Here is a 56,629-nt window from a genome sequence, read left to right as displayed (position 1 = left end):
GCGTGCAGGCGCGGGTCGCGCGAGGCGCGGCGGCCCATGGCGAGGCAGGCGCCGAGCACAAACGCCTCGTTGACGACGAACAAAGCCGCGCCGCGCAAGCCGGCCAGCGCGACGGACGCCGGAAGCGGCAGCGCCGCCGCCGCCCTGTCGAACAGCGGCGAACCCAGCGCCAGCAGCAGGTTGAACACGAAGGGCAGCGCCAGCAGCGCGAGGCTGACGGCAAAGGCGGGACGCCGGCCCTCCAGCGAAAGGCCGCGCAGGGCGACGGCGAAATAGAGCACGATGGCGAGGCCGGCGCCGATCGGCGTCATCTGGAACAGGTCGGCCAGCGTTTGCGGCGCCGCCCAGATTTTGAGCTGCGGCGCGCTGGCGAGGCCGAAGGCGAACAGGGCGAGGCCGTCGAGCCCGAGATGGCCGAGGCGCTCCCGTTTGCCCGTGACGGCGATGGCGAAGCCCTGCAGCGCCAGGGCGCCGAGCGCGGCCGCGACGCCGGCGTTCTCGGCGCCGCCCTCCAGCAGGCGGCTGAGCGCGAACACCAGCGCGAAGGCGCTGAAGGCCCGCAAGGCGCCGAGCGCGGGAGGAGAAACTCTTGCTACGCTCGCCTGTTGTGCTTTCGCCATATCGCCGGGGCCTGTCTCGAATCGCCGGAAATTTCACCCGGCCGGTGAACCCGATGATTAAACAGGCCGGGTGAAACATTCAACCGTCGCGCGGCGGCGCCATGCGCGCCGGCCCTTGCGCATCCGGCCGCGCACAGCCTAAAAGCTGCGGGAAACCGCCCCGCCCCGCCCGAAAAGGGCGCCTTCCCGCCGGAGCTTCGCCGCCCGAATGTCGTTGCTGCTGATCTTTCTCGCCGGGCTCGCCGCCGGTTTCATCAACGCGCTGGCGGGCGGCGGATCATTTTTGACCTTCCCCTCGCTGATCGCCGCGGGCCTTTCGCCCATCGCCGCCAACGCCACCAGCACGCTCGCGTTGTTCCCGGCCCAGGTCGCCACGACGTTCGCCTATCGCAAAACGCTGCGGCAGTCGCTCGACGATCCCCGCATCGACGGCCACAAGCTCGCCTGGATTTCGCTGGTCGGCGGCCTGTTCGGCGCCATCCTGCTGCTTTCGACCTCCGAACAGGTGTTCGCGAAACTCGTCCCCTTCCTGCTGCTCGGGGCGACGCTGGTGTTCGCCTTTGGCATGTTCATGCCGAAGCAGACCGACAAGCCGCTGCTCGGCGCCGCCGGCGTGCTGACGGCGCAGGTGTTCGTTGCGATCTATGGCGGCTATTTCGGCGGCGGCATCGGCATTTTGATGCTGGCGGCGCTGACGCTCTACGGCCTGCGCGACATCTTGCTGATGAACAGCCTGAAAATGGCGCTGGCCACGCTGATGAACCTCACCGCCACCGGCGTATTCCTGTTTTCCGGCAAGATTTATTGGCTGGAGGCCGTGGTGATGGCCGCCGGCTCGATCGCGGGCGGCTTCCTCGGCGCCCATGCGGGGTCGCGCATCAAGCCGCTTTATGTCCGGCTTTTCGTTATCTGCATCGGGCTGGTCCTCAGCCTGCATTTTTATCTGAAAACCCTGTGAGGTCGCCATGTCGCTGATGCGTGAAGTGTTTTTCGAGGGCGCCGGCGGCCCGGAAGTGATCCGGCTGCGGCAGGCCGAAATCCCCGCCCCGGCGGCGGGACAGGTGCTGGTGGAGGTGGTCGCGGCGGGCGTCAACCGGCCCGACTGCATCCAGCGCGCCGGCCTTTACCCGCCGCCCCCCGGCGAGAGCCAGATTCCCGGCCTTGAAATCGCCGGGCGCATCGTCGCGCTGGGCGAAGGCGTCGAGACGCTGCGTCCCGGCGACGAGGTCTGCGCTTTGGTCGGCTCGGGCGGCTACGCCGATTATTGCGTGGCCGAGGCCGCGCTCTGCCTGACGAAACCCGCGCCGCTGTCGCTGATCGAGGCGGCCGGCGTTCCCGAGACGTTTTTCACCGTTTACGACAATGTGTTTACGCGGGGCGCGCTGCGTCCCGGCGAGATTTTTCTGGTTCACGGCGGCTCCAGCGGCATCGGTTCGACCGCCATCCAGCTGGCGAAACATTTTGGCGCGCGGGTGTTCGCCACGGCGGGTTCGCCGGAGAAATGCGATTTCTGCCTCGGCCTCGGCGCCGACGTCGCCATCAACTATCGCGACGAGGATTTCGTCGCCGTGGTGAAGGAAAAGACCGGCAAGAAGGGCGCGAATGTCATTCTGGATATGGTGGGCGGCCCCTATCTGCAGCGCAATGTCCAGGCGCTGGCGCCTGATGGACGGCTGGTGCAGATCGCCTTCCTGCAGGGATCGAAGGTCAAGGATTTCGATTTCATGAGCGTGATGCTGAAGCGGCTGACGCTGACCGGCTCCACGCTGCGGTCGCGCCCGCTGGCCGCCAAGGCCGCCATCGCCTCGGCGTTGCGCGAAAAAGTGTGGCCGCTGCTGGATTCAGGCGCCGCCGCGCCCCGGCTGCACGCGACTTTCCCTCTCGATCAGGCGCGTCAGGCGCACGAGCTGATGGAAAGCTCGGCGCACCTGGGCAAGATCGTGCTCACCACGGGGCGCTGAACCCGTCAGTTCAGCCCGCTCTTCTGGCGGCGGGCGTCCTCGACCAGGCGTTCGAGGACGCACTGGAAATCTTCGGCGGCGGTGGCGCGAGCGATGCTCTCTCGCGCGCGCAACGCCTTGCGCCGCACGCTTTCATAGCGGAAGACGCCGTCAAACGGGCCGGTATAGGCGACGTCGCACCCGGCTTCCGCCTTGGTCAAGGCGACATCGAGATTGCTGGTCTGAAACACCGGTTGCGCCATGATCCACCCCACCTTTTGGCATTGGCGACAGCGTGACTCTTAGCGACGAAGGCGGCTTTCAGAAACTCAATAAAATTTGATCGGATCGCGGAAATTTCCGCGGCCGGGCGTCTTGATATCGCGGCCGCTCCCAAGCGCGGAGCGGCCGCTGCAAGACGCGGAGCGGCCGGGCATGGCGTTCCCTTGCCGCTTTCCCGCTTGGCATTTTCTCAACTCGCATTTTCGCGCCTGGCGTTGTCTCACCTGGCGTTCTCTTGAGCGAAGGCCCCAGCCAGCATCATCAGCATGCGGCGCTTTTTGGGATCGGCGATGCGGCGGAAGTCGGCCAGCAGCAACCGGCCCTCGTCCTCAATCGAGAGATCGCCGCCGGGCGGCGCCGATCTGCCCCCGTCATTGAGGCCGACGAAGAAGTCCGCCGGGCTGGCGCCGAGCACGTCGCACAGGCGGCGCATGTCGTCGACGTTGAGACGCTCGCGGCCGGTCTCGAGCCGCTCGAGCCGGTCGATGCTGAGGCGGCCGGCGCGCACCAGTTCTTCCGGCGACAGTCCCCGCGCCTCGCGCAGAGTCCTCAGGCGACCGCCAACATGTTTATCGATGGGATTGATGTCAGGCATCATGGTTACTCTCAACTCGCTGTCGAAAGCAGATCTCGGGCCGGGACTCAACAGAGTTTCCGTTTCAGCGCGCCGATATGCGTCGCCGATTAACCAAAGAACTTGGCTTTTCGTTTTTATCGTGAAGCAAAGCTTCCATGAGCCGACCATATTCGAAACATTATTCACCGCAACTTAATCGTATTTTAATCGTGAATTTCAACATATTCTGACGTACGGAATCAGCATTACTTTGGTTAGTCAGATGACCAACGGAATCTATTACGCACGTAAACTTAAGGATTGCTGACGCGTTGCATGGGAGACGCGGATGCGCGCCGCCAAACCGACGGTCGAAACCACACCCGCGCCCAACGAAGCGCCTGGACCTCCGGCCCAGGCGTCGCCAGCTTATGCGCCGGTCCAGTTGGGCGGGCGCTTGGCGAGAAACGCCTCCATGCCCTCCTGAAAATCCTGGCTGCGGTAGCACATCACCACCAGATCGGCGCCGGTCTCCATCGGCGGGCGCAGGCGCAGCAGCGCCTGTTTGGTGGCCGACAGCGTCAGCGGCGCATGGCCCGCCACCGTCTTCGCCAGTTCCTCGGCGCGGGCCATCAGCGCCTCGGGCGCGACGATCTCGCCGACCAGCCCGAACATCCGCGCTTCCTCGGCGCCGATCAGCCGCGCGGTGAAGATCAGGTCTTTCACCCGCGCCGCGCCGATCAGATGGACGAGACGGCCGTAATTGGCCACCGACAGGCAATTGCCCAGGGTGCGCGCGATGGGGAAGCCGAATTTGGCGTCGCTGGCGGCGAGACGCAGGTCGCAGCAGGCGGCGATGGCCGCCCCGCCGCCGGTGCAGGCGCCGGCGATGGCGGCGAGGGTCGGAACGCGGCACTGCTCCAGCGCCGACAGGATGCGCTCGATCTTGGTTTCGTAGTCGATGCAGTCCTGGTCCGAATTCAGCGCGCGGAATTCGGCGATGTCGGTGCCCGCCGCGAAAGCTTTTCCGCCGGCGCCGGAAATCAGCAGCGCCTTGACGGTCCTGTCCTCATTGACCCTGAGCACCGCCTGATAAAGATGCTCGTACATTTCAAACGTCAGGGCGTTGCGCGCCTGCGGCCGGTTGAAGACGAAATGGGCGATCTCGCCGCGCTGTTCGTACAAGGTGATGTCGGTCAAGGAGGGCTCCCATGGTTAATGGAATGCTTCTAGACCATGATTCTGCGCCGCGAAACCGGGGGTCCTACCCTCCGGGATAGTCCTGCGTCGGCGTGTGGCGGGGACGCGCGATCCGCACGCCGCGCGCCTTGAGATCGCGCAGCGCGACATAGATCATCGCCGTCATCAGCGCGTCGGAATGGGCGTCGTGCTGGTTGAACAGCGGCAGGCCCAAATCCCTCAAAATGCTGGAAAACTTCAGATCGACCTGGGTGCCGGGCGGCGCGTCGCCATATTTCAGGCCGTAGTAGATGTTCGACACTTCCACGGTCTTGTTGGGCAGTTCGACGCCGATCAGTTCGGCCACATGCTTGTTGAGCATGTCCAGGTCGAAGGCGATGTAATAGCCGACCAGCGGGCGCCCGCCGATGAAACGCAGCAGGTCCGGCAGCACCTCGTTCATGATCGGGGCCTGCGCCACATCCTGCTCGCGCAGACCATGGACCTTGATCGCCTCCGGCGAAATGGCGCAGCGCGGACGGGTGATGGCGCGAAAACTTTCGCTGGCGAGAATCTGATCGTCCTTGATGCGGATCGCCGCCACCGAAATGATCTCGTCGCGCCCGCGGTCGAGGCCGGTGGTCTCGCAGTCGATCGAGACATATTCGCCCTCGGGGCCGGGCTCGAACAGGAACATGTAGGAGCGGTCCTGCAACGCCACCCTGTCCATCTGCCGCATCAGCCAGCGCAGCATGTTTTTCGCCTCAGAACATGTTGAGGTTGAAGCGGCGGCGCACCAGATCGCGCAATTGCTTCACTTGCTGGAACGAGTCGCGCAGCAGGTCGCGGTCCATGCTGGTCAGCGCGCCGGGCCGGTACAGGTTCGAGGCGTCGGAGGCCGCGAGCTGCGCGTCGAGCCGCAGCGTCAGCAAATAGTCGAGCGCCTGGGCGAGCCCTCGCGCGAAATCCTCCTTGAGCAGGCCCTTTTCCGCCAGTTTGGCGAGGCGCTCGAACGTATTGGTCTCCTCCAGCCCCTGTTCGATCGCCAGCGCGCGCACGCCGTGGACGATGGGGAAAATGCCGCCTTTCTTGACGTCGAGACCCTCGCCGCCAGCCAGTTTCAGATTGTTGAACAGACCGATCGGCGGCTCGAACGCCAGCACCGCCGCGGCGAAGCGGGCGAGGAAAACGCGCTCGCCGCGCGCCTTTTGCAGCAGCGCCCATTTAGCGTCCAGCAGCAGCGTGGCGTCGCCGGCGACCGCCGTCGCGTCATAGAAAATCGCGACATTCATCGCGGAGTCATTGTCCGGCGTCGCCGTCCAGCGGCTGAAATCCGCGACATATTCATCGACGGTGCGCACCCACAGCGGATTGCTGACCATCACATGGCCCGGACAGGGCGGAAAGCCGAATTTTTGGAGCGCGGCTGAGAATCTTTCGCGGAAATTGTCGAGCAGGCTGCGGTCGAGCGGCTCCGCCAGGATCAGGCCGTTGTCCTGGTCGGTGCGCACTGTCTGCTCGCCGCGCCCCTCGCTGCCCATCACGATCAGGCAGATTTTGCCGGCGATTTCCGGCGGGCAGGTCAGCTCGAACAGTTTGGCGAACAGACGGCGGTTGAGGTCGGAGACAATTTCCGCCACCACCTGCACCTTCACCCCCTGACGGCGCAGCGGCTTGATCTGATCGGCGATCTGGCGGGCGGCGGCGGCGAGTTCGTCGAGCGTGGCGGCGCGGTCGATGCGGTTGGAGACCAGTTGCGAATTGCCGGCGAAATGGCCGAGCAGGTCGATGTCCTCGACAATGCCGACAAAAGCGTCGTCCTGCCGCACCACGACGCGGCGCTTGTTGTGCTTGGTCATCAGCAACAGCACATGCGAAACGAAATCGTCGGGCGTCACCGCGACCAGATCGAAATGGGCGATGCGTCCCACCGGCGCGTCGGTGGCCATGTCCTTGAGGATCACCGCCTTGGCGAGATTCATGCCGGTGACGATGCCCATCCGCTCGCCGTCGCGCACCAGCAGGGCGTTGCAGTCGATCGCCTGCATTTTTTCGCCAGCCGCCTTCAGGCTTTCGGTCGCGGAGATCACCACAGCCGGCGCCATCTGCAAATCGCGCACCCGCGCGTGCATCAGCGAGCTGAACTGGCTGGATTCGCTCTCGCCGGCCAGCGCGTCGAGTTTTCGGGTGATGTCGAGATAGAAGAAGGCGCCGAAGCGCGGATTGGCGTTGATCAGACGCACCAGTTCGGCGCGCGGCGCGATGGCGCAGAGGGTTTCTTCCGTGGCGACGAAGGCGCTGACGCTGGCGCCCTGCACCACCGCGCGCGCGTCGAAGAAATCCTTGGGGCCGAGCATGGCCACCGGCTCGCCCTGCTGGCGCTCCTCGACGCAGCCCTTGACGACGAGATAAAGCCCTTCGGGCTTGGCGCCCTCGGCGAGAATGGTCGCGCCGGGCCGGTAGTAATGGATGTCGAGCGCCGATTGCAGTTCCTCGGCCTCGTCCGGCGTCAACCGGTCGAACGGGGCCGCCGACGTGTCGAGAAGCACGCTCATGGCAAATCTCTGGGGAAAATGTTCCCCCCTCCCCGTTTACAGGGAGAGGGGAAGTTTTCGTCAGTGCGAGGCCGCCCCGGCGGCGCCGATGCCGGTCTGCGAGCGCACATATTGCGGATCGAAACCCGCCTTGTCCTGCCCCGCGCGACGGCTGCGGTCGAGCTTGGAGAACAGCCAGATGCTGAAGAAGGCGATGGCCATCGAGAACAGCGCCGGATTCGAGATCTGGAACGCGGCCGAACCCTTCGCATAGCCCAGCGTGACTTCCCACACCGCCGGCGAGAAGATCACGCCGACCAGCGCCGAGATCAGGCCGAAGAAGCCGCCATAGACCGCGCCGCGCGTGGTCATGCCGCGCCACATCATCGACATCAGCAGCACCGGGAAGTTGCACGAGGCCGCGATCGAGAAGGCGAGGCCCACCATGAAGGCGACGTTCTGCTTCTCGAACACGATGCCAAGGATCACGGCGACGACGCCGAGCACGATGGTCGCAATTTTCGAGACGCGGATTTCGTCCTGCTCGTTGGCGTTGCCGTTCTTGAACACGGTGGCGTAGAGGTCGTGCGAAATCGCCGAGGCGCCCGCCAGCGTCAGCCCGGACACGACCGCGAGGATCGTGGCGAAGGCCACCGCCGAGATGAAGCCCAGGAAGATGTCGCCGCCAACAGCGCCGGCGAGGTCGATCGCCGCCATGTTGTTGCCGCCCTTGATGGCCTCGATGCCCGACTTGCCCTTGGCGATCAGATCCGCGTTGAGGAATTCGGGATTGGTCGAGACCAGCACGATCGCGCCGAAGCCGATGATGAAGGTCAGGATGTAGAAATAGCCGATGAAGCCGGTGGCGTAGAACACCGACTTGCGCGCCGCCTTGGCGTCGGACACGGTGAAGAAGCGCATCAGGATGTGCGGCAGGCCCGCCGTGCCGAACATCAGCGCGAGGCCGAGCGAAATCGCCGACAGCGGGCTGTTGATGAGCGAACCGGGCTGCATGATCGCCAGATGCTTGGGATGGACTTCGGTGGCCTTGGCGAACAAAGCTTCCGGCGAGAAGCCGAACTTGGCCAGCACCATCACCGCCATGAAGGTCGCGCCGGCCAGCAGCAGGCAGGCCTTGATAATCTGCACCCAGGTGGTCGCCACCATGCCGCCGAAGGTCACGTAAACGATCATGAGAACGCCGACGATGACCACCGCATAAGCGTAGTCAAGGCCGAACAGCAGCTTGATCAGCGAGCCCGCGCCGACCATTTGCGCGATCAGGTAGAACGCGACCGTCACCAGCGTGCCGCAGGCCGCCATGATGCGAATCGGCGCCTGCTGGAAGCGGAACGAGGCGACGTCGGCGAAGGTGAACTTGCCAAGGTTGCGCAGCGGCTCCGCGATCAGGAAGGTGACGATCGGCCAGCCGACCAGCCAGCCCACCGAATAGATCAGGCCGTCGAAGCCCGAGCTATAGACCAGGCCGGAAATGCCCAGGAACGAGGCGGCGGACATATAGTCGCCGGCGATGGCGAGGCCGTTCTGAAAGCCGGTGATGCCGCCGCCCGCCGTGTAGAACTGCGCGGCGGAGCGGGTGCGCTTGGCCGCCCAATAGGTGATGCCCAGCGTGAACAGCACGAACAGGGCGAACATGCCGATAGCCGCCCAGTTGGTGGCCTGTTTCTGGGCGCCGCCGGCGATGGCGTCGGCGAAGGCGGGCGAGACCAGAGCGGCCAGCGCGGCGCCGATGGGGAGAGAGGCGAGGCGCATCACTTGCTCTCCTCGACGATCTGACGGGTCAATTCGTCATATTTGGCGTTGGCCCGCAGGACGTAAATGCCGGTGAGGATGAAGGCGGAGACGATCACGCCCAGGCCGATGACGATGCCGACGGTGGTGACGGAACCGGCGCCGAGCGGCGCGCCGAGCAGGTTGCCCAGTTCCTTGTTGAAGGCGACGAGCAGGATGAAGCCGAAGTAGATCGCCAGCATGACGATCGAAAGCGTCCAGCCGAGCGACTTGCGCGCAGCGACCAACGCACGGAATTTCGGATTCTTTTCAATTTCTAACGCACTTGCAGCCATGAAGGCTCCTCCCTGTATTCCAAGACGCGCGCGGGTGAACCTTTTTGGGCATTGCGCGCAGGCGCTTCGCCCGCGGTTTCTCCCCACGCAAGTCTGCAACCTGTCTAGCGTAACGGCCGGCGTCGCGTGAGCTAGCACTTCGTTGAACACGCGGCCGGCAGCCGCAAAGCCCCCTTCGCCGGAGGCGCGAAGGAGATTTCGCTTTGATGACAAACAGCGCCGGACAGGTTGACGCGGCGGGTCAGTACACCTTTGGCGTGCGCATCAATTGCGCCGCGAGATCGGAGACCGTGTCAGGCGCCAAATCCACCTGTTCCGCAACCGTGGGAGGAACCGGCGCCGGGACTTGCGCCGGTTTGACGACGACGGGGATCGCGCCCGCCGGCTTGTCGGCGATCGCGGCCAATTCGACCGGCCGGGCCGCCTGCGCCGAGGCGCGGTCGGCCGCCCTGATGGCCATGCGCAGCAGACGCTCGTTGATCTTCCAATCGAGATTCATCCGGCCGGCGACGCCGGATTCGGTGATCTGGTGAGCGAAGCGACGGTCGTCGTAACAATAGACCTTCGAGCCGCTCGCATATGTCATGTTGTTTTCCTCACAGCGGCTGCGCAGTTCCGCGGCGACGTGCTCCGCGTTGAACTGATAGCCGGAGTACCCGACCACGCCGACCATGAGGGCGAGCGCCCCATAGGCCAATCCGTGGTGGAATCGCTTGGACTTGAGCAACGCCAGCAGATCGGTCCAGGCCTGCGCCCAGACGGACGGCTCCTCGACGATTTCGGCCTTGGGCTTGGCGCGCATGGCGCGCTCGAGCAGGTGGCGCTCCAGCTCCTCCTCGGCCTCCCGCTTCTTGCGCTCCTGCTCGCGGGCCAGCTTGCGCGCGGCGAACCGGCGCTGAATGTGGTTGTCGTCGATGGCGGCTTCGGTCGACGCCGGCGGCTCGACGATTTCCAGCGCGATGGCTTCCGCCGACGCCGGCGCGGCGGCGTCGCGGGCGACCGGCTCAGGGGCCGGTTGGATGTCGCGCGCGCCGGCCTGAGGCTGCGGCGCCGACGGCATGGCGTCTCCCTGCGCCTCGACGGCGCGCGGGAGAACGTCAACCTCGCGGGGCTCAGATTCGGAAATTTGCGTGGTGCTCATAGCCAAACCCATAGAGAAAACCTGGGTCGAAGTAAAACATCACCGATTAATGGATTATTATTTTAGATCGACATGCCGCATCGCAAAGGAGAAACTTCGCAGTGAATGGTTAAACCAGAATTTTTTCTACATCTACGTTATTTATTTTGTTTTACTTACACAGACAGCTGTATTCGCACGCCCACATCGACCCACTCCGCGCATCGCCCGCCAAAAACGACGCGCTTTCAACACCCTGAGCCTTACAAAAGAAAAAGCGGGGACGCTGGGGCGTCCCCGCCGAATTGACGCAACAGCAGGCGCGATCGCTTATTCCGGCACGACGCGCACGGCGCCCTTGGCGGCGCTGGTGGTCATGGCGGCATAGGCGCGCAGCGCCGCCGAGACTTTTCGCTCGCGCGAAACCGGCTTCCAGGCCGCCTTGCCCTTGGCCTCCATGGCGGCGCGCCGGCGCTGCAATTCGTCCTCGGCGACGTCGAGCTTCAGCACGCGATTGGGAATGTCGATCACGATGGAATCGCCGGTGGCCACCAGGCCGATCAGGCCGCCCTCCTGCGCTTCGGGCGAGACATGGCCGATGCACAGACCGGAGGTGCCGCCGGAAAACCGGCCGTCGGTGATCAGCCCGCAGGCTTTGCCCAGCCCCATGCTCTTGAGATAGCTGGTGGGATAGAGCATTTCCTGCATGCCCGGGCCGCCGCGCGGGCCTTCGTAGCGGATGATCACCACATCGCCCGCCTTGACCGCGCCGGACAGAATGCCTTTGACCGCCTCGTCCTGGCTTTCGTAAACCACGGCCGGGCCGGTGAATTTCAGAATGCTCGCATCCACGCCCGCCGTCTTCACGATGGCGCCGTCTTCGGCCAGATTGCCGAACAGGACCGCGAGGCCGCCGTCCTTGGAAAAGGCGTGGTCGGCGCTGCGGATCACGCCAGTCTCGCGGTCGGCGTCCACGGATTCATAGCGCGCCTGCTGGCTGAACGCCTCCTGCGTCGGCACGCCGCCGGGCGCCGCGCGGTAGAACGTGTCGAGTTCGGCGCGGTCGGTGCGCTTGATGTCCCATTGGGCCAGACCGGCGGCGAGGCTCTCCGCATGGACGGAATGGACGTCGCGGTTGAGCAGACCGGCGCGGTCGAGTTCGCCGAGGATGCCGTGGATGCCGCCGGCGCGATGCACGTCCTCGACATGGACGTTGGCCACCGAGGGGGCGACCTTGCACAGCACGGGAACGCGGCGCGACAGCCGGTCGATGTCGGCCATCTTGAAATCGACCCCGGCTTCGTAAGCCGCCGCGAGCAGGTGCAGCACGGTGTTGGTCGAGCCGCCCATGGCGATGTCGAGCGTCATGGCGTTCTCGAACGCCTTGAAGGTGGCGATGCTGCGCGGCAGCACGCTCTCGTCGTCCTGCTCGTAATAACGCTTGCACAGGTCCACGATTTTCCGGCCGGCTTCCAGGAACAGGCCCTTGCGGTCGGCGTGGGTGGCGACCACCGTGCCATTGCCCGGCAGCGACAGGCCCAGCGCTTCCGTCAGGCAGTTCATGCTGTTGGCGGTGAACATGCCGGAGCAGGAACCGCAGGTCGGGCAGGCCGAACGCTCCATCGCCGTGACGTCGTCGTCGCTGGTCTTGGGATCGGCGGCGACGATCATGGCGTCGATCAGATCCACCTTCTTCGGTCCGGTGGAGAGCACGACCTTGCCGGCCTCCATCGGGCCGCCGGAGACGAAAATCGCGGGAATGTTGAGGCGCAGCGCCGCCATCAGCATGCCGGGCGTGATCTTGTCGCAATTGGAGATGCACACTAGAGCGTCGGCGCAATGGGCGTTGGCCATATATTCGACGCTGTCGGCGATGATCTCGCGCGAGGGCAGGCTGTAGAGCATGCCGGAATGGCCCATGGCGATGCCGTCGTCGATGGCGATGGTGTTGAATTCCTTGGCGACGCCGCCGGCGGCCTCGATCTCGCGCGCCACCAGCTGGCCCAAATCCTTCAAATGGACGTGGCCGGGCACGAACTGGGTGAAGCTGTTGACCACGGCGATGATCGGCTTGCCGAAATCGCCCTCCTTCATGCCGGTGGCGCGCCAGAGGCCGCGCGCGCCGGCCATGTTGCGGCCGTGGGTGGAAGTGCGGGAGCGATAGGCGGGCATGTTTCTCTTGGATCCTGGACTATTATTCGGTTGGGCGTGTCCTACATCTTTGCGCGCCGCCCGTCCACGCGGCGAATTAGGTTAAGCACGCCGCGACGATTGATTTGACGGCGCGCCCGGCTTGGCGAACTGTGGCGAAAAGGATTTGGATCGGCGCGATAGCGCCGGTTTCGCCCATTTCGACAGGAGCGGATTTCATGATCAAGACAGCCCTCCTCGCCGCGGTCATCGGCCTGGCGGCATTAGCCGGCGCCGGTCCGGCCCAGGCCCAATGCGTCACGTGCTGCGAGACGACGTGTCGCCCGGCGCCGCATCATGTTCGGCTGGTTCCGCATCATGCGCTGCGCCCGGTAGTGACGACGCGGCTCGTGCCGGTGGTGACCTATCGGGCGGTGCGGCGCGTTCATTACGTACAGCAGACCTATTACACTCGGCGGACGTGTCACAGGCGGGTCCACGCCCATCATTCGGGCTACGCCACCCTGGGCGACTACAGCTACGGCGATCACCGTCACCTGCGGCTCGACGCCTCCTACGGGCTGGTGCTGGGCCGATAGCCGAGGTTGGCTTTCGGCGGCGCGGGGTTTATGGGAAACGGGCGCCACGCCGCGCTCCGCTGAAGCTCCATGGGGGAAGCCTTGACTGTCGCCGATACGCCCGTCTCGCAGGATAATTTCGCCGCCGCCTTGCGTTCCGGCGTGCGCGCGGCGGTGGATTGGCTGGTCGAACGCCAGAAGCCGGACGGCCATTGGGTCGGCCGCGCCGAATCCAACAGCTGCATGGAGGCGCAATGGCGCCTCGCGCTGTGGTTCCTCGGCCTCGACGATCATCCGCTCTGCGCCCGGCTGGCCCAGTCGCTGCTCGACACGCAGCGGCCCGACGGCGCCTGGGAGATCTATTACGGCGCGCCCAATGGCGACATCAACACCACCGTCGAAGCCTATGCGGCGCTGCGCTGCTCGGGCTATGCGGCGGGCCACCCCGCCCTGCTCAATGCGCAGGCCTGGATCGAGTCCAAGGGCGGCCTGAAGAACATCCGCGTCTTCACCCGCTACTGGCTAGCGCTGATCGGCGAATGGCCGTGGGAGAAAACCCCCAACGTGCCGCCGGAAGTGATCTGGTTCCCGTTGTGGTTTCCCTTCAACATCTACCATTTCGCCCAATGGGCGCGCGCGACGCTGGTGCCGATCACCGTGCTGTCGGCGCGGCGCCCGTCGCGGCCGCTGCCGCCGCAAAACCGGCTCGACGCCCTGTTCCCCGAGGGGCGCGACGCCTTCGACTATGCGCTGCCGGCCAAGCCGCAGCCGGATCTCTGGGACCGGTTCTTCCGCCGCGCCGACAAGATTCTGCATGGGCTGCAGGATTTCGGCCATCTCACCGGCCTCGGCGGCCTGCGCTCCGCCGCCGTCCGGCATGTGCTGGAATGGATCGTCAAGCACCAGGACGCCGACGGGGCCTGGGGCGGCATCCAGCCGCCGTGGATCTACAGCCTGATGGCGCTGAAGACGGAGGGCTATCCCGTCACCCATCCCGTGCTGGCCAAGGGGCTGGACGCGCTCAACGATCCCGGCTGGCGCGTCGATGTCGGCGACGCTACGTTCATCCAGGCCACCAACAGCCCGGTCTGGGACACGATGCTGACGCTGCTGGCCTTCGACGACGCCGAGGCGCTCGACAGCGAGGCGGCGGACAAAGCCGTGGACTGGCTGCTGCGGCGGCAGGTGCGCGTTCCCGGCGACTGGTCGGTAAAACTGCCCAAGGTTCAGCCGGGCGGCTGGGCGTTCGAATACGCCAACAATTGCTATCCCGACACCGACGACACCGCCGTGGCGCTGATCGCGCTGGTCCCGTTCCGCACGCAGGAAAAGTGGAAGGCGCGCGGCATTGAGGAGGCGATTCAGCTCGGCGTGGACTGGCTGATCGCCATGCAGAGCCAAAGTGGCGGCTGGGGCGCGTTCGACAAGGACAACACCCGGAAAATCCTCACCAAAATCCCGTTCTGCGATTTTGGCGAGGCGCTGGACCCGCCCTCGGTGGACGTGACCGCCCATGTCGTCGAGGCGTTCGGCAAGCTGGGGATTTCGCGCGAGCATCCGTCGATGATCCGGGCGCTGCGCTACATCCGCGAGCAGCAGGAGGCGGACGGCCCGTGGTTCGGGCGCTGGGGCGTCAATTATCTCTATGGAACCGGCGCGGTGCTGCCGGCGCTCGCCGCCATCGGCGAGGACATGACGCAACCGTATATCGGCCGCGCCTGCGACTGGCTGGTTTCGCGCCAGCAGGCCAATGGCGGCTGGGGCGAGAGCTGCGCCTCCTACATGCAGGCGGATCAGGCCGGGCGCGGCGAGGCCACCGCGTCGCAAACCGGCTGGGCGCTGATGGCGCTGCTAGCCGTCGGACGCGCGCAGGACCGCGAGTCCATCGAGCGCGGCTGCCAGTATTTGCTGGAAAACCAGCGCGAAGGGACGTGGCCGGAGCCGCACTTCACCGGCACGGGCTTCCCCGGCTATGGCGTGGGGCAGACGATCCGGCTCGACGATCCCCTGCTGGCGCAGCGGCTGAAACAGGGGCCGGAGCTGTCGCGCGCCTTCATGCTGCGTTACGGCATGTACTGCCATTATTTCCCGCTGATGGCCCTTTCCCGCGCCATCCGGCGCATTTGAGCGGAACGGACGCGCGTTCCGGGCGTTGTCGCGCCGCGCGGGCTTAAGCCCGCGCCAAGGGAGCGCCGCATGATCATCGGACATTTCGCCACCCGCCGCGACGCCGAACGCGCGGTGGAGCATCTGGTGCAGGAACACGGTCTGGAGCGGACCGATATTTTCGTCGTGGCCGAGGGCGCCGCCAACAGCGCGGGCACCCGCGTCGCTGGCGCCGATCTGGAGAGCGGCCATTATGGCGCCGAGGATCTGACGAACGACAAGGAGCCGGAATTGGCTGGCGCCATCGAGGTTTCCGTCGAATGTGACGACGAACAGACGGAAATCGTGACCGACGCCCTGCGCGCGGCGGGCGCCGAACAGGTGCGGTTGCAATAGAGCGACGGCCGAGGTTTACCACCGCATGATAGACGCTGCCTATCATGCGTTTGAAACAATTGATTTGCGCCGAACCGGCCTTTGCGTTCTGATCCTGTCAATCTGCAAAATCATAAAAAATGCAGGACTTCAGGGATGGAAACACAATTGTCGTGGGACGAATCCCGCGCTCAAGACATCATTGCGTCGAAAACCGGCCTGGAAGGGCCGCTGCTGCCGATCCTGCATGAATTGCAGGAGACGTTCGGCTATGTCGACGCGCGCGCGGTCGGACTGATCGCCGGGGCGCTCAACGTTTCGCGCGCGGAAGTGTTCGGGACGCTGAGCTTTTACAAGGATTTCAAGCGGCAAAAGCCGCTCGGGCGCACGATAAAACTGTGCCGCGCCGAGGCGTGCCAGGCGCGCGGCGCCGAGGATTTGGCGGAGCGGTTCGAGCAGGCGACGGGCTGCCGCATCGACGGCGGCTTCCACGGCGGCGTCGAGGTCGAGACCGTCTATTGCCTGGGCAATTGCGCGCTCGGCCCCAACGCCCTGTATGACGGCGAGATTTTCGGCGCTTTGACCGACGAGGCGCTGGCCGCCCTGCACGCTCGCGCCGCGCGCGAAGGAGCGGCCCGATGACCGCCCTGACCGTTTACATTCCCTGCGACGCCGCCGCGCTCTCGCTCGGCGCGGATCGGGTGGCCGACGCGTTCCGGCGCGAGGCTTTGGCGCACGGCGTGTCGCTGGAGATCAAGCGGACCGGCTCGCATGGCATGTTCTGGCTGGAGCCGCTGGTCGAGATCGCAACGCCGCAGGGCCGGGTCGGCTTCGGCCCGGTGCGGCCCGAGGATGTCGCCGGGCTGTTCGAGACCGGCGCGCTGGCCGGCGGCGCGCACCGGCTCAGGCTCGGCCCCGTCGCCGACATGGTGTGGATGCAGCAGCAGCAGCGGCTGTCCTTCGCCCGCTGCGGCGTGGTCGATCCGCTGTCGCTCGACGATTACGCCGCTCATGACGGGCTCAAGGGGCTGCGGCGGGCGTTGCAGATATCGCCCGCCGAAGTGGTCGAGGAAGTCCGCGCCTCCGGCCTGCGCGGACGCGGCGGCGCCGGTTTCCCCACCGGCGTCAAATGGAAGACGGTCCACGACGCGCAAGCCGACCGCAAATATGTGATCTGCAACGCCGATGAGGGCGACAGCGGCACGTTTGCTGACCGCATGATCTTTGAAGGCGACCCCTTCATGCTGATCGAGGGCATGGCCATCGGCGCCTATGCCGTCGGCGCCTCCAAGGGCTTCATCTACCTGCGCTCGGAATATCCCCATGCCGCGAAAACCATGGCGCGGGCGATGGAGCTGGCGGAACAGGCCGGCTGGATCGGCGACGACGCCTTCGGTCCCGGAAAACACTTCCATCTCGAACAGCGCATCGGCGCCGGAGCCTATATCTGCGGCGAGGAAACCGCGCTGATCGAAAGCCTGGAGGGCAAGCGCGCGCTGGTGCGGGCCAAGCCGCCGATCCCGGCGCTGCACGGCCTGTTCGGGCGGCCGACGCTGGTCAACAACGTGCTGTCCTTCGCGGCGATCCCGTTCATTCTCGCCGAGGGCGGACAGGCTTACGCCGATTTCGGCAGCGGCAAGTCGCGCGGCACCCTGCCCGTTCAGCTTGGCGGCAATGTCAAGCGCGGCGGGCTGATCGAACTCGCCTTCGGCATCACCTTGCGCGAGATCGTCGAGGGGTTCGGCGGCGGCACAGCCTCGGGGCGACCGATCCGCGCCATCCAGATTGGCGGCCCCCTCGGCGCCTATATCACCGAGTCGCAACTCGATTTGCAGATGGATTACGAGGAGCTGGCGGCCAACGGCGCCATGCTCGGCCATGGCGGCATCGTCGTGTTCGACGATACCGTGGACATGGCGCGCATGGCGCGGTTCGCCTTGCGCTTCGGCGCCGACGAGAGTTGCGGCAAATGCACGCCCTGCCGCATCGGCGCGACGCGCGGCGGCGAGCTGGTCGAGCGCATCGTGGCGGGCGAGCGGATTCCGCAGAACATCGCGCTGCTGCGCGACCTTTGCGACGTAATGACAGCGGGATCGCTTTGCGCCCATGGCGGGTTGATCCCCAATCCCGTGCTCTCCGCCCTGAACCGTTTTCCGGAAGATTTCTCCCCCGTCGCGCACAAAACCGCAGCCGAATAGGAGCGTTCCATGCTGATCAAGGAACTGGACTTCGGCACGCCCATCCGCGTTTCCGACCAAACCGTCACGCTCACCATCGACGGCGAGCAGGTCACCGTGCCCCAGGGGACATCGGTGATGGCCGCCTCGACGCAGCGCGGGGTGAAAATCCCCAAACTGTGCGCCACGGACTCGCTGGAAAGTTTCGGCTCCTGCCGCATGTGTCTGGTTGAAATCGAAGGCCGGCGCGGAACGCCGGCCTCCTGCACCACGCCCGCCGAAGACGGCATGGTGGTGCGCACCCAGACCGAGCGGCTGCAAAAGCTGCGGCGCGGCGTGATGGAGCTGTACATCTCCGACCATCCGCTCGATTGCCTGACCTGCGCCGCCAACGGCGATTGCGAGTTGCAGGATACGGCGGGCGAGGTCGGCCTGCGCGCGGTGCGCTATGGCGAGGGCGCCAACCATCTGAAGGACGCCAAGGACGAGTCCAACCCCTACTTCACTTACGATCCGTCCAAGTGCATCGTCTGCTATCGCTGCGTGCGCGCCTGCGAGGAGGTGCAGGGCACGTTCGCGCTGACCGCCAGCGGACGCGGCTTCGATTCGCGCATCGCATCCGGGCCGACCGATTTCCTCACCAGCGAATGTGTGTCCTGCGGCGCCTGCGTGCAGGCCTGCCCGACAGCAACGCTGATCGAAAAGAGCGTGATCGCCGAGGGACAGCCGGAACATTCCAAGGTCACCACCTGCGCCTATTGCGGCGTCGGCTGTTCGTTCAAGGCGGAAATGCGCGGCGAGCAACTGGTGCGCATGGTCCCGTACAAGCAGGGCCAGGCGAACGAGGGCCATAGCTGCGTCAAGGGCCGCTTCGCCTATGGCTACGCCACCCACAAGGACCGCAAGACCAAGCCGATGATCCGCGAGAGGATCACCGACCCGTGGCGCGAGGTTTCGTGGGACGAGGCCATCGCGCATACCGCGTCCGAGTTCAAGCGGATCCAGAGCAAATATGGCCGGGAATCCGTGGGCGCCATTTCCTCCTCGCGCTGCACCAACGAGGAAGTGTTCGTGCTGCAAAAGCTGGTGCGGGCCGCGCTGCGCAACAACAATATCGACACCTGCGCCCGCGTCTGCCATTCGCCGACCGGCTACGGCCTGTCGGTGACGCTCGGCACCTCAGCGGGCACGCAGGATTTCAAGTCGGTGGACGAAGCCGACGTCATTCTGGTGATCGGCGCCAATCCGACCGACGCCCATCCGGTGTTCGGCTCGCGGATGAAGAAGCGGCTGCGGCAAGGCGCCAAGCTGATCGTGATCGACCCGCGCGCCATCGACCTCGTGCGCTCGCCGCATGTTCAGGCGGCGCATCACCTGCAATTGCTGCCCGGAACCAATGTCGCCGTGGTCAATGCGCTGGCGCATGTGATCGTGACGGAAGGGCTGCTGAGGGAGGACTATATCGCCGCGCGCTGCGACCGCGACGCGTTTGAATCCTGGGCGCGCTTTATCGCGCTGGAGCAGAATTCGCCCGAATACAGCGAGCAGTTCACCGGCGTCCCCGCCGCCGAACTGCGCAAGGCCGCGCGTCTCTACGCCAGCGTGAAAAACGCCGCAATCTACTACGGCCTCGGCGTCACCGAGCACAGCCAGGGCTCGACCACGGTGATGGCTTTGGCGAATCTCGCCATGGCCACCGGCAATATCGGCCATGTCGGCGCCGGCGTGAATCCGTTGCGCGGGCAGAACAATGTGCAGGGCTCCTGCGACATGGGGTCGTTCCCGCACGAATTGCCGGGCTATCGCCATGTCGGCAACGACGAGGTGCGCGGCGCCTTCGAGACGCGCTGGGGGTTAAAGCTCGATGACGAGCCGGGCCTGCGCATCCCCAACATGTTCGACGAGGCGCTCGGCGGGCATTTCAAGGGTCTGTTCGTGCATGGCGAGGACATCGCGCAATCCGATCCGAACACCAATCACGTCTCGGCCGCGTTGAAGAACATGGAATGCGTGGTGGTGCAGGACCTGTTCCTGAACGAGACGGCCAAATTCGCGCATGTGTTCCTGCCGGGCGCGTCTTTCCTCGAAAAGGACGGCACCTTCACCAACGCCGAGCGCCGTATCAACCGGGTGCGAAAAGTGATGACGCCGCTGTCGGGCAAGGACGAATGGGCGGCGATCTGCGAACTCTCGACCGCGCTCGGCTATCCCATGGCGTACAATCATCCATCGGAAATCATGGACGAGATCGCGGCGCTGACCCCGACCTTCGCCGGCGTGAGCTATTCCAAGCTGGACGAAATGGGGTCGGTGCAATGGCCGTGCAACGAGGCTTCGCCCGAGGGCACGCCGATGATGCATGTCGAGCGTTTCGTCAACGGCGCCGGCAAGTTCATGTTGACCGAATATGTGCCCACCAGCGAACGCAGCGGGCCGCGCTTCCCGCTGATCCTCACCACCGGGCGCATCCTGTCGCAATATAATGTCGGCGCGCAGACGCGGCGCACCGAGAACTCGGCGTGGCATCCCGAGGATGTGCTGGAAATCCACCCGTTCGACGCCGAGCAGCGCGGCATTCTCGATGGCGAGCTGGTGTCGGTGGCCTCGCGCGCCGGAGATGTGGCGTTGCGGGCCAAGATCAGCGAGCGGATGCAGCCGGGCGTGGTTTACACCACGTTCCATCACCCCGGCTCCGGCGCCAATGTCGTCACCACGGAAAACAGCGATTGGGCGACCAATTGCCCGGAATACAAGGTGACGGCGGTGGAGGTGCGGCGCACCAATTCGCTGTCGGACTGGCAGCGGCGCAACGCGCATGAGGACGTCGCCCTGCGGCTGCTGGAGGGCGCGAATGCCGCCGAGTGAGCTTTTTGCTTTTCCCGCGCGCGAGGCGGCGACACAGGTGTTCGAGGCCGGCGGGCTGACGCATGACGGCGCGCGCGCCGTCGCCGAGGAAACGCCGGTGAGCTTTCTGTTCGGCGGCGTGCCCTATGCGGTGATGATGGCCAGCCCCGGCGACGTCGAGGATTTCGCCTTCGGCTTCGCCCTTACAGAGGGACTGATCGCGGGCGTGGAGGACATTCGCGCCCTCGACGTCGCCGCGCGGGGCCAGGGCGTCGCCGTGGACATGCGCCTCGCCCCGGAAAAGATGCGCGGGCATCTCGCCCGACGCCGCGCCATCGAGGGACGCAGCTCCTGCGGGCTGTGCGGCGTCGAGAGCGAGGCCATGCTGCCGCAGGCGCGCCGGCTGGCGCCGGCGGCGCCGGTCGAGGCCCAGGCGGTGTTCGCCGCGCTCAAAAACCTTTCCGCGAACCAACCGCTCAACGCGCTCACACGCGCCGTCCACGCCGCCGCCTTTTGCGACCGCGACGGCGTCATCCTGATCGCGCGCGAGGATGTCGGGCGGCACAATGCGCTCGACAAATGTATCGGCGCGGCGCTGCGGCAAGGTTTGCGCGCCCAAAACGGTTTTGTCGTCGTCACCAGCCGCGCATCCTTCGAAATGGTCGAGAAAACCGCGTTTTTCGGCGCCCCGCTGCTGGCGGCCATTTCCGCGCCGACCAGCCTCGCCATCGCGCGGGCCGAAGCGTTGGGCCTGACGCTGGCCGCCGTGGCGCGCGCCGACAGTTTTGCGGTTTTCGCCGGAGACGTCGCCCGTTCCGATCTTTCGCAGCACAGGACCGCCTCATGAACGAAATCGCCCACGATTCCAGCGCGAAGCTGCTGACCATGGCGGGCCAGATCGCCGATTTCTACAAGAGTTCGGGCGCGACGGCGCCCGAGGCCATCGCCGGCCATATCAACAAGTTCTGGACCCCGAAAATGCGCGAGGATTTTCTGGCGGCGGCGGGCGGCCGCACGCTGGAGCCGGCCGCGCTGGAGGCGGCGCGCGGATTGGTGAAGCGAAGAAAGGCGCAGGCGTTCTAGACGCCGTTTTCAAAGCGGATTTCAAAAACGGACCGGAAATCCGGCCGCAATTGGGAGGAAGCAATGACTGCACAGATTCACGCTGGCGCCCCGCCGGCGCCGCATTGGCTTGACCGCGAGGCCACCGTCGCCAAGCCCGGCTTCAACAGGTGGCTCGTTCCGCCCGCCGCGCTGGCCATCCATCTCTGCATCGGCATGGCGTATGGTTTTTCGGTGTTCTGGCTGCCGTTGAGCCAATCGCTCGGAATCGCCAAATCCGTCGCCTGCCCCGCCGGCGCCGGCCTGCTGACCGCCCTGTTCACCACCAGCTGCGACTGGAAAGTGGCCGATCTCGGCTGGATGTACACCTTGTTCTTCGTGCTGCTCGGCTCCTCGGCGGCGCTGTGGGGCGGCTGGCTGGAGCGCGCCGGGCCGCGCAAGGCCGGGCTTGTCGCCGCCTTCTGCTGGGCCGGCGGGCTGCTGATCGGCGCCGCCGGCGTCTATTGGCACCAGCTCTGGCTGCTGTGGCTGGGACCGGGCGTGATCGGCGGAATCGGCTTGGGGCTGGGCTATATTTCGCCGGTCTCGACGCTGATCAAATGGTTTCCCGACCGGCGCGGCATGGCCACCGGCATGGCCATCATGGGCTTCGGCGGCGGCGCGATGATCGGCTCGCCGCTGGCGGCGCTGCTGATGAACCATTTCAAGACGCCGGACAGCGTCGGCGTCTGGCAAACGTTTGTCGTGCTCGGCGGCGTTTATTTCCTCTACATGCTTGGCGGCGCGCTGGGCTATCGCGTGCCGCCGCACGGCTGGCGCCCGGAGGGCTGGACCCCGCCCGCGACCCGCAACAGGATGATCTCCAGCGGCAACGTGCATCTGCGCGACGCGCACAAGACGCCGCAGTTCTGGCTGATCTGGCTGGTGCTGTGCCTGAACGTCTCCGCCGGCATCGGCGTGATCGGCATGGCCTCGCCCATGTTGCAGGAGATTTTCGGCGGCGCCCTGATCGGCAAGCCGGAGCTGGGCTTCGCCGCGCTCGACGCCTCGCAGAAGGGCGCCATCGCGGTGATTGCGGCGGGCTTTGCGGGCTTGCTGTCGCTGTTCAACATCGCCGGGCGCTTCCTGTGGGCCTCGTCCTCGGACCATTTCGGGCGCAAGGCGACCTATTTCATCTTCTTCGGCCTCGGCATCGCCCTTTACGCAGCGGCGCCGACGCTGGCGCATAGCGGAGACCGCGCGCTGTTCGTGCTGGCGTTCGGCATCATCCTGTCGATGTATGGCGGCGGTTTCGCCACCGTGCCGGCCTATCTCGCGGATATTTTCGGCACGGCCTATGTCGGCGCCATCCATGGCCGCCTGCTCACGGCTTGGTCCACCGCCGGCATTGTCGGCCCCGTGGTGGTCAACTACATCCGCGAGTTCAACAAGGCGGCGGGCGTGCCGGCGGACCGGCTCTACGACGCCACCCTGTACATTCTCGCCGGCTTCCTTGTGGTCGGGCTGATCTGCAACGCGCTGGTGCGGCCGGTGAACCCCAAATATCTGATGCCGGAGGACGAGAGCGAGAAACTCGCGACGGCGCAGGCGATTCCGTCCGGCCCGATCGGCGGCTACGGCATTGGCGGCGGCGCGTTCGACATCAAGGCGGCGCTGGCCTGGGGCGCGGTCGGCGTTCCCCTCGCCTGGGGCGTGTGGCAGACGTTGCAAAAAGCGCTGGCCATCTTCCAGTGACCCCAAGCGATGAGACCCGGAGGCGCCCCCTCCGGGCTTTTTTTAGAAACCTTCCAAACAACGCCAATATGGTTTGCGGCGAGCGGGAACGCTGGCATTCTTTTGATGCCCTGGAACTGCACCGTTTTCGCTCAAGCTTGGCGGACCCATGATTCTCTGTTCCTGCAATGTGATTTCCGACCGCGACGTTCAAACCGCGTCCAAGCCGTGCGGCGCGCCGGTCGAACGGCCCAGCGAGGTGTTCCGCTGCCTGGGACGCGCGCCCAAATGCGGCAAGTGCATTCGCAGCATTCGCTCGGCGCTCGACTCGTCCTGCGGCGGCGAGGAGCCGTCGCGCGGCCAGGCCGATCTCTCCGCCTGCGCCTGAAATTCGCCCGGTGGGGCGCCACTATTATCGGCTTGCGCCGCCCCGGCGGCCGGTTAGACTTGGCTCCCTGAAAAAAACTCCGGGAGAACAACATGCGCGGCGACACAAGAGTCATTGAATATCTCAACAAGGCCCTGCGCAGCGAACTCACCGCAATCAACCAATATTGGCTGCATTACCGTATCCTGGACAATTGGGGCTATCGGGAACTCGCCAAGAAATGGCGCAAGGAATCCATCGAGGAAATGGAGCACGCCGACAAGGTGACGGCGCGCATTCTGTTTCTCGAAGGCTTTCCCAACATGCAGGAGCTGAGCGCCCTGCGCATCGGTGAGAATATCGAGGAAATCCTCCGCGCCGATCTTGCGGCCGAACTGGACGCCCGCGCGCTCTATCTCGAAGCCGCCGCCTATTGCCTGTCCGTCAACGATCGCGTCACGCAAAACCTGTTCGAGCAGCTCACCCATGACGAGGAGGAGCATATCGACTTCCTCGAAACCCAGCTTGAGCTGATCAAGCAGGTGGGCGTTCAGCTCTACGGCCAGAAGCATATGGGCGAGATTTCCTGAGACGCGAACAGCGTCGGATCGAAGCAGGCGGTGGGGACGGCGCAGGTCGCCTCCCCTTTGCATGTTTGCGTTTGCGTTTGTGCGCGCCACGGCCACGCCGGAGTTTTGAAGTTTTCTAAACTGGCCACATTCCTTTGCGACGCGGCTTCGCGCCTGCGATAAGCGGGAGGCGCGATGCGCTCTCTCCCATCGCGCTGTCGTAACGCGTCAATCCCCGGCGCGGCGGCGGGCGGAACCGCCGCCGCGCCGCTTGAACAGGTCCAGGATTGAAGAAATGCTCGGCGCGCTCATTATTGTCTTTCGCGAAGTCATTGAAGCCGGCCTGATCGTCGGCATCGTGCTCGCGGTCACACGCGGCGTTCCGCGCCGGGGAAGCTATGTCGCCGTCGGCGTCGCCGCGGGCGTGCTGGGCGCCTGCCTGCTGGCCGTGTTCGCGGGCGAACTGTCCAATGCGCTGGAAGGGGTGGGCCAGGAGGTGTTCAACGCTTCCGTGCTGATCGTCGCCACCGTCATGCTGGGCTGGCACAATATCTGGATGGCGCGTCATGGCCGCGAGATGGCGGCGGAATTGCGCGGCGTGGGGCAGGAAGTGGCCAAGGGCGGCAAGGATTTGACCGCGCTGGCCATTGTGGTGGCCGTGGCCGTGCTGCGCGAGGGCTCGGAGGTGGTGCTGTTCCTCTATGGCGTCGCCGCTTCCGGCAAGGAGACGGTCGGCTCGATGCTGGCCGGCGGCGCCGGCGGCTTGGCGCTCGGCGCCGGCCTGTCGGCCCTGATGTTCTATGGCCTCGTGAAAATTCCGGCCAAGGCGCTGTTCGGCGTCACCACCGGGCTGATCACCTTCCTCGCCGCCGGCATGGCGGCGCAGAGCGTGGTCTATCTGCAGCAGGCCGGGCTGGTGAACGCGTGGTCGCGCACGGTGTGGAACACCTCGGCCATCCTGCCCGACGACAGCATTGTCGGCCGGATGCTGCATGTGCTGTTCGGCTATGTCGACAGGCCCTCCGGCATGCAGCTCGCGGTCTATCTGGTCGCGCTCATCGGTATTTTCCTCGCCACGCGGGCGGCGGCGCCCAAGCCGTTGCAGCCGCGCCCGACCCAGGCCTGAGCCGGACCAAACCTTGACGGGGGTCATGGCGGCGGCGGGGGCGGCGGCGTTCACTCGGGGCGAGCGGGAACTTTTTGCGCCGTCGGGCGTGAGTCCCCGCCTCGCGTTGGAGACGACCCCATGACCAAGCTCGCCCTGCCCCATGACGCCTATGTTTTCGTGGGAGATGGCCGCAAGGCCTTGTTCTTGCGCAATGAAGGCGATGAGAAATTCGCCAATTTCGTCACCGAGCAGGTGATGGCCGACGCCGAAAACCCCGCCACCCGCGACCAGGGCAGCGACCGTCCGGGGCGGGTGGGCGTGGGAGCCGCCCGCAGCGCGGTCGAATCCGCAGACTGGCATGACATCGAGGAACATAAATTCGCCCAGCAGGCCGCCGCCGCGCTGGAGCGGCTGGTGCGCGAACGCGGCGTCCGCGCGCTGGCCATCGCCGCGCCGGCCCGGACGCTGGCCGAATTGCGCAAGGCGCTGCATGACGAGGTCAAGACCCATATCGTCGCCGAAATCGACAAGGATCTGACGAAAATGCCGGTCTGGGACATTGAAAAGCATCTGATCGGCTAAAAACGCCGCGTCATCGGCGCGTCATGGGCTTCCAGGCCCTTGACGCGCAAGGCCAGCGCAACCTTGCCCGTCTAGTCTGCCGTCCGTCGAATTCCAATTAAGTTGTTCGGAGGCGGACGTGATCGTGACAATGTGGCGAAACACCAGCGCGCGCACGAAAATCCTCGGCGCGCTATTCGGCTTGGTCGCAGTGGTCGCCTCCCTTGGCCTGGTGTCGCTGTATCAGATGCAGCAGATGGAGGCGACCTCCTCCGTCGTCGTCAAGAACCGTTTGCCTGCCGTTTATCGCGTTTCGCTGCTGCGCGGCGCCATCAACGCCTATCGTCTGGCGGAAGCCAATGGCCTGCTGGCCATCGCCGCCAATTTCGGCGCCGAAAACGTCGACGACCTCATGGCCGACGCCGCCGCCAAGGTGGACAAGGCGTTCGACGCCTACAAGCCGCTGATCAACGTCGGGACCGACGACGAAAAGCTGATGGACGAATTCCAAAAAGCCTGGCCCAACTTCCGCCAGTCGGCGCTGGACACCCATGACATCGCCCGCAGCGGCAACATGACCGGCGCCATGAACGCCTTCACCAATGGCGACGCCGCCACGCGCGACAAGCTCGTCAAGATCATCTCCAAGGACCTCGATTACAATATCGCCACGGCGCAGCGCGAGGGCGACGCCGAGGAGCGGATCGCCGGACTGAGCAAGAAGATCGTGAGCGGGGGGCTGGCGTTGAGCCTCGTCCTGACGCTGGCGGTGGCGTTCGCGCTGCTGTTCGGATTGCTCTCGCCGCTGCGCCAAGCCATCGACGCGCTCGAAGGCCTCGCCAAGGGCGACGATTCCGTCAGCATCCCCGGCGGCGAGCGGGGCGACGAGATCGGCGCGCTGGCCAGGACTTTGCAGGTGTTCAAGGCCAATCTGCTGCGCAGCAAGAAACTGGAGAAGGAAGCCGAGACGGCCCGCGCCGGCCAGGAAGCGCAGCGCCGCGCCCTCTCGGCCCAGCTCGCGGAAAAGTTCGAGGCGTCGATCAGCGGCATCGTCAATGGCGTGTCGCTCGCCGCGCAAAACTTTCAGGTGGTCGCGCGCACGATGAACGATTCGGCCGCCAAGGCCGAGGCGCAGGCGGCCGCCGTCGTCGCCGCCTCCGAGGCCTCCTCCGGCAATATCGGCTCGGTCGCCTCCGCGACGGAGCAATTGTCCTATTCCGTCAAGGAGATCGACGAGCAGGTGCGGCAGTCGCAGGAGATCGCGCGGGAATCCGCCGAACAGGCCGAACGCACCGACCTGCGGATGCGCGAACTCAGCCTCGCCGCCGAGAGGATCGGCGGCATCGTCAGCCTGATCTCCGACATCGCCGGACAGACCAACATGCTGGCGCTCAACGCGACCATCGAAGCCGCGCGCGCCGGCGAGGCGGGACGCGGGTTCGCGGTCGTCGCGCAGGAGGTGAAATCGCTGGCCGAGCAGACAGCGCGCTCGACCGCCGAAATCAGCGCCCAGATCGCCGACATCCAGGCGACCAGCGCGCGCGCGGCGGAAAACATTTCGGGCGTGGTGCGCGCCACCGAAAAGTCGGCGGCGGTGGCTCAGTCCATCGCCGTCTCGGTCAGCCAGCAGGGCGAGGCGACGCAGGAAATCTCGGCCAATGTGCAGGAAGCCTCGACCGGCGCCCGCAACGTGGCCGACAATATCGGCGGCGTGCTGCAGGCGACGCGGGAATCGTCCAGCGCCTCGGACCAGATCCTCAGCTCCGCCGCCGAACTGGCGCGTCAGGCCGGGCTGATGCGCGCGGAGGTCGATACGTTCCTGCAGTCGATCCGGGCGGCGTAAGCGCGATCAGCCGTGGCGCCGCAGCCATTCGATCTTCGGGCAGCGATCCATCACCACCTTCAGCCCGGCGGCGCGCGCCCGCGCCGCGGCGTCTTCGTTGACCACGCCCAATTGCAGCCACAAAACCCGCGCGCCCACGGCGATGGCCGCCTCGGCGATGGGGGCGACGGTTTCCGGGCGGCGGAACACATCGACCATGTCGATCGGCGCGTCGATCTCGCCCAGGCTGGCGAACACGCGCTCGCCCAGCAGGGTCTGGCCGGCGAGGCCGGGATTGACGGGAATCACCCGGTAACCGCGGCTCTGCAGGAACGCCATCACCTCATGGCTTGGCCGGTCCGGCCGCGCGCTGGCGCCCACCAGGGCGATGGTTTTCACCTCGCGCAACACTGCGCCGATTTCGTCGGTCATGCCGTCCTCATTTCGAGAACCAGAAGAAGGTCTGAACCAGCGCGATAATAATTCCGCCGGTCAGGAGCGCCGCGCCGATCCAGGGCAGCGCCGTCGCGCCGCGCCCGCCGATCACGCGCGGCAGCAGGTACAGCACGATCGCGGTCAGGGCCAGCGCCTGCATGATCAGATCGAGATCGGCCATTTTTCCTCCGGCTTGACGCGCCATCCTGCGGCGCCGCGCGCCCGGCGCCCATAAATCGTTCGCCTAATCCGGCGGCCTTTCGTAAAAGGGGGGCGCACTCCTCCCCTCCCCGATCACGCCATGCCGCTCGACCTCATCAAGCTCGAAGGCGCGCCCAAAGGCCCGCCGCCCTCGGAACTCTGGCCGTTCATCTGGCACTTCGTCCGCCAGATCAAGGGCCTGCTTCTCGTCCTGCTCACGCTGGAGGCCTGCGTCGCGGCAGGACAGGCGATGATTCCGGTCATGATCGGCTGGCTGGTCAACGACATCAACGCGGCGAGCGCGACGCGCGACGTGCTCGACCATCCCTGGCTGTGGCAGGTCGCCGCGCCGATTCTGGTCGCCTGGGGCGGCTTCATGATCGTGCTGTGGTTCATCTACGACCACATCTATACGCCGCGGTTCAACAATCTGATCCGCTACCAGCTGGCGCGCTACACGCTGGGCCATTCCATGGCCTATTTCGCCCATGATTTCGCCGGCCGCATCGCCAACAAGGTGGTCGAGGGCGGCGCCGCCCTGCGCGACCCGCTGCGCAGCGTGATGAGCGCCATGTGGTATTGCGGCTTCTTCTCGGTGGCCGTGGTCGGAACCATGATGCATTTCGACCTGTGGCTGGCGACGCCCGTGGTGGTCTGGCTGACGGCCTATATCGCCTCGCTGTTCTATTTCCTGCCCCGCGCGCGAAAACTGCAACTGGCGCATAATCGCGACCATACCCGGCTGGTCGGACATATCAACGACGTCTACGCCAATATCGGCCTGGTCAAGCTGTTCGCGCGGGAAGCCGAGGAGACCGCCGCGACCCTGGCCGAACTGGAAGCGCATGGCGCGAGTTTCGGGCGGGCGCTCGACCGCATCTGGCGCATGGGCGCGACCCATTCGGCGATGAATGTGGCGCTGCTGATTTCGGCGCCGACGCTGGCCCTGGCGCACTGGCAGGAGGGGCGCATCAGCTCCGGCGTCGCCGTGATGGTGATCCCGATGGTGTGGCAGCTGGTCAACATGTCCGGCTGGATCCGCCACGAATCGACCGCCGTGTTCGAGGCGCTGGCGCGGGTCGAGGAATGTATGGAGACCATCGCCCAGCCCTGGTCGGTGGTGGACCGGCCGGACGCCGGGGACTTGCAGGTGAAGCCGGGCGGCGGAACCATCGCGTTCAAAAACATCAGCTTCGATTACGGCGGCGAAAAAGTGGTCGAAGGCCTCGCCCTGGTGATTCCGGCGGGGCAAAAAGTCGGGCTGATCGGGCGCAGCGGCGCGGGCAAGAGCACGCTGGTCAATCTGCTGCTGCGCTTTTACGACCTCAAAAGCGGAAAGATCCTGATCGACGGCCAGGATATCGCCGCAGTCACCCAGCGCAGTCTGCGCAGCCATATCGCCGTGGTGACGCAGGACAACAGTCTGCTGCATCGCACCATCGCGGAAAACATCGCCTACGGCCGCCCCGAAGCCTCCTGCGACGAGCTGCGCGAGGCGGCGCGGCGCGCCCATGCCGAACCCTTCATCGAATCGCTGTCGGATCAGGATGGCGCGCGCGGCTTCGCGGCCCAGGTGGGCGAACGCGGCGTCAAACTGTCGGGCGGCCAGCGCCAGCGCATCGCCATCGCGCGGGTGATTCTCGAGGATGCGCCGATTCTGGTGCTGGACGAGGCGACCAGCGCGCTGGACAGCGAGGTGGAGGCCGCGATTCAGCAGGAAATGACCGAGCTGATGCGCGGCCGCACCACGCTGGCCATCGCGCACCGGCTCTCGACCATCGCGCATCTCGACCGGCTGATCGTGCTCGACAAGGGCCGGATCGTCGAGGACGGCTCGCATGCGGAACTTTTGGCGCGCGACGGACTTTACGCGCAGTTGTGGCGGCGCCAGAGCGGCGGGTTTCTCGGCGGCTGAAGCGCGGGCGGACGCCTCCGGCGATTGACCCGACCGGCAATGCTTGGCATAAGAAGGGGCGCGCGGGTGTAGCTCAATGGTAGAGCAGCAGCCTTCCAAGCTGAATACGAGGGTTCGATTCCCTTCACCCGCTCCAGATCTCCCGGATTGGACGCTCGGCGCTTGCGCGCAGCGTGATTCGCGTGCGCGAAACTTCAACGCCGCCGTTCGACGACGACGGACTTCATGAAAATGGCTGCCGCCCCGCCTTCGATAACGCCTGTCGTCGCCAGGGAGGTCATCCATGGAACCTGCGTCTTTCGCGCGCGTCGCGCCGGTCAATGAGCTTGTCGGCGCCGGGCCGTTCGCGCTCTCCGTCGACGGCCGCGACCTCGCCGTGCTTCGCACGCCGGACGGGTGGCGCGCCTTCGAGGGCCGCTGTCCGCATCTCGGCGCGCTGCTCGGCGAAGGCGAGATTGACGGCGGCCATCTCGTATGCCGCAACCATCGCTGGCGGTTCGACGTCGCCTCCGGCCGCCGCGCCGGCGGCCCCGAGCTTCTGGCGTCCTGCCCGATCGTCGAAAGGGACGGCGCCCTGTTCGCCGACGTCTCGGCGCTCGGCGACTGCGCCGGCTCGAAGCCGGCGGCGCGCAAGCTGCATGAGCTGCCCGGCCCCCGGCCGCTGCCCTTTCTGGGCAATCTTCATCAGCTCGAACCCCAATCGATCCATTTGGTTCTGGAGGGCTGGGCGGCGCGCTACGGCTCCGTTTACCGGTTTGCGCTGGGCCGCGCCCGCGCCGTCGCGGTCAGCGATCCCCGCCTGATCGACCATGTGCTGCGGCGCCGGCCCGAAACGTTCCGCAGGCCCGCCAGTCTCGATCGCATCCTGGCCGAAATCGGCGTCCGCGGCGTGTTCAACGCCGAAGGCGACAGCTGGCGGCTGCAACGGAAACTGACCGTGGCGGCGCTGTCGCAACGCCATCTCCGCCAAGTCTATCCGCATATCCAGACCGTCGCGCGACGGCTGCGCACACGCTGGCGCCGGCTGGCGCTGGAGAGCGCGTCCTTCGACATGGTGGAGGAACTGAAGCGGTTCACCGTCGATGTGACCCTGCTGGTCGTGTTCGGCCATGACCTCAATACGGTGGAGCGTGAGGAGAGCGAGATTCACGAGCATCTCGCCGTCATTCTTCCCGCGCTTTCGCGCCGGATCTTCGCGCTTTTGCCGACATGGCGCCTGCTGCGATCGCCGGGCGACCGTCGCTTCGACCGCTCGGTCGCGGCAGTCCATTCCTGGCTGTCGGGCCTGCTCGCAGCGGCGCGCCGGCGGGCGGCGGGCGGCCAAAACGCACGCGCGCCGGCGAGTTTCCTCGACGCCATGGCGCGGGCGACCGATGAGAACGGCCGCGCCTTCTCCGATGACGTCATCCTCTCGAACCTGTTCACCCTGGTGCTCGCCGGCGAGGACACCACCGCCAATTCGACCGCCTGGGCGATTCACCTGCTGGCGGACCATCCGGACTGGGGGCGGCGGATCCGGGCCGAAGCCGACAGCCAACTCGGAGACGCCGCCGCGCCGGAGGACATCGACGCGGCCAATGCGCTGACCGCAACCAACGCCGTGGCCAATGAAGCGATGCGGCTCAAGCCGGTGGGGCCGGTGATTCTGCTGGAAGCGAATGTCGACACGCAGATCGGCGATGTCGAGATCCCCAGCGGAACCCTCGTGGCGGCGCTGTCTCGCCCCGCCGCGCTCGACGACGGACATTTCGCCGACGGGCGCGCGTTCCGGCCGCAGCGCTGGCTGGAGTCCCGAACCGCCGACGCCGGCGGCGCGCATGATATCGGCGCGCATCTTCCGTTTGGGTCGGGCCCGCGCATGTGTCCGGGCCGCGCGCTCGCCCTTGTCGAAATGAACACGATTCTGGCGATGCTCTACAAGCATTTCGATGTGGAGCGCATGGGCGCGGCGGCCGACGTCGCGGAATCCTTCGGCTTCGTCATGTCGCCGGCGGGATTGCGCGTGCGCCTGCGGCTGCGCGCCTGACCGCAGGACGCGGACGGTAAGAGTTCGCGCGCGAGCGGCCAAAAATCAGCACTCACGCCGCATGAGTACTAACAGACTGAATTCTTGACAGTTTTTTGAAACAGCCCCCTAATATTCCCACAGGACTGGAGGTGTTTCGATGGTCTCGAGTGACTTCGTCAAGCAGTTGCAGGGCTATGGCATGACCACGGCCAATATCCTTTACCGCATGCCGGACCATCCGGCGATCATTCAGGAATTCGTCTGGCAGAATTACGATCTGCAACCCGAATTTCCCGAATTGCGCAAGTTCTTGCAATTCTGGACCGAGAAGATCGAGGGCGCCATCCATCAGGTCATCGTTGGCCATTCCGGCTTGATCAAGCCGGCTGAACTGAGACTGGTCGGGGCCGAATTCCGGCTGCACTGACGTCGAAGACGAAGCGCGCAGGAAACGATGGAAGCGCCGCCGCGCGAAGCGGCGGCGCGTCAACTCAGGCGTGCGCGGCGAGGAAAACCGTCTGGCCGTTTTGCGCGCTAACGGTCACGCCCCCGGCGCTGCCGGGCGTCAGAGCGAAATCCGCCGCTGAGAACTGGCCAAGCAGCGCGAAGCTCAGATACTCGGCGCCCTGGGACAGCGTCAGCACGCCGCCGCCCCCGGCGTTTTCCGAATAGCCGAGCGTCGTCGAGACCGGATCGAAGGCAAGCAGATCGACGCTCGACCGCGCGCCGGATTCGACGCTGTTGACGGTTCCGTCGGGGTTCCAGTTCTTGATCGCCGTGACCACGCCGTTCGACAGCCAGGCCTCGCTGACCCCCTTGCCGCTGGCGTCGTAGAACACGTCGGTTTCATTATATTTCTGGCCGGTGATGCCAGTGGTCCGGATTTCCGAACTCCCGTTGGCGTTCGCCAGTTTCGTTTTCACGAGGCCGCCAACGGAAATCGTCCAACCGCCGTTCGAGGCGTAGTCCTGACGCGCCAGCGTCGCGCCGTCGCTGGAGAGATAGACGTCCGCCGTCTTCAGCCCGGCGGCGTAGAGATGATCGACCGACGTGTAGGAGACGCCCTGAAACGCGCCGCTCACGTAATTATGGACGTCGGCGACGGCGCCGCTGGCGTCCCAGCTTTCCGTCTGCCAGACCACGCCTTGCTTGGTCCAGGTTTCCGAGACGACCTTGCCGTTGACGAAAATCGCGGCGGTCGCGTCATAGGCCTGGCCGGGGATGGCGCTGACGCGCGCCTCGACCAGCACGTTGTTGGCGTCGTAGGTGTACAGCGTCGTGGCGCCGTCTTCGGCGACCTGGCTGACCGACTTGCTCCCGGCGGAGTACCAGATCTCCGAAGCCGAGCCGTACAGCGCGGTGGTGATCGAGTGGGTCAAGACCCCCGCCGCGTCGTAATCCCTTTGATAGACGAGAGCGCCGCCCAGGGTCGCCGTCAGGGTCTTGCCGCCGGCGACGTAACGCGTGTCGAGCGTATCCCATTTCCGTCCGGTGACGCCGCTCTGCACGGTCTCGGTGAGGACATTGTTGGCGTCATAGCTGTAAACGGTGGCGACGCCATTGGCGGAGAGCTGTCGGGTCCGCTTGCCGGCGTCGTTGTACCAGGTCTCCGAAGCCGCGCCGGACAGGCTGGTGCGGATCATATGGACGGCGACGCCCTCGGCGTTGTAATCCTTGATATAAACGACGTCATGGCCCGCCCCGACGGTCGCCGTCTGCTGGACCGGCTTACCATTGGCGCCGAAGATCGTCTCGGTGGCGTCCCATTTTCTGTTGGCGACGCCGAAGCGCTGGATTTCGTGCACCGAACCGTCGTCGTTGAAGTCAACGATCTGATAGCTGCCGCCGCTATACGGCTCCTGCAGCGCGATATGGGCGGCGCCGAACGCGGTTCTCTGGGTCCTGTTGAGGGCGACGAGTTGATCCGTAACGGAAATCGTCGTGACGCCCTGAGACGCCAGAGCGGCGATCCGATCGGCCGTCAAGCTTGCGACATTGGCGCTGACATCGGCGATGGCGAGCGTGTGCGGCGTCGTGATTTTGGCGAGCGCGGCCGCGCCGTCGGCGGCCTGGGCGATGCTCAGCGTCACGACGGCCGGGCCGGAATCCGTCAGCGCGATGGAGACGATATGATCGAGATCGGCCGCCAGCGTGGACAGGCCGGCTGCGACATCCGCCGCCGCGCCGGAGACCAGGAGTTTGTAGGAGGTCTGGTCCTGGTTCTGAAGCTTGGCCAGCGCCGCCGTCGCATCGGCCAACTGGGCGACGCTCACCGAGAGCGCGGCATTGTCGACGATCCCGATTGAGCTGATCGCCGGGTTGTCAAGCTGGGCCAGATGCGCCGCAATGTTGGTTGCGGCGTCGAGAAGGACGAAGCCGCCCCGAAGGTCGTCGAAAGCGGCCTTGTTGGCGAGATACTGGTCCACGGTGGCGGCGTTCGGCAGTTCGGTGATCACCGAACCGGAGCCGTTCGAGGTCACGGTGAACAGATCGAACGTGTAGGAGGCGCCGGAGAGCGTCAGCGTTTCGACGAGGCCGCCGTCATTGTAGAGTTTGAGCGTCCCGTCGCCCGAATTGTAGACGGCGTCGGTGATCCGACCGTCGACCACGATCCGGTCGCCGCGGTCGAAGCCGGAAATGACGGCGTCGACCTGGACGCCATAGCCGAGTTCGAGCGTGGCGTTGGACGCGTTGAAGGCGATGGTCCCGCCCGCATCCGCGCCGGTCATCACCAGACGGGCGTTGTCGTTCAGCACGAACCCGCCCGCGCCGGTCACGGCCCCGACCGCGCACTGGGCGTTGGTGATCGCGACCGTTCCGTAATTGGAGAACTGCGTATTATAGGCGATCGACAACCCGCCGCCGAGGACATCGATGGCGCCGTTGTTGACGAAAATGCCGGGCGCGATCGTCAAATCTCCGGAAACGACGTCGATCGCGCCGTTATTGACGATGGCGCCGTCATAATTACCGTAGCTGTTGATCGAGGTCTGCGCGCCGGTCGAAACCACCGTTGTGTTCGCCGCCAGCGTCAGGGCGCCGCCATTGGCGGCGTAATCGTTCGCGTCGGATTCGTTGTGTTGAAGGTAGGCGTTGTCGCCGGCGAGATTGATGACCAGATTGGCGATGGTCGCCGTCTTGTTCAGGACGATTCCGCCGTCCTGACCGACGTTTATGGTTCCCGGGCCGCTTCCATCCGCGCCCTGGCCCGACAGCCCCTTGGTCGCACTGAGCGTGTCGCCCTCAAGCGAGAGGGCTCCGTTAATTGTCAGCATGTCTGTTCCCCGTTTTCATTGGCGAGCCAATTGGGCGCCCGCGTGGCTCTGAGTGCGGATGTCGATTGAAAGATGACGCGGGAAGGTTCGGGAGATGCGCGCGCGTCCGGGACGGCTTCCGCAAGGATTCTCACGAAGACATGCCTGAGACGCCATATATCTCTCTGAAAACACTTCATGTCGGCCTTATCTGGGTCGAACCATAAAAAACAAATTGTCGCCACGATACGCACACGCTTCTTTATTGTAAAGCTTCAGTTTGTTGCATCCTTCCGGTTGCATCTTCAGGACGAAACAGATGTGCTTTCAAACAAAACTCTCTTTTGTACATGACCTTAGGTCATGACGTCTTGGTTCGCGTCAAAGGTTGCGTACGGCTTCCGCAGAGCGATTGCACTTTTGGCGAACAAGGATTAGGTGGGAACGTCGTTCATCGCTTACGCCGGCCCGTCTCGGCGAGTGAGCAGGAGAAAAACATGATTTCCGTGACTTTCCCCGATGGCGCTTCGCGCGCCTATGAGCCCGGCGTTTCCGGCCTCGACATCGCCAAAGCCATCTCCCCTTCGCTGGCCAAAAAAACCGTCGCCATGATGCTGGACGGCCAGATGGTGGACGCCGCGACGCCGATCAGAGCCGACGCTAAAATCGAGTTCGTCAACCGCGAGGATCCGCGCGCGCTGGAGTTGATTCGGCATGACGCGGCGCATGTGCTGGCCGATGCGGTGCAGGCGCTTTATCCGGGCGTGCAGGTCACCATCGGCCCGGTGATCGAGAACGGATTCTACTACGACTTCTACCGCGAGACCCCGTTCACGCCGGAGGATTTCGCCGCCATCGAAAAGAAGATGCGCGAGATCGTCGCCGCCGACAAACCGATCGTGCGCGAGGAATGGTCGCGCGACGACGCCATCGCCTATTTCGAAAAGCATGGCGAGGCGTTCAAGGTTGAATTGGTGCAGGCGATTCCGGCCGACCAAAAAATTTCGATCTATCGCCAGGGCGAATGGCTCGACCTGTGCCGCGGGCCGCACATGCCTTCGACCGGCAAGATCGGGCAGGCGTTCAAGCTGATGAAGGTGGCCGGCGCCTATTGGCGCGGCGATTCCACCAAGCCGATGCTGCAGCGCATTTACGCCACGGCGTTCGCCAAGCAGGACGATCTCGACGCTTACGTGAAAATGCTGGAGGAGGCCGAGCGGCGCGACCACCGGCGGTTGGGCCGCGAAATGGATCTGTTCCATTTCCAGGAGGAAGGCCCCGGCACGATCTTCTGGCATCCCAAGGGCTGGACGCTGTTCCAGTGCCTGATTTCGTTCATGCGACGGCGCCAGCAGGCGGCGGGCTATATCGAAGTCAACACGCCGCAGGTCTTGGACCGGGCGCTGTGGGAGACCTCGGGCCATTGGCAGACCTATCGCGAGAACATGTTCATCACCAAGACCGAGGATGAACGGATTTTCGCGCTAAAACCGATGAATTGCCCCGGCCATGTGCAGATCTTCAAGAACGGTCTGAAGTCTTACCGCGACCTGCCGATGAAAATCGCCGAGTTCGGCATCGTGCATCGCTATGAGCCGTCCGGCGCCATCCATGGCGTGATGCGCGTGCGCGCGTTCACGCAGGACGACGCCCACATTTTCTGCACCGAAGAGCAGATCATGGGCGAAGCCATGAAGGTCAATGAGATGGTCATGACCATCTACAAGGACTTCGGCTTCGAGGATATTGTCGTCAAACTTTCGACCCGCCCGGAAAAACGCGTCGGCTCCGACGAGAACTGGGACCGGGCCGAGGCCGCGCTGAAAAAGGTGCTGGACGAACTGGCGGCGCAGGGCGTGAAGACCGGGATCAACCCCGGCGAAGGCGCGTTCTACGGCCCGAAGCTCGAATACACTCTGCGCGACGCCATCGGCCGCGAGTGGCAGTGCGGCACGACGCAGGTGGACTTCAACCTGCCGGGACGGTTTGGCGCCTTCTATATCGGCGCCGATTCCGACAAGCAGACTCCGGTGATGATCCATCGCGCCGTGTTCGGCTCGCTGGAGCGGTTCACCGGCATCCTGATCGAGCATTTCGCCGGGCATCTGCCGCTTTGGCTGTCGCCTGTGCAGGCCACCATCTGCACCATCACCAGCGACGCCGACGATTACGCGCTGGAGATCGCCGCGCTCGCGCGCAAGGCGGGACTGCGGGTTGACACTGACCTGCGTAACGAGAAAATCAATTACAAGGTGCGGGAATTGTCGCTGGCGAAAATCCCCGTGCTGATCGTGGTCGGGCGCAAGGAGGCGGCGGAACGCACCGTTTCGATCCGCCGGCTTGGTTCGCAGGCGCAGACGTTTGCGACGCTGGACGAGGCTTTGGCTAATCTGGGAGCGGAGGCGACGCCTCCGGATTTGCGATGAGTTTTGGTCCTGCGGGCGCGCCCAATCTGATTGCGGGCGGCCCCCGATTGCTGATCTGCCGCGCCTGCGGCCATCAGGTTTACGAAACCGCCGTCGCCTGCCCCAATTGCGGCGCGCCCAACACCGCGACGACCAAGCGCATCCTGCCGGCTGCGCTATTGTGCTTCTTCTTCGGCCTGTTCGGGTTTCACCGATTCTATGTCGGGAAGTGGGGCACGGGGCTGCTGCAACTGATCACCGGCGGCGGTTTTGTGGTCTGGACCGTGTTTGATTTCGTGATGATCCTGTTCGGCAATTTCACCGACAAGCAGGGCGCGCGAGTCAATTTGTGGACGTAAGAGGGGGCACCCAGCACGCGTCACCAACGTCTCTACGACTCGCTGATCGTAGAGACGCATCTTACAGATGATATATTCAAAACTTAGGAAAGCTTATTTTCGACTGACTTGAAGAATTCAGCAAAAGGAGCCCGCAGTGTCGCAACAATTTGCGAAAAATTCTTTAGTGTCTCACGTACTTTTTCTTGATTTTTCAAGCCATCACTAAAGGCTTTCTCAAGATGAGCATGAAGCCCTGAAATTGCCTTCACGGTCGGCTGCCAGTATGCCGCAGCATCTTCAGGCGAATCTTTTTCACCAAAAGTTAGGGAAAATCGGTTCGCAATGACACGGTCCGCAATAGTCTCAAGGCATTCTCCAATTGCAGCGCATAAGAGCAGGACTGCACCTCTCTTGCGGTAAAACTCAAGCTTTGCAATATCGGCCTTGGTCAACTTCTCGTGATTATGCTCACGTTTGCGCAGTTCATTCTTCTCATTTTCGACTGCCTTAAGCAGGCCATAGCAAAAAACCACATGCCGCGCTGTTAACTGCTCGTTGAAATAGCGGCTGTAAAGGGCATCCTTTGACCAAATAGCCGACTTTTCATTGTAAGCGACCGTAGGATCGCCGTGCACTGCGGCTAATGCCTGCCCAACCGAGTAGGAAGGAAGCAAATTTGGACGTCGTTTTATCGCTGCCGAAACACCGCCTCGCCGACCACCGTCGTACTCCGCGTTGGGAATGCGCTTCATTTGATCGACAAGTTGTTTTTGGATACTGTCTGTACTCCGGAAATCAGACGCCGTTACAGCGTTTTGACGATTGTTATAACGCACAACATCACCAATAAGATCACCACTCTTAGTGGAGATAAAGCGCGCAAGAACAAACGCATCGGCTGGAGGCTCTATTTCTGAGGTTCCAACCGTTCCAGTAGTCTGCGCACCATTAACAATGGATAGACCGTGCGCGTCGATCCTTTTACCATTAGGCACATCAAAGACATCCACTCCATGCGTCAACAGAGTGATCCCGTTATTATATATAAAGAAATTTTGCGGATTTTCAGATATTGTTTTCTGCATTTGATGATTAATATTAGAGTCACCTGCCTTCATACCCAAAAAGTCGCGGACATTAGCAGAAAAAAGCCTCGTCTCATGACTAGTGTAAAGAGACTTTAAATCAGATAATTTAATTGGCGCAATAACACACTGCCATTCTTTCTCTTCGAATGATAATGTCGTATGAGTAATGAAGCTTATTTTATCATTCACAAGTATCGGAGTGTTTGTATCTGTATAAAGCTGCTCAAGAACCTCACTAGAAATATCGTCCGCAAAAATATCTATATTTGAGTTTTCAAAATGAGCTCGGATCATAGAAGTCACTGTCGCCCCAACAGTTCTTATCTCATTGGAGACATTCCGGGACGACGGGCAGTTATGAACAAACCAAACGTAGAGTTGATCAATCGCTCCCTCAGCAAGTGCTGAGCGCAGATCACTCGCCGCTGGCCATAACCGCTCCGGAAGGCTCTCCAGATCCACCTCAATTAGATATGACAGAGCCTGCCTGAGGGTCGCAGCTTTACTTGCTTTCGCCTGACCTTTCGGCGTATTTGCAACGTAAGATTGTGCAACAACCGCCAAGCGCTGATCTCGATCAACGTAAACCAGATCTACGCTTCTGTCGTCCGGCCCATCTACGACGGCATCAATACCAATTGAGGCAACATCATCGTATCCAAATTTTAGAGCTAATGCGAATAAGGCCAGCCCAGCACTTCCAAATGGTGCGAGATCTAATCGATCTTGAAACGCGTGCACCCAAGAATGAGCATGATTCATCTTACGGTACCTATGGATGTATAGCTAATTAAATTTAGACGAGTCGATACGCTTTGGCACTGCGTCAATTTAGCGCCCAAAGCGACACTTTTGATCGCGACGTTCTTGAGGGCCGAGGCCAACGCCTCAGCCCCTCACCCCTGCCCTCTCCCCGCGTGCGGGGAGAGGGAGTTGATTCGTCACTTCGCTTCGACATTCACGCGCATGTGCAGTTCGCGCAACTGCTTGGGCGTGGCGGGCGCCGGGGCGCCCATCAAAATGTCTTCGGCGCGCTGGTTCATCGGGAACAGCGCGACTTCGCGCAGGTTCTGCTCGCCCGCCAGCAGCATGATGATGCGGTCCACGCCCGCCGCCATGCCGCCATGCGGCGGCGCGCCGTACTGGAACGCGCGATACATGCCGCCGAAACGCTCGATCACCGTCTCCTCGCCATAGCCGGCGATTTCGAACGCCTTCACCATCGATTCCGGGCGGTGGTTGCGGATGCCGCCGGAGGCGATCTCAAAGCCGTTGCAGGCGATGTCGTACTGGAACGCCTTGATCGTCAGCGGGTCCTGCGTCTGCAGCGCCTCAAGCCCGCCCTGCGGCATCGAGAAGGGGTTGTGGCCGAAATCGACCTTCTTGTCTTCCTCGTTGTACTCGTACATCGGGAAGTCGACGATCCAGGCGAGTTCGAACCGGTCCTTGTCCACCAGATTGAGGTCTTCGGCGACCTTGGTGCGGGCCATGCCGGCGAATCTGGCGAACTTTTCCGGGTCGCCCGCCACGAAGAAGGCGGCGTCGCCGGCGTTGAGGCCAAGCTGCGTGCGGATCGCCTCGACGCGGTCCGGGCCGATATTGTTGGCGAGCGGGCCACGGCCGCCGACGCCGGTCGCGCCGGGATGCTCCTTCTGGGTGGTTTCGTCCTTGGCGCGGTCGAAGAACAGGATGTAGCCCAGGCCCGGCTGGCCCTCGGTCTGCGCCCAGGAGTTCATGCGGTCGGCGAAGGTGCGCTGGCCGCCGGTCGGCGCCGGGATGGCCCAGACTTCGTTCTTGGGCTGCTCCAGCAGGCGGGCGAAAATCTTGAAGCCGGAGCCGCGGAAATGCTCCGAAACCTCCTGCATGATGATCGGGTTGCGCAGGTCCGGCTTGTCGGAGCCATATTTGCGCATGGCCTCGGCATAGGGAATGCGCGGCCAGTTTTTCGTCACCGGCTTGCCCTTGCCGAACTTTTCGAAAATGCCGGTGATGATCGGCTCCATCGCCGCGAACACATCGTCCTGCGTGACAAAGCTCATTTCCAGATCAAGCTGGTAGAATTCGCCGGGCAGGCGGTCGGCGCGCGGGTCCTCGTCGCGGAAGCAGGGGGCGATCTGGAAATAGCGGTCGAAGCCCGCCATCATCAGCAGCTGCTTATACTGCTGCGGCGCCTGCGGCAGCGCGTAAAACTTGCCGGGATGAATGCGCGAGGGCACCAGAAAGTCGCGGGCGCCTTCCGGCGACGACGCCGTCAGGATCGGCGTGGAAAATTCGTTGAAACCGGCGCCCTTCATGCTGGTGCGCATGAAATCGACCACCTGCCCGCGCAGCATGATGTTGTTGTGGATGCGTTCGCGGCGCAGGTCGAGGAAGCGATATTTCAGACGGGTTTCCTCGGGATAGTCCTGATCGCCGAACACCGGCAGCGGCAGTTCGCCGGCCGGGCCGAGCACTTCGGCGGCGCGGACATAGACTTCGATCTTGCCGGTGGCGAGGTCGTCATTGTCGGTGCTCTTGCCGTCCATGGTCGGGCGGCGGCGCACGTCGCCGTCGAGCCGCACCACCCATTCGGAGCGGAAGGCTTCGGCGGTCTTGAAGCCGGGTGAATCGGGATCGACCACGCATTGGGTGATGCCGTAATGGTCGCGCAGGTCGATGAACAGCACGCCGCCAAAGTCTCGGATGCGGTGGCACCAACCGGAAAGGCGAACCTTTTCGCCAATGTGCGTGTCGCGGAGTTCGCCGCAGGTGTGGGTGCGATAGGCGTGCATGTGTCTTGTGCCTTTTTAGGAGTTTGGCGCTGCCTAGCCCAAAAAGCCCCTCGCGTGAAGGGGGCGAGGCTCGGCGCCGCCTGCTCAGTCCGCGATGAACTTGAGCTGATGCGAGCGATGCAGGTCCATGATCGCCGCCGCGGTTTCTTCGATTGAGCGCCGCGTGACGTCGATCACCGGCCATTTGCGTTCATGGAACAGGCGCTTGGACTGGTTGACCTCGTCCGACACCATCTGGCGGTCGACATAGCTGGTGTTGTCGCTGGCGTTGAGCGACAGCAGCCGGTTCTCGCGAATCTGCACGATGCGCTCGGGCGAGGCGAACAAGCCGACCACCAGCGGGCGCTGCAGCGAGAACAGCGCGGGAGGAATCGGCGCGCCGGGCACCAGCGGATAATTCGCCGTCTTGATGCCGCGATTGGCGAGATAGATGCTGGTCGGGGTTTTGGAGGTGCGGCTGACGCCCAGCAGCACCACGTCGGCCTCCTCGAAATCGTCCACCGCCTGGCCGTCGTCATGGGCCATCGTATAGTTCAGCGCCTCGATGCGGCGGAAATATTCCGAATTGAGCATGTGCTGCGCGCCCGGACGCGGGCTTTGCGCCGGGCCGAGATAGGAATGGAACAGCTCGACGATCGGTTCGAGCACCGACAGCGTCACCGCGCCGAATTCCGCGCAGGAGGCCTGCAATTCGTCGCTGAGCTCCTGATCGACCAGCGTATAGAGCACGATGCCCGGCGCCGACTGAATCTCGTTGATGACGCGCCCCAATTGCTCGGCGTTGCGCACCAGCGGATAGACATGCTCGATCGACACCGTGCCCTGATATTGCGCCGCCACCGCGCGGCTGACGGCGATCAGCGTTTCGCCGGTGGAATCGGACACAAGGTGAAGATGGAAGTAATTGCGGTTCATCGGCGGCCCCAGACGGTGCGAATCGGCTATCTCTAGCGGTTTTTACGGCGTTGCGCAGCCGGGCGCCCTTCCTTTGCGCCGGCAAAAGAGATTAACTGTCGAAATGTTCGACTCTCTTTATCAGGACTTCAGCGAAACCGCCGACCCCTCGCTCGGCGCGCCCCGGCTGAAGGCTTTGCGCGGCAAGCTGCGGGCGCAAAAACTCGACGGCTTTCTCGTTCCGCGCGCCGACGCGCACCAGAACGAATATGTCGCCCCCTGCGAGGAGCGGCTGGCCTGGCTGACCGGGTTTACCGGCAGCGCCGGCTTCGCCATCGCGCTGCGCGACAAGGCGGCTTTGTTCGTGGACGGACGCTACACGATTCAGGCGCGCGAACAGGTGGACGCAGAGGCGTTCGCCGTGGTTCCTCTCGACCGGACCCCGCCGGCGGAATGGCTGGCGCAGAACGCCAAAAAGAAGGCGCGGATCGGCTACGATCCCTGGCTGCACACGCCGGCTCAGGCGGCGCGCTACGAGGCGGCGGCCCAGCGCGCCGGCGCGGAGCTCGTCGCCGTCGAGGCCAATCCCATCGACGCGCTGTGGCGCGACCGCCCCGCCCCGCCCTGCGGCGCCGTGGCGCTGCATCCGCTGAAAAACGCCGGCGAGAAGGCCGACAAGAAGCTCGCCCGCATCCGCGAGGCGTTTTCCGCCGACGCCTTTCTCATCAGCGATCCGCATGATCTGGCCTGGGCCTTCAACCTGCGCGGCGCCGATCTCGGCCATACGCCGATCGCGCTCGGCTTCGCGCTGGTGTTCCAAACCGGCAAGCCGAAGCTGTTCCTCGCCGCCGACAAGCTCAACGCGCGGGCGGGCGCGACGCTGGGCGCCCTGGCCGATCTGGCGGCGCCCGAGGATCTGCCGCAGGCTTTGGCCGAGCTGGGCGGAAAAAAACGCAAAATCCAGTTCGATTCCGGCACGGCGGCGGCGGCGCTGACCCAAATCGCGCGCGCGGCCGGCGCGGAGGTCGAGCTGGCGCCCAGCCCGATCGCGGCGATGAAGGCGCAGAAGAATGCGGCCGAACTCGACGGCGCCCGCGCCGCGCATTTGCGCGACGGCGTGGCGCTGACCAAATTCCTGTGCTGGTTCGACGCCGAGGCGCCCAAGGGCAAGCTGACCGAAATCTCCGCCGCGCTGGCGCTGGAAAACTTCCGCCGGGAGACCGGGGCGCTGAAGGATCTGTCATTCCCCACCATTTCCGCCTTCGGCCCCCATGCCGCGCTGCCGCATTATCGCGTCACCGAAAAATCCGACGCGCGGATCGGCAAGGGCGTCTATCTCGTGGATTCCGGGGCGCAATATCTCGACGGCACCACCGACGTCACCCGCACGGTGACGGTGGGCGCCCCGTCCAAAGCCTTTGTCGACGCCTATACGCGGGTGCTGAAGGGGCATATCGCCATCGCCCGCGCCGTGTTCCCGCACGGAACCGTAGGCGCGCAGCTCGACGCGCTGGCGCGGCTGCCGCTGTGGCGGGCGGGGCTCGATTTCGATCATGGCGTCGGCCATGGAGTCGGCTCCTATCTGTCCGTGCATGAGGGGCCCGCGCGCATCTCCAAAATGGGCAATGTGGCGCTGGAGCCGGGCATGATCCTGTCCAACGAGCCGGGTTTTTACCGCGAGGGCGCGTTCGGCATCCGCATCGAGAATCTGGTGGCGGTGGAGCCGCGCAAGATCGCCGGCGGCGAGCGCGACATGCTCGGCTTCGAGACCCTGACGCTGGCGCCGATCGACCTGCGGCCGGTGGACGTCAAGATGCTCGACGCGGAGGAAAAAGCCTGGCTCAACGCTTTTCACGCCCGGGTGCGAAAAACCCTGTCGCCGCGGCTTTCCGCGCAAGAGCGCGGCTGGCTGAAGGCCGCGACACACTCTGTTTAGCTTTAGGTGGCGTAAAATGCTTGCGTAAGCTGGCAATCGCCGCGCCATAGCCTATATCTGAATCGTAGGTTCCGCCTGACGGAGACGATCCTTGGACGACATGGTCAAGTCTGCCCGCCCGCATCGCGAGCGCGCCAAGAAAAATGCGATCGGGCGCAAGCCGACCCGCGAGGAGGCCGAGGCCGCCGTTGCGACGCTTCTGGCCTGGGCCGGGGACGACCCAAGCCGCGAGGGCCTGCGCGAGACGCCTGCGCGCGTCGCCAAGGCCTATCTGGAAGTGTTCGCCGGCTACGCGCAGGACCCGTCCGACGTGCTCGACACCGTGTTCGAGGATGTCGGCGGCTACGGCGAAATGGTGCTGGTGAAGGACATCCCGTTCTATTCGCACTGCGAACACCATATGGCTCCGTTCTTCGGCCACGCCCATATCGCCTATTATCCTGCCGGCGGCGTGTTCGGCCTGTCGAAATTCGGGCGGCTCGTCGATATTTACGCGCGGCGGCTGCAAACCCAGGAAACCATGACCGCGCAGATTCTGGCCGCGCTCGACGCCCGGCTCAATTCGCGCGGCGCGGCGGTGATGATCGAGGCCGAGCATATGTGCATGTCGATGCGCGGCGTGCGCAAGCCGGGCGCGACCACCGTGACCATGCAGTTCTCCGGCCCGTTCAAGACCGATCCCGCCGAGCAGGCGCGGTTTTTGAGTCTGGTGCGGAGGCGGTGACGAACCTTTCCCCTCGCCCCGCTTGCGGGGAGAGGGTGAGGGGCTGGGGCATTGGCTTCAATGTCGTCCGGCCTGTTTCGCCAAAATGCTTTCCTGAGGACGCCGAGGCTAACGACCCTGCCCCTCACCCTCTCCCCGTCAACGGGGAGAGGGAGCCAATCGAGCGCTTCCTATGCCTTTCGCCCCCCCTTCCGCCGACAAGCATGATCTCGAAGAAGGCGCCGCCTTCACGCCGAAATTCGACGCCAACGGCTTGATCACCTGCGTCACGCAGGAGGCGGCGACCGGCGAGATCCTGATGCTGGCCTATATGAACGCGCTGGCGCTGGAGAAGACGCTGGAGACGGGCGTCGTGCATTACTGGTCGCGCTCGCGCAACGCGCTGTGGCGCAAGGGCGACACCTCCGGTCAGGTGCAGGAGCTGGTGGACATGCGCGTCGATTGCGACCAGGACGCGTTGCTGTTGCGCGTCAAAGCCGGCGGCGACGGCAAGGCCTGCCACACCGGCCGCAAATCGTGCTTTTATCGCGCGGTTTTGCCGGACGGACGGCTTTCCGAGGTCTGAGCCAGCAGCAGATCCACCGCCTGCGCCAGATCGTCGGCGATCAGCGTCGGCGGCGCGGCGAGGCGGTTTTCGTGTTCGGCGCGATATTTTCCGGTGCGGACCAGAACGCCCGACAATCCCGCCGTCATGGCCCCGCCGACGTCGGCTTCGGCGTCGTCCCCGATCATCGCCGACTCGGCCGGATTCAGCCCCATCGCGCGCACCGCGCCGAGGAAGAAATCGCCCGACGGCTTGCCGAACACATGCGCGGTCCGGTCCGAGGCATATTCCAGCGCGGCGACGAAGCCGCCCACATCGAGGCTCAGGGCCTGGTCGCGGTCAAGAAAATTGCGGTTGCGCGCCAGCGCGAGGAAATCCGCGCCGGCGTGGATCAGGCGGAACGCCGCGTTGAGGTTGGCGTAGGAAAACGCCTCGCGGGCGTCGCCGATCACCACCGCCTCCTCGCCGGGTTCGAGACCGGCGAAATCCTCTTGCAGATCGGGGTGAATCAGCAGGAACGGCTTGCGGCCCGCCGCGATCAGCGCGTCGCGGGCGAGGATCGCCGGGGTGAACAGATCGGCCGGATCGAGCGCGAGGCCGAGCGCGGCGAGGTCGGCGATCAGCCGGCGGCGCGGTTTGGTCGTGGTGTTGGTGACAAAACGCAGCGGCACGCCCGCCGCGCGCAGCCGCGCGATGGCCTCCAGCGCGCCGGACAGCGGTTCGCCGCCGACGTAAACCACGCCGTCGAGATCGAGCAGCAGGCCGCGAACGGCGGAAAGAGGCATGGTTCGGCTCCCGGATGGAGCCATGCTCTCACGACGTCCGCGCCGGGCGCAAGAGGCGTCAGGCGGTCTTCACCTGAGCCAGGAAAGCGTTGCATTCCTCGCGCAGTTTCTGGGTCTGGCGCGACAGATCCATCACCGACTCCAGCACCTGATTGGCAGACTGGCCCGATTGCCGCGAGGCGTTGCGCACCTCGTCCATCACCTTGGTCAATTCCGCGGTGCGGGCCGCGGACTCATGGACGTTCTGCGCGATTTCGCGTGTCGCTTCGCCCTGCGATGTGACGGAGGCGGCGATGGCCGAGGCGATGGAATTGACCTCATGCGTCGCTTCGGTCATCGCGCCGATGCAGCCGGCGGCCCCGTCCGAGGCGCGCTGGACATTGCCGATCTGGTCGGCGATTTCAGCCGTGGCGCGGGTGGTCTGTTCGGCCAGCGACTTGACCTCCTGCGCCACCACCGCAAAGCCCCGGCCCATTTCGCCCGCACGCGCGGCCTCGATCGTGGCGTTGAGCGCCAGCATGTTGGTCTGCTGGGCGATGCTGGTGATCAGCTCGACAATGCCGCCGATACGTTGGATGGCGCCGCCCAATTCCCCCATGCGGCCCTGCGTCTTGTCGGCTTCCAACTCGGCGTTGGAGGACACGCCTTGCGACCGTGTGGCCTGACCGCCGATTTCCTCCACCGAATGTGCGAGCTGCTCGGCGGCGGCGGCCACCGAGCGGATATTGGCCGCGGCCGTTTCCGCCGCGCGCGCGCCGACCTCCGCCTGCTGGCCGGTGTAGCCGGACTCCTGGGCCAGCGACCGGGCCGCCGTCTCCAGCCGATGCGCGGCGCCCGCCACCGCCCCGACCACGCCGCCGACCGCAGCCTCGAACCGTTCGGCCAGCGCGTGCATATCGTGGGCGCGCGCTTGCTCCGCCTCGTGGCGGGCTTCGGCGCGTTGCGCGCTGGCGGCCCGGTTGCTGGCCTCGAGACTTTGCCTGAACGCCGCGACTTCGCGCGCCATGGCGCCCAATTCGTCCGAATTCTGCAGGCCGGGCAGCGCCGCGTCATATTGCCCTTGCGCCATCTGCCGCAGCGCGCCGGTCAGGCCGGTCATCCGGCCGGCGATGAAGCGGCCGACGCCATAGGCGAGCGCGATGAACAGCACGACGAGGGGCGTCACGTAAAAAGCGACCCGCGTGGCCAGATTGGCGACCTGCGCGAAATTGTCGTCGAGATAGACGCCGCTGCCGAGCATCAGGCCGAGTTCGGGGATGGGCTGGACGTAGGCCAGCTTCTCCGAAGGGACCGACTGCCCCGGCTTGAGCCAACTATAGGTGGTGAAGCCGCCGCCCTGGGTGCGGGCGAGTTCGGTCAGGGTTTTGAACGGATGGCCGCCGTTCTTGTCGGTGATGTTGAGCAGATCCTTGCCCTCGACCTGCGGCGAGAGCGGCGACAGCAACGAGACGCCGTCGGAAGCGATGGCGAAAATATAGCCGGACTGGCCGAAGCGGAGCGGACGCAGCCGTTCGATGCCGGCGCGGATCGCCGCCTCGCGATCGCCGCCGGCCTCCCGCACCGTCAGCTTGAGGATTTGCGTGGCCATGTCGACTTCGGCCCGCAATTCCGCGCGACGATGCTCAAGCGTCTCATTGTAAAAGCTGACAAAGGCGATGCCCGTGCCCAGCGCCATGGTGGACAGGGCCGCCAGCGCCAGAGCCAGCACCATTTGCGTGATCGAAAGCGAAAAGCGGAGAGGCGAGCTGGCCATATGCGGTCTTATCCCTATGGATTTGCCGCAGTTTCTCCGAATTCGCTTGCGCGAGGCTGGCCCCTCTCCCGGTCAGGGAGAGGGACTCTGTCGGTTCAAGCCTGCGCTTGGGCCGGAATCACATTGTGCAGCGTGTCGTCGCCCTCGAAGAAGCGGCGAATGCCGCGCGCCGCCTGACGGATGCGCTGCTCGTTCTCGACCAGGGCGAGACGGACATATCCGTCGCCATGCTCGCCGAAGCCCACGCCCGGCGCCACGGCCACATCGGCCTTTTCAATCAGCAGCTTGGAAAATTCCAGACTGCCGAGCGCGCGATATTTCTCCGGCACCGGCACCCAGGCGAACATCGAGGCCGCCGGCGAGGGAATCTTCCAGCCGGCCTGGGCGAAGCTCTCCACCATCACGTCGCGGCGCTTCTTGTAGACCGCGCGCATTTCGCGGATGCAATCGTCCGGGCCGTTGAGCGCGGCCGCCGCCGCCACCTGGATCGGGGTGTAGGCGCCGTAATCGAGATAGCTTTTCACGCGGCCGAGCGCGGCGAGCAGGCGCTGGTTGCCCACGGCGAAGCCCATGCGCCAACCGGCCATCGAGAAGGTTTTCGACAGCGAGGAAAATTCGACGCACACGTCCTTGGCGCCGGGGATTTGCAGCATGGAGGGCGGCGGATTGTCGTCGAAATAGACCTCGGCGTAGGCGATGTCCGACAGCACGTAAACATCGTGCTTTTTCGCAAACGTGACGAGATCGCGATAGAAGTCGAGCGAGGCCACCGTGGCCGTCGGGTTGGACGGATAGCACACCACCACGGCGATCGGCTTGGGAATGGAATGCATGATGGCGCGCTCGGCGGCGCGGAAGAATTCCTCATTCGGCTCGATCGGCACCGAGCGGATCACGCCGCCCGCCATCAGGAAGCCGAAGGCGTGAATCGGATAGGACGGGTTCGGCACCAGCACCACGTCGCCAGGCGCGGTGATCGCCTGCGCCATATTGGCGAAACCTTCCTTGGAGCCGAGCGTGGCGACAACTTCCGTATCGGGGTCGAGCTTGACGCCGAAGCGGCGCTCGTAATAGCCCGCCTGGGCGCGGCGCAGGCCCGCGATGCCCTTGGAGGCGGAATAACGGTCGGTGCGCGGCTTGCCCGCCGTCTCCACCAGCTTGTCCACCACATGCTTGGGGGCGGGCAGGTCCGGATTGCCCATGCCGAGGTCGATGATGTCGGCGCCGGCGGCGCGGGCCTTGGCCTTGAGACGATTGACCTGTTCGAACACATAGGGCGGCAATCGCCGCACGCGATAGAAATCGCTCATCAATCTGGTCCTTATGCTTTGGCCCGTCCGGCGTTCTTGGTCTTGCACGCGGAAATCTTGGATCGGGAAGCCGCTGATTAGCACCCGAATTGACTGGTGTCAGGCGCTTTTTCGGGAAAAACGGCTCAGAATTGGTCGGTGACGGCCGGCGGCTTGGGCGCGGGGGCCAATTTCTCGACCGGCTGCGCCTGCAGCTTCTTCAGCCGGGCCTGCGCCTTGGACTTGTCCGCGACCAGGGCGGCGTCGTCGGCCGCCGCCTGCTCCGCCGTTTTCAACGGAATGCGCTTTTTCTCCGGGCCGACGAAGGGAATGAAGTCCATCTTCTCGTCGTCGGGCCGGCTGGCGCGCACGAAATCGGGCCGCTCCTCCGTCGTCGACGTCGTCAGGCCGATGGCGTTGGACACCGAGCGCAGCGGATTCTCCTGCGCCCCCGCCGGAAGCGGCGCGGCGAAAGCGGCGGCGGCCAGAAGCGCGGCGGCCGGCCGCACGGCCAAGCTCGCGCGCTTGCGGAAAATACGGCGTCGCGCCGGGGCGAAAGAGGCGAAAAAATGCGGCATGGGACCTTGGTTTTCCATTCAGGCGGTATAACCTTACCGAAAGGCGCAAGCCCATCGGACCTACCGCATATTGTCACATAAAAGCTTATTATGTCCGAAACGGGACGAGCGCTACGAGGGCCGTCAAAAGAGCCCGAGCAACAGGTGAGGAAACCCGATGAACGTAAGTCCGGGCAGACAATTCGATCGCGCCGGCGCGGCCTCTGACGACGCCGAGCCCTCCAACCTTCCCGATTTCGAGCGCCTGGCCGATAATATCGCCAAGGCGCTTGAGCAAGGCGGCAAGGCGCTCGCCGCCATGGTGAAGCCGGTGGAGGAAGGCAAGGTCAAGACCGCCTTCGCCGAAGATGTCGCCGACGCGATCAAGACCTTCGGCCATGTGGCCGAATACTGGCTGACCGATCCCGCCCGCACGCTTGAGGCGCAGACCGAACTGTCCGCCAATTTTCTCGATTTGTGGTCCAACACCCTGCGCCGCCTCGCCGGCGAGGAGGAAAAGCCGCTGATTCCCGTCGATCCGCGCGACAAGCGCTTCGCCTCGGAAGACTGGCAGACCTATCCGGTGTTCGACTTCCTGCGCCAAGCTTACAGCATTTCGACCCATTGGGCCGAGCATATGGTGGAGGGCGCGGAGCTGGACAAACGCACGCATGACAAGGCGGCGTTCTACGTCAAGCAGATCGCGGCGGCGCTGGCGCCGTCCAATTTTCTGCTGACCAATCCGGAAGTTCTGCGCGCCACCTGGAAGGCGGAGGGGGAGAATCTCGCGCGCGGCATGAAAATGCTGGCCGAGGACATCGAGGCCGGCGACGGCACCTTGCGCATCCGCCAGACCTCCGGCGACAATTTCAAGCTGGGCGTCAATCTCGCGACCACGCCGGGCAAGGTGGTGTTCCGCAACGACCTGATCGAACTGCTGCAATATGCGCCGACGACGGAGCAGGTCTACAAGCGGCCGCTGCTGATCGTTCCGCCCTGGATCAACAAATTCTATATCCTCGACCTCAACCCGGACAAGAGCTTCATCCGCTGGGCCGTGTCGCAAGGCCTGACGGTGTTCTGCATTTCCTGGGTCAACCCGGACGCCCGGCACGCCGACAAGGATTTCTTCGCCTATATGAACGAAGGAATTTTCGCCGCGCTCGACCGGATCAAGAAAATCACCGCCGAGCCGAAGGTGACCGCCATCGGCTATTGCGTCGGCGGCACGCTGACGGCTTCGGCGCTGGCGTATATGGCCGCCAAGGGCGACGACCGCATCGCCTCCGCCACCTTGTTCACCACTCAGGTCGATTTCACCTATTCGGGCGACCTCAAAGTGTTCGCGGACGAGGACCGCATCAAGAACATCGAAGCGGAAATGAAGCTGTCGGGCTATCTCGAAGGCCGCAGTATGGCCAACGCCTTCAACATGCTGCGCCCCAACGACATGATCTGGTCCTATGTCGTGAACAATTACCTCAAGGGCATCGAGCCGATGGCCTTCGACCTGTTGACCTGGAACGGCGATTCCACCCGCATGCCCCGGGCCAATCATTCCTATTACCTGCGCAATTGCTATCTGGAGAACCGGCTGGCGCAGGGCGAGATGGTTTTGGGCGACGAAAAGCTCGATTTGGGCAAGATCACCATTCCCGTCTATAATCTCGCGACCAAGGAAGATCATATCGCGCCGGCCAAATCGGTGTTTTTGGGCGCCAAGCTGTTCGGCGGCGAAATGCGCTATGTGCTGGGCGGCTCCGGCCATATCGCCGGCGTGGTCAACCCGCCCGGCCCCAAGCCGAAATACCAGTACTGGACGGGATCGCGCCCCGAGGGCGCGTTCGAGGACTGGTTCGCCAAGGCGGAATCCCATCCGGGTTCGTGGTGGCCGGACTGGCTGGCCTGGGTCGTCGCGCAGGCGCCCGAGAAGGTCAAAGCCCGCAAGCCGGGCGGCCGGTGCAAGACGCTCGGCGACGCGCCCGGCGACTATGTGCGGATCAAGGGCTGACGCGTCCGCGCGGCGCCTGTCTTGCCCCTTTGGCGAACAAGACCGTTCGACGTTCCGTTCCGGGACGTTTTCGCCGGCGGGGAGCCGCAAAATGAGACAGATCGCCCTATTGCTCGCGACAACGGCCGCGCTGGCGTCGTCCGGCGCGGCGCTGGCCGCTTCGGCCCAGGGTTTTTCACCCGCCGGGGGCGTGCAGCGTCCGGCCGCGCCGGCCCGGCGGCATGGGCCGGGGCCTCATGTTCATGGACAGGGACTGGCGCATCATCCCGGCCATCATCATCATCCCCGCGTCAATGGGGCGGGGATCGGCTGGCCCGTGTTCATGGCGCCGCCCGCCGCGTCCGGCCCCGAGTTCGTCACCCACGATTTCATCTATCCCGGACCGTTCCGGCCGCGCCCGCCGCACGTCCAGGTGTTGGAGGACAAGCCGGTGGTGTTCCGGGAGCCGCCGCACATCATCCAGCTCGGCAAAACCAAGCATCGCGCGCCGATTTTCGTGGTGCGGCGCGGGACGATGACCGAGGAATAGGCCGCTTCGCCCCTTGCGGGGCGAGACGGGTCGCGGGCGCTAAAGGCCCAGCATCAGTTCAAGGTTTTGCACCGCCGCGCCGGACGCGCCCTTGCCGAGATTGTCGAGCCGGGCGACGATCACCGCCTGCCGATGCGCGGGATGGGCATAGACGCGGATTTCCAGATCGTTGGTGTCGTTCAGCGCCTGCGGCTCCAGCTTGCCGTCGGGCTCCGGCGCCATCACCCGCACATATTTCGCGCCGGCATAGTGGTGTCGCAGCGCCGCTTCGAGATCGGCGGCGGAGGGTTTTCCGGGCAGGGCGTCGAGCGCCAGCGGCAGGCTGACCAGCATGCCCTGGCGGAAATTTCCGACCGAAGGCACGAAAAGCGGCCGGCGCGTCAGCCGGCCATAGGCCATGATTTCCGGGATGTGCTTGTGTTCGAGACCGAGCGCGTAAAGCTCGAACGGCGCCGCCTGCCCCGCTTCATAGGCCGCGATCATCGCCTTGCCGCCGCCGGAATAGCCGGACACCGCGTTGAGCGCGTGCGGCGCGTCGGGCGCCAGCAGGCCCGCGTCGATCAGCGGGCGCAGCATGGCGATGGCGCCGGTGGCGTAGCAGCCGGGGTTGCCGACCCGTTTCGCCGCGGCGATGGCCTCGCCCTGGCCGGCGCAGAGTTCGGGAAAGCCATAGGTCCAGCCCGGCGCGACGCGATGCGCCGTGGAGGCGTCGAGAATTTTCGGGGCCTTGTCGCCGAGCGTGTCGGCCAGCGCCACGCTTTCCTTCGCGGCGGCGTCGGGCAGGCACAGAATGACCAAATCCACGGTCTTGAACAGTTCGGCCTTGGCGGCGGGATTCTTGCGGTCTTCCGGCGCGATCGAAACCAGCGTCACATCGGCGCGGCCGTCGAGGCGCTCGCGAATCTGCAATCCCGTGGTGCCGGCTTCGCCGTCGATGAAAATTCTGGCCATGGCGGGTCTTTCCGTGGATGCGGCGCCGAATGTCCTTCGCCAACCCTTTCGGGCCGGCGCAGACTTTTTGGCGCCGCGACATGCGCCTGACCCTATAGCCTGCCGCGATTTCGCTTTCATGTCTTTTTTGTCGAACCGGCACGCCCGACAGCGCGCTGTACCGCAATCGCACCCCCTCCTTATTCATGGCGCAGCCTCGCTCATTCACGAACATTCACGATGTAATCACTTTACATATAGGTGCTATTTCAGTGGCGTTTTTTACAAAATACGGCGGCTCTTTGCAGGATCGCCTCGGCGTTTGGCTTGACCCTTCAGCAGATAACGTGGGCGACTGGAGAAATTTTTCACTTTTTGCGAAAACTGGCCCGTCATTTGCTGCATGAACGATGCGTTTCTCGCGGAAGATAGCGTCAAGCTGGCTTGACCGCCATCCCCGCCCGAATTTCCGCAGCAGGAGGCTGTCCCATGTCTGACGACGAAATGCTGAGTGTGATTGCTCAATGCATCGACGAGGCGCGGCCGGGAATTCAGGCGGATGGCGGCGATATCGCCTTGCTCGGCGTCAAAGGCCAGCGCATCGAAGTGAAGCTCACCGGCAAATGCCTGACCTGCGCGCTGGCCGGGCAGACGCTCGGCGCCCTGCGCAAGAAGATCATGCAGCGGATCGACCGCCCGCTTATGGTCGTTCCGGTGATGGCGTAATCCCATGAACGCGCACGCCCGTCTCACCGCCCCGCCTTTGGCGCTGACGTCGCCGCTGGCGACGATTGGCGACATCGCCGCGACGCTGGCGCTGCCGGGGCCGGCGCTGCCATCGCTGCGCAGGGTGGTGGCGCTGCTGGGCGAGATCGGCCTGACCGACGCCGGGATCGCGCTGGTCGAAGGCCATAGCCTGCGCGGCCTCGCCGGGCGCGCCGCCGACGCGCCCGCCCTGCCGATGACGCCCAGGCTGGAGACATTTTTGGCCCGGGGCGAAGCCGGCGTGCTGCGCAACGAGCGCTCGCCGACGATCGGCGCGCCGATCCGACTCGGCGGCGCGCTGATCGGGCTGTTGGCGGCGCGGGTCGCCGGCCCCGTCGTGCGCGGCGACGAGCTGACGGCGCTGGCGCTGGTCGCCAATCTGCTCGGCGCCGCCGTCAAGACGGCGCGAGACGGGAGCGCGTCCTGCGCTGAGGGGAGCGTCGGCGGCAAGCGGATCATTGGCGAAAGCCCGGCCTTGCGCGCGGCGCTCGACCACGCGCGGCGGGTCGCGCCCACCTCTCTGCCCGTGCTGCTGCGCGGCGAGAGCGGCGTCGGCAAAGAGCTGGTCGCGCAATTGATCCACGACCATTCCCCCCGCGCCGCCAGGGCGTTCGTGAAGGTGAATTGCGCCGCCCTGCCCGAACCGCTGCTGGAAGCGGAGCTGTTCGGCCATGAGCGCGGCGCGTTCACCGGCGCCGATAAGCGGCGCAAGGGGCGGTTTGAACAGGCGCGTGGCGGAACGCTGCTGCTCGACGAGATCGGCGAGGTTTCCCCGGCGTTTCAATCAAAACTGCTGCGGGTGTTGCAGTCCGGGGAGTTCGAGCGCGTCGGGGGCGAACGGACGCTGCGGGTCGATGTGCGGGTGATCGCCGCCACGGCCAGCGATCTCGAAGCGGCGGTGCGCGCGAAAAAGTTTCGCGCCGACCTCTATTACCGGCTGTGCGCGGCGCCGGTGCGCCTGCCGGCCCTGCGCGAGCGGCGCGAGGACATTCCGGCGCTGGCCGAGCATTTTTTGGCGCGATTCAACGCGGAAAACGGTCGGGCCTTGGCGCTGAACCCCCGTGCGAAAACCATGATCGGGCGCTGCGCCTATCCCGGCAACATTCGTGAGTTGGAAAACTGCCTGCGCAACGCCGCCGCGCTGACGACGGGCGAGGAAATTTGCGAAAGCGATTTCGCCTGCCGGCAGGGTCGCTGTTTTTCCGCCCAATTGCGGCGCGCGCGGCTGGCGCTGCGGCGCAAGGAGTCATTTGGAGAACGCGTCGTGAGGACAAAGACATGATCGCCAAACCCCTGATCGACGCGCTCCCCTCCGGCGGGTGTTCGGCCTCCGCTTGCGGGTCCTCCGCCGCGCCCGAAGACATGGCCCCGGAGGTCTGGGCCAAGGTCAAGGATCACCCCTGCTATTCCGAGGAAGCGCATCATTATTTCGCCCGGATGCATGTCGCGGTCGCGCCCGCGTGCAACATCCAGTGCAATTACTGCAATCGCAAATATGATTGCGCCAACGAGAGCCGCCCCGGCGTCGTCTCCGAGCGGCTGACGCCGGAACAGGGGGCGAAAAAGGTTCTGGCGGTGGCCGCGAGCGTGCCGCAACTCTCCGTGCTGGGAATCGCCGGCCCCGGCGACGCCCTCTACGACTGGCGCAAGACCAAGGCGACGTTCGCGGCGGTGGCCACGGACCTGCCGGACATCAAACTGTGCCTGTCCACCAACGGCCTCGCTTTGCCCGATCATGTCGACGAGATCGTCGCCATGAATATC

General features: G+C 64.7%; 51 protein-coding genes and 1 tRNA gene (2 of these 52 running past the window's edge). 31 read left to right on the top strand and 21 right to left on the bottom strand.

All coding sequences use genetic code 11. From position 1 onward, the window contains the following. On the bottom strand, positions 1-620 hold the beginning of the coding sequence (locus tag CFB24_RS09075; RefSeq protein ID WP_088520280.1) for a GH36-type glycosyl hydrolase domain-containing protein. 4,864 nt of this gene lie to the left of the window's left edge; 620 of the gene's 5,484 nt are visible here — the first part of the coding sequence; it begins with the start codon at positions 618-620; its stop codon lies beyond the left edge, outside the window. A 208-nt stretch (positions 621-828) separates the two neighbouring features. On the opposite strand from CFB24_RS09075, the gene CFB24_RS09070 reads away from it, so the two are divergent. After that, on the top strand, positions 829-1,578 hold the full coding sequence (locus CFB24_RS09070; RefSeq protein ID WP_088520279.1) for a sulfite exporter TauE/SafE family protein: 750 nt from the start codon (positions 829-831) through the stop codon (positions 1,576-1,578). Between the two features lie 16 nt (positions 1,579-1,594). Continuing rightward, the gene (locus CFB24_RS09065; protein WP_088520469.1) at positions 1,595-2,581 is read left to right on the top strand and encodes an NAD(P)H-quinone oxidoreductase; all 987 of its coding nucleotides are present in this window, start codon (positions 1,595-1,597) and stop codon (positions 2,579-2,581) included. Between the two features lie 5 nt (positions 2,582-2,586). On the opposite strand, the gene CFB24_RS09060 is transcribed toward CFB24_RS09065, so the two are convergent. The 8 genes from CFB24_RS09060 to CFB24_RS09025 all read right to left on the bottom strand — a co-directional run bounded on the left by CFB24_RS09060 (position 2,587) and on the right by CFB24_RS09025 (position 10,258). Further along, the gene (locus CFB24_RS09060) at positions 2,587-2,823 is read right to left on the bottom strand and encodes a hypothetical protein (protein WP_088520278.1); all 237 of its coding nucleotides are present in this window, start codon (positions 2,821-2,823) and stop codon (positions 2,587-2,589) included. Positions 2,824-3,062: 239 nt separating this feature from the next. After that, positions 3,063-3,440 carry a helix-turn-helix domain-containing protein gene (locus tag CFB24_RS09055; RefSeq protein ID WP_158255179.1) on the bottom strand — a complete coding sequence of 126 codons (378 nt, stop codon included), beginning with the start codon at positions 3,438-3,440 and terminating at the stop codon, positions 3,063-3,065. A gap of 387 nt (positions 3,441-3,827) precedes the next feature. After that, entirely contained in the window at positions 3,828-4,598 is a 771-nt protein-coding gene (locus CFB24_RS09050) for an enoyl-CoA hydratase (RefSeq protein WP_088520276.1), read from the bottom strand. Between the two features lie 64 nt (positions 4,599-4,662). Then, positions 4,663-5,331 (bottom strand): 3'-5' exonuclease, encoded by a 669-nt coding sequence (locus CFB24_RS09045; RefSeq protein WP_088520275.1) that lies wholly within the window; start codon positions 5,329-5,331, stop codon positions 4,663-4,665. Between the two features lie 10 nt (positions 5,332-5,341). Further along, positions 5,342-7,132, bottom strand: a complete 1,791-nt coding sequence (locus CFB24_RS09040; protein ID WP_088520274.1) for a DUF294 nucleotidyltransferase-like domain-containing protein — start codon at positions 7,130-7,132, stop codon at positions 5,342-5,344. A gap of 60 nt (positions 7,133-7,192) precedes the next feature. Then, positions 7,193-8,884, bottom strand: coding sequence for a cation acetate symporter (locus tag CFB24_RS09035; RefSeq protein WP_088520273.1), 1,692 nt, complete (start codon positions 8,882-8,884; stop codon positions 7,193-7,195). Further along, on the bottom strand, positions 8,884-9,198 hold the full coding sequence (locus CFB24_RS09030) for a DUF485 domain-containing protein (RefSeq protein WP_088520272.1): 315 nt from the start codon (positions 9,196-9,198) through the stop codon (positions 8,884-8,886). Before CFB24_RS09030 ends, CFB24_RS09035 begins: the two co-directional genes overlap by 1 nt. Positions 9,199-9,439: 241 nt before the next feature. Beyond that, positions 9,440-10,258 (bottom strand): hypothetical protein, encoded by an 819-nt coding sequence (locus CFB24_RS09025; protein ID WP_141098400.1) that lies wholly within the window; start codon positions 10,256-10,258, stop codon positions 9,440-9,442. Between the two features lie 70 nt (positions 10,259-10,328). Here CFB24_RS09025 and CFB24_RS22505 point away from each other — a divergent pair, with 70 nt between their 5' ends. Then, a complete protein-coding gene (locus tag CFB24_RS22505; RefSeq protein WP_141098399.1) occupies positions 10,329-10,706 on the top strand; it encodes a hypothetical protein in 378 nt (125 codons plus the stop codon). Here CFB24_RS22505 and ilvD read toward each other — a convergent pair. Further along, complete coding sequence (gene ilvD / locus CFB24_RS09020; RefSeq protein WP_088520270.1) at positions 10,649-12,490, bottom strand: dihydroxy-acid dehydratase; 1,842 nt, start codon at positions 12,488-12,490, stop codon at positions 10,649-10,651. The two genes, CFB24_RS22505 and ilvD, sit on opposite strands and share 58 nt — an antisense overlap. A gap of 131 nt (positions 12,491-12,621) precedes the next feature. Here ilvD and CFB24_RS09015 point away from each other — a divergent pair, with 131 nt between their 5' ends. The 14 genes from CFB24_RS09015 to CFB24_RS08950 all read left to right on the top strand — a co-directional run bounded on the left by CFB24_RS09015 (position 12,622) and on the right by CFB24_RS08950 (position 27,751). Continuing rightward, entirely contained in the window at positions 12,622-13,047 is a 426-nt protein-coding gene (locus CFB24_RS09015) for a hypothetical protein (protein WP_141098398.1), read from the top strand. Positions 13,048-13,128: 81 nt separating this feature from the next. Continuing rightward, positions 13,129-15,153 (top strand): squalene--hopene cyclase, encoded by a 2,025-nt coding sequence (shc, locus tag CFB24_RS09010; RefSeq protein WP_244593148.1) that lies wholly within the window; start codon positions 13,129-13,131, stop codon positions 15,151-15,153. 69 nt (positions 15,154-15,222) lie between these two features. Then, complete coding sequence (locus tag CFB24_RS09005) at positions 15,223-15,528, top strand: hypothetical protein (RefSeq protein ID WP_088520267.1); 306 nt, start codon at positions 15,223-15,225, stop codon at positions 15,526-15,528. Positions 15,529-15,663: 135 nt separating this feature from the next. After that, complete coding sequence (locus tag CFB24_RS09000) at positions 15,664-16,149, top strand: NAD(P)H-dependent oxidoreductase subunit E (RefSeq protein WP_088520266.1); 486 nt, start codon at positions 15,664-15,666, stop codon at positions 16,147-16,149. Beyond that, positions 16,146-17,705 (top strand): formate dehydrogenase beta subunit, encoded by a 1,560-nt coding sequence (locus CFB24_RS08995; RefSeq protein WP_088520265.1) that lies wholly within the window; start codon positions 16,146-16,148, stop codon positions 17,703-17,705. The genes CFB24_RS09000 and CFB24_RS08995 overlap by 4 nt, the downstream gene beginning before the upstream one ends. 9 nt (positions 17,706-17,714) lie before the next feature. After that, positions 17,715-20,549, top strand: a complete 2,835-nt coding sequence (gene fdhF / locus CFB24_RS08990; protein WP_088520264.1) for a formate dehydrogenase subunit alpha — start codon at positions 17,715-17,717, stop codon at positions 20,547-20,549. Further along, positions 20,536-21,375, top strand: coding sequence for a formate dehydrogenase accessory sulfurtransferase FdhD (gene fdhD / locus CFB24_RS08985; RefSeq protein ID WP_088520263.1), 840 nt, complete (start codon positions 20,536-20,538; stop codon positions 21,373-21,375). Before fdhF ends, fdhD begins: the two co-directional genes overlap by 14 nt. Next, positions 21,372-21,611 carry a formate dehydrogenase subunit delta gene (locus CFB24_RS08980; RefSeq protein ID WP_244593147.1) on the top strand — a complete coding sequence of 80 codons (240 nt, stop codon included), beginning with the start codon at positions 21,372-21,374 and terminating at the stop codon, positions 21,609-21,611. Before fdhD ends, CFB24_RS08980 begins: the two co-directional genes overlap by 4 nt. Before the next feature lie 63 nt (positions 21,612-21,674). Continuing rightward, positions 21,675-23,324 (top strand): OFA family MFS transporter, encoded by a 1,650-nt coding sequence (locus tag CFB24_RS08975; RefSeq protein WP_088520262.1) that lies wholly within the window; start codon positions 21,675-21,677, stop codon positions 23,322-23,324. Positions 23,325-23,472: 148 nt separating this feature from the next. Beyond that, a complete protein-coding gene (locus CFB24_RS08970; protein WP_088520261.1) occupies positions 23,473-23,691 on the top strand; it encodes a (2Fe-2S)-binding protein in 219 nt (72 codons plus the stop codon). A 92-nt stretch (positions 23,692-23,783) separates the two neighbouring features. Then, positions 23,784-24,260: a bacterioferritin gene (bfr, locus tag CFB24_RS08965; RefSeq protein WP_088520260.1), complete on the top strand. Its 477-nt coding sequence runs from the start codon at positions 23,784-23,786 to the stop codon at positions 24,258-24,260. 274 nt (positions 24,261-24,534) lie between these two features. Next, complete coding sequence (locus CFB24_RS08960; protein WP_088520259.1) at positions 24,535-25,365, top strand: FTR1 family iron permease; 831 nt, start codon at positions 24,535-24,537, stop codon at positions 25,363-25,365. 120 nt (positions 25,366-25,485) lie between these two features. Beyond that, positions 25,486-25,929, top strand: a complete 444-nt coding sequence (locus CFB24_RS08955) for a host attachment protein (RefSeq protein WP_088520258.1) — start codon at positions 25,486-25,488, stop codon at positions 25,927-25,929. 118 nt (positions 25,930-26,047) lie between these two features. Beyond that, positions 26,048-27,751, top strand: coding sequence for a methyl-accepting chemotaxis protein (locus CFB24_RS08950; RefSeq protein ID WP_141098397.1), 1,704 nt, complete (start codon positions 26,048-26,050; stop codon positions 27,749-27,751). A 6-nt stretch (positions 27,752-27,757) separates the two neighbouring features. Here CFB24_RS08950 and CFB24_RS08945 read toward each other — a convergent pair whose 3' ends face one another. Together CFB24_RS08945 and CFB24_RS23035 are read right to left on the bottom strand one after the other, a co-directional pair. After that, the gene (locus CFB24_RS08945) at positions 27,758-28,162 is read right to left on the bottom strand and encodes a CoA-binding protein (protein ID WP_088520256.1); all 405 of its coding nucleotides are present in this window, start codon (positions 28,160-28,162) and stop codon (positions 27,758-27,760) included. 7 nt (positions 28,163-28,169) lie between these two features. Further along, a complete protein-coding gene (locus CFB24_RS23035) occupies positions 28,170-28,346 on the bottom strand; it encodes a hypothetical protein (protein ID WP_158255178.1) in 177 nt (58 codons plus the stop codon). A 120-nt stretch (positions 28,347-28,466) separates the two neighbouring features. Here CFB24_RS23035 and CFB24_RS08935 point away from each other — a divergent pair, with 120 nt between their 5' ends. The 4 genes from CFB24_RS08935 to CFB24_RS08920 all read left to right on the top strand — a co-directional run bounded on the left by CFB24_RS08935 (position 28,467) and on the right by CFB24_RS08920 (position 32,716). Further along, a complete protein-coding gene (locus CFB24_RS08935; RefSeq protein ID WP_088520254.1) occupies positions 28,467-30,281 on the top strand; it encodes an ABC transporter ATP-binding protein in 1,815 nt (604 codons plus the stop codon). Between the two features lie 62 nt (positions 30,282-30,343). Next, a tRNA-Gly gene (locus CFB24_RS08930) sits at positions 30,344-30,417 on the top strand. 147 nt (positions 30,418-30,564) lie between these two features. Further along, the gene (locus CFB24_RS08925) at positions 30,565-32,307 is read left to right on the top strand and encodes a cytochrome P450 (RefSeq protein WP_088520253.1); all 1,743 of its coding nucleotides are present in this window, start codon (positions 30,565-30,567) and stop codon (positions 32,305-32,307) included. Positions 32,308-32,446: 139 nt separating this feature from the next. Further along, a complete protein-coding gene (locus CFB24_RS08920) occupies positions 32,447-32,716 on the top strand; it encodes an usg protein (RefSeq protein WP_088520252.1) in 270 nt (89 codons plus the stop codon). 64 nt (positions 32,717-32,780) lie between these two features. Here the strand turns inward: CFB24_RS08920 and CFB24_RS08915 are convergent, their stop codons facing one another. Then, a complete protein-coding gene (locus tag CFB24_RS08915) occupies positions 32,781-35,564 on the bottom strand; it encodes a beta strand repeat-containing protein (RefSeq protein ID WP_088520251.1) in 2,784 nt (927 codons plus the stop codon). Between the two features lie 476 nt (positions 35,565-36,040). Between CFB24_RS08915 and thrS the strand changes: the two genes are divergently transcribed. Then, positions 36,041-37,969, top strand: a complete 1,929-nt coding sequence (gene thrS / locus CFB24_RS08910) for a threonine--tRNA ligase (RefSeq protein WP_088520250.1) — start codon at positions 36,041-36,043, stop codon at positions 37,967-37,969. After that, complete coding sequence (locus CFB24_RS08905; protein ID WP_088520249.1) at positions 37,966-38,307, top strand: TM2 domain-containing protein; 342 nt, start codon at positions 37,966-37,968, stop codon at positions 38,305-38,307. Before thrS ends, CFB24_RS08905 begins: the two co-directional genes overlap by 4 nt. 83 nt (positions 38,308-38,390) lie before the next feature. On the opposite strand, the gene CFB24_RS08900 is transcribed toward CFB24_RS08905, so the two are convergent. The 3 genes from CFB24_RS08900 to CFB24_RS08890 all read right to left on the bottom strand — a co-directional run bounded on the left by CFB24_RS08900 (position 38,391) and on the right by CFB24_RS08890 (position 43,063). Then, positions 38,391-40,139, bottom strand: coding sequence for an AIPR family protein (locus tag CFB24_RS08900; RefSeq protein ID WP_088520248.1), 1,749 nt, complete (start codon positions 40,137-40,139; stop codon positions 38,391-38,393). Between the two features lie 179 nt (positions 40,140-40,318). Beyond that, positions 40,319-42,148, bottom strand: a complete 1,830-nt coding sequence (gene aspS / locus CFB24_RS08895) for an aspartate--tRNA ligase (RefSeq protein WP_088520247.1) — start codon at positions 42,146-42,148, stop codon at positions 40,319-40,321. Positions 42,149-42,232: 84 nt separating this feature from the next. After that, positions 42,233-43,063, bottom strand: a complete 831-nt coding sequence (locus CFB24_RS08890) for a pyruvate, water dikinase regulatory protein (RefSeq protein ID WP_088520246.1) — start codon at positions 43,061-43,063, stop codon at positions 42,233-42,235. Positions 43,064-43,166: 103 nt separating this feature from the next. On the opposite strand from CFB24_RS08890, the gene CFB24_RS08885 reads away from it, so the two are divergent. The 3 genes from CFB24_RS08885 (at position 43,167) to hisI (ending at position 46,267) form a co-directional block, all read left to right on the top strand. Further along, complete coding sequence (locus tag CFB24_RS08885) at positions 43,167-44,978, top strand: aminopeptidase P family protein (RefSeq protein WP_088520245.1); 1,812 nt, start codon at positions 43,167-43,169, stop codon at positions 44,976-44,978. A gap of 91 nt (positions 44,979-45,069) precedes the next feature. Next, positions 45,070-45,702, top strand: coding sequence for a GTP cyclohydrolase I FolE (folE, locus tag CFB24_RS08880; RefSeq protein WP_483414376.1), 633 nt, complete (start codon positions 45,070-45,072; stop codon positions 45,700-45,702). A 172-nt stretch (positions 45,703-45,874) separates the two neighbouring features. Then, on the top strand, positions 45,875-46,267 hold the full coding sequence (hisI, locus tag CFB24_RS08875) for a phosphoribosyl-AMP cyclohydrolase (protein WP_088520244.1): 393 nt from the start codon (positions 45,875-45,877) through the stop codon (positions 46,265-46,267). Here the strand turns inward: hisI and CFB24_RS08870 are convergent. The 4 genes from CFB24_RS08870 to CFB24_RS08855 all read right to left on the bottom strand — a co-directional run bounded on the left by CFB24_RS08870 (position 46,225) and on the right by CFB24_RS08855 (position 50,651). Continuing rightward, positions 46,225-47,031 (bottom strand): TIGR01458 family HAD-type hydrolase, encoded by an 807-nt coding sequence (locus CFB24_RS08870; RefSeq protein WP_088520243.1) that lies wholly within the window; start codon positions 47,029-47,031, stop codon positions 46,225-46,227. The two genes, hisI and CFB24_RS08870, sit on opposite strands and share 43 nt — an antisense overlap. 58 nt (positions 47,032-47,089) lie before the next feature. Then, positions 47,090-48,784, bottom strand: a complete 1,695-nt coding sequence (locus tag CFB24_RS08865) for a methyl-accepting chemotaxis protein (protein WP_088520242.1) — start codon at positions 48,782-48,784, stop codon at positions 47,090-47,092. Between the two features lie 95 nt (positions 48,785-48,879). Continuing rightward, on the bottom strand, positions 48,880-50,094 hold the full coding sequence (locus tag CFB24_RS08860; RefSeq protein ID WP_088520241.1) for an LL-diaminopimelate aminotransferase: 1,215 nt from the start codon (positions 50,092-50,094) through the stop codon (positions 48,880-48,882). 125 nt (positions 50,095-50,219) lie between these two features. Further along, positions 50,220-50,651, bottom strand: a complete 432-nt coding sequence (locus CFB24_RS08855; protein ID WP_141098396.1) for a hypothetical protein — start codon at positions 50,649-50,651, stop codon at positions 50,220-50,222. A 157-nt stretch (positions 50,652-50,808) separates the two neighbouring features. On the opposite strand from CFB24_RS08855, the gene CFB24_RS08850 reads away from it, so the two are divergent. Then, positions 50,809-52,641 carry a PHA/PHB synthase family protein gene (locus tag CFB24_RS08850; RefSeq protein ID WP_088520239.1) on the top strand — a complete coding sequence of 611 codons (1,833 nt, stop codon included), beginning with the start codon at positions 50,809-50,811 and terminating at the stop codon, positions 52,639-52,641. A 91-nt stretch (positions 52,642-52,732) separates the two neighbouring features. Then, positions 52,733-53,170: a hypothetical protein gene (locus CFB24_RS08845; protein WP_088520238.1), complete on the top strand. Its 438-nt coding sequence runs from the start codon at positions 52,733-52,735 to the stop codon at positions 53,168-53,170. A 39-nt stretch (positions 53,171-53,209) separates the two neighbouring features. Here CFB24_RS08845 and argC read toward each other — a convergent pair whose 3' ends face one another. Then, a complete protein-coding gene (argC, locus tag CFB24_RS08840) occupies positions 53,210-54,121 on the bottom strand; it encodes an N-acetyl-gamma-glutamyl-phosphate reductase (RefSeq protein ID WP_088520237.1) in 912 nt (303 codons plus the stop codon). A gap of 468 nt (positions 54,122-54,589) precedes the next feature. On the opposite strand from argC, the gene CFB24_RS08835 reads away from it, so the two are divergent. The 3 genes in view from CFB24_RS08835 to nifB are tightly spaced (at most 4 nt apart) and all read left to right on the top strand, a layout consistent with a single transcriptional unit that may run on beyond the window. Beyond that, positions 54,590-54,826, top strand: a complete 237-nt coding sequence (locus CFB24_RS08835) for a NifU family protein (RefSeq protein WP_088520236.1) — start codon at positions 54,590-54,592, stop codon at positions 54,824-54,826. A 4-nt stretch (positions 54,827-54,830) separates the two neighbouring features. Next, positions 54,831-56,147 (top strand): sigma 54-interacting transcriptional regulator, encoded by a 1,317-nt coding sequence (locus CFB24_RS08830; RefSeq protein WP_088520235.1) that lies wholly within the window; start codon positions 54,831-54,833, stop codon positions 56,145-56,147. Next, positions 56,144-56,629, top strand: partial view of a nitrogenase cofactor biosynthesis protein NifB gene (nifB, locus tag CFB24_RS08825; protein WP_088520234.1) — the start only. 945 nt of this gene lie beyond the right edge of the window; 486 of the gene's 1,431 nt are visible here — the first part of the coding sequence; its start codon is at positions 56,144-56,146; its stop codon lies off the right edge, out of view. The genes CFB24_RS08830 and nifB overlap by 4 nt, the downstream gene beginning before the upstream one ends.

Origin of the sequence: Rhodoblastus acidophilus, assembly GCF_900187365.1 — a bacterium.
GTDB classification, from domain to species: Bacteria; Pseudomonadota; Alphaproteobacteria; order Rhizobiales; family Beijerinckiaceae; genus Rhodoblastus; species Rhodoblastus acidophilus.
This window is presented reverse-complemented; position numbering and strand designations above follow the sequence as displayed.

Bases quoted from the DNA above. Each gene is read 5' to 3' on its own strand.
- CFB24_RS09070 (WP_088520279.1), top strand. From the start codon at position 829: ATGTCGTTGCTGCTGATCTTTCTCGCCGGGCTCGCCGCCGGTTTCATC.
- CFB24_RS09065 (WP_088520469.1), top strand. From the start codon at position 1,595: ATGCGTGAAGTGTTTTTCGAGGGCGCCGGCGGCCCGGAAGTGATCCGG.
- CFB24_RS09060 (WP_088520278.1), bottom strand. From the start codon at position 2,823: ATGGCGCAACCGGTGTTTCAGACCAGCAATCTCGATGTCGCCTTGACC.
- CFB24_RS09055 (WP_158255179.1), bottom strand. From the start codon at position 3,440: ATGATGCCTGACATCAATCCCATCGATAAACATGTTGGCGGTCGCCTG.
- CFB24_RS09045 (WP_088520275.1), bottom strand. From the start codon at position 5,331: ATGCTGCGCTGGCTGATGCGGCAGATGGACAGGGTGGCGTTGCAGGAC.
- CFB24_RS09040 (WP_088520274.1), bottom strand. From the start codon at position 7,132: ATGAGCGTGCTTCTCGACACGTCGGCGGCCCCGTTCGACCGGTTGACG.
- CFB24_RS09035 (WP_088520273.1), bottom strand. From the start codon at position 8,884: ATGCGCCTCGCCTCTCTCCCCATCGGCGCCGCGCTGGCCGCTCTGGTC.
- CFB24_RS09030 (WP_088520272.1), bottom strand. From the start codon at position 9,198: ATGGCTGCAAGTGCGTTAGAAATTGAAAAGAATCCGAAATTCCGTGCG.
- CFB24_RS09025 (WP_141098400.1), bottom strand. From the start codon at position 10,258: ATGCCGTCGGCGCCGCAGCCTCAGGCCGGCGCGCGCGACATCCAACCG.
- ilvD (WP_088520270.1), bottom strand. From the start codon at position 12,490: ATGCCCGCCTATCGCTCCCGCACTTCCACCCACGGCCGCAACATGGCC.
- CFB24_RS09005 (WP_088520267.1), top strand. From the start codon at position 15,223: ATGATCATCGGACATTTCGCCACCCGCCGCGACGCCGAACGCGCGGTG.
- CFB24_RS09000 (WP_088520266.1), top strand. From the start codon at position 15,664: ATGGAAACACAATTGTCGTGGGACGAATCCCGCGCTCAAGACATCATT.
- CFB24_RS08995 (WP_088520265.1), top strand. From the start codon at position 16,146: ATGACCGCCCTGACCGTTTACATTCCCTGCGACGCCGCCGCGCTCTCG.
- fdhF (WP_088520264.1), top strand. From the start codon at position 17,715: ATGCTGATCAAGGAACTGGACTTCGGCACGCCCATCCGCGTTTCCGAC.
- fdhD (WP_088520263.1), top strand. From the start codon at position 20,536: ATGCCGCCGAGTGAGCTTTTTGCTTTTCCCGCGCGCGAGGCGGCGACA.
- CFB24_RS08980 (WP_244593147.1), top strand. From the start codon at position 21,372: ATGAACGAAATCGCCCACGATTCCAGCGCGAAGCTGCTGACCATGGCG.
- CFB24_RS08975 (WP_088520262.1), top strand. From the start codon at position 21,675: ATGACTGCACAGATTCACGCTGGCGCCCCGCCGGCGCCGCATTGGCTT.
- CFB24_RS08970 (WP_088520261.1), top strand. From the start codon at position 23,473: ATGATTCTCTGTTCCTGCAATGTGATTTCCGACCGCGACGTTCAAACC.
- bfr (WP_088520260.1), top strand. From the start codon at position 23,784: ATGCGCGGCGACACAAGAGTCATTGAATATCTCAACAAGGCCCTGCGC.
- CFB24_RS08960 (WP_088520259.1), top strand. From the start codon at position 24,535: ATGCTCGGCGCGCTCATTATTGTCTTTCGCGAAGTCATTGAAGCCGGC.
- CFB24_RS08955 (WP_088520258.1), top strand. From the start codon at position 25,486: ATGACCAAGCTCGCCCTGCCCCATGACGCCTATGTTTTCGTGGGAGAT.
- CFB24_RS08945 (WP_088520256.1), bottom strand. From the start codon at position 28,162: ATGACCGACGAAATCGGCGCAGTGTTGCGCGAGGTGAAAACCATCGCC.
- CFB24_RS23035 (WP_158255178.1), bottom strand. From the start codon at position 28,346: ATGGCCGATCTCGATCTGATCATGCAGGCGCTGGCCCTGACCGCGATC.
- CFB24_RS08935 (WP_088520254.1), top strand. From the start codon at position 28,467: ATGCCGCTCGACCTCATCAAGCTCGAAGGCGCGCCCAAAGGCCCGCCG.
- CFB24_RS08925 (WP_088520253.1), top strand. From the start codon at position 30,565: ATGGAACCTGCGTCTTTCGCGCGCGTCGCGCCGGTCAATGAGCTTGTC.
- CFB24_RS08920 (WP_088520252.1), top strand. From the start codon at position 32,447: ATGGTCTCGAGTGACTTCGTCAAGCAGTTGCAGGGCTATGGCATGACC.
- CFB24_RS08915 (WP_088520251.1), bottom strand. From the start codon at position 35,564: ATGCTGACAATTAACGGAGCCCTCTCGCTTGAGGGCGACACGCTCAGT.
- thrS (WP_088520250.1), top strand. From the start codon at position 36,041: ATGATTTCCGTGACTTTCCCCGATGGCGCTTCGCGCGCCTATGAGCCC.
- CFB24_RS08905 (WP_088520249.1), top strand. From the start codon at position 37,966: ATGAGTTTTGGTCCTGCGGGCGCGCCCAATCTGATTGCGGGCGGCCCC.
- CFB24_RS08900 (WP_088520248.1), bottom strand. From the start codon at position 40,139: ATGAATCATGCTCATTCTTGGGTGCACGCGTTTCAAGATCGATTAGAT.
- aspS (WP_088520247.1), bottom strand. From the start codon at position 42,148: ATGCACGCCTATCGCACCCACACCTGCGGCGAACTCCGCGACACGCAC.
- CFB24_RS08890 (WP_088520246.1), bottom strand. From the start codon at position 43,063: ATGAACCGCAATTACTTCCATCTTCACCTTGTGTCCGATTCCACCGGC.
- CFB24_RS08885 (WP_088520245.1), top strand. From the start codon at position 43,167: ATGTTCGACTCTCTTTATCAGGACTTCAGCGAAACCGCCGACCCCTCG.
- hisI (WP_088520244.1), top strand. From the start codon at position 45,875: ATGCCTTTCGCCCCCCCTTCCGCCGACAAGCATGATCTCGAAGAAGGC.
- CFB24_RS08870 (WP_088520243.1), bottom strand. From the start codon at position 47,031: ATGCCTCTTTCCGCCGTTCGCGGCCTGCTGCTCGATCTCGACGGCGTG.
- CFB24_RS08865 (WP_088520242.1), bottom strand. From the start codon at position 48,784: ATGGCCAGCTCGCCTCTCCGCTTTTCGCTTTCGATCACGCAAATGGTG.
- CFB24_RS08860 (WP_088520241.1), bottom strand. From the start codon at position 50,094: ATGAGCGATTTCTATCGCGTGCGGCGATTGCCGCCCTATGTGTTCGAA.
- CFB24_RS08855 (WP_141098396.1), bottom strand. From the start codon at position 50,651: ATGCCGCATTTTTTCGCCTCTTTCGCCCCGGCGCGACGCCGTATTTTC.
- CFB24_RS08850 (WP_088520239.1), top strand. From the start codon at position 50,809: ATGAACGTAAGTCCGGGCAGACAATTCGATCGCGCCGGCGCGGCCTCT.
- CFB24_RS08845 (WP_088520238.1), top strand. From the start codon at position 52,733: ATGAGACAGATCGCCCTATTGCTCGCGACAACGGCCGCGCTGGCGTCG.
- argC (WP_088520237.1), bottom strand. From the start codon at position 54,121: ATGGCCAGAATTTTCATCGACGGCGAAGCCGGCACCACGGGATTGCAG.
- CFB24_RS08835 (WP_088520236.1), top strand. From the start codon at position 54,590: ATGTCTGACGACGAAATGCTGAGTGTGATTGCTCAATGCATCGACGAG.
- CFB24_RS08830 (WP_088520235.1), top strand. From the start codon at position 54,831: ATGAACGCGCACGCCCGTCTCACCGCCCCGCCTTTGGCGCTGACGTCG.